The sequence below is a fragment of the Arenibacter sp. P308M17 genome (assembly GCF_003426735.1).
GTDB lineage: Bacteria > Bacteroidota > Bacteroidia > Flavobacteriales > Flavobacteriaceae > Arenibacter.
The window spans coordinates 346,029-403,699 of the sequence record NZ_QVON01000002.1; the positions used below are offsets into that span (position 1 = coordinate 346,029).

General features: G+C 41.5%; 39 protein-coding genes (2 of these 39 cut by a window edge). 22 read left to right on the forward strand and 17 right to left on the reverse strand.

Going from position 1 to position 57,671, the window contains the following annotated elements; translation table 11 throughout:
* Positions 1 to 376, reverse strand: the beginning of a protein-coding gene (locus D0S24_RS05370; protein ID WP_117018835.1) for a Na+/H+ antiporter NhaC family protein. It extends 1,100 nt beyond the left edge of the window; only the first 376 of its 1,476 coding nucleotides appear in the window; its start codon is at positions 374 to 376; its stop codon lies beyond the left edge, outside the window.
* Positions 377 to 705: 329 nt separating this feature from the next.
* On the opposite strand from D0S24_RS05370, the gene lpdA reads away from it, so the two are divergent.
* Positions 706 to 2,112 carry a dihydrolipoyl dehydrogenase gene (lpdA, locus tag D0S24_RS05375; RefSeq protein ID WP_117018836.1) on the forward strand — a complete coding sequence of 469 codons (1,407 nt, stop codon included), beginning with the start codon at positions 706 to 708 and terminating at the stop codon, positions 2,110 to 2,112.
* Positions 2,113 to 2,279: 167 nt separating this feature from the next.
* Here lpdA and D0S24_RS05380 read toward each other — a convergent pair whose 3' ends face one another.
* Together D0S24_RS05380 and D0S24_RS05385 are read right to left on the reverse strand one after the other, a co-directional pair.
* Positions 2,280 to 2,516, reverse strand: coding sequence for a CDGSH iron-sulfur domain-containing protein (locus tag D0S24_RS05380; RefSeq protein WP_117018837.1), 237 nt, complete (start codon positions 2,514 to 2,516; stop codon positions 2,280 to 2,282).
* A gap of 55 nt (positions 2,517 to 2,571) precedes the next feature.
* Complete coding sequence (locus D0S24_RS05385) at positions 2,572 to 3,771, reverse strand: heparan-alpha-glucosaminide N-acetyltransferase domain-containing protein (RefSeq protein WP_117018838.1); 1,200 nt, start codon at positions 3,769 to 3,771, stop codon at positions 2,572 to 2,574.
* A gap of 134 nt (positions 3,772 to 3,905) precedes the next feature.
* Here D0S24_RS05385 and D0S24_RS05390 point away from each other — a divergent pair, with 134 nt between their 5' ends.
* The 6 genes from D0S24_RS05390 (at position 3,906) to D0S24_RS05415 (ending at position 13,743) form a co-directional block, all read left to right on the forward strand.
* Positions 3,906 to 4,439, forward strand: coding sequence for an NADPH-dependent FMN reductase (locus D0S24_RS05390; protein ID WP_117018839.1), 534 nt, complete (start codon positions 3,906 to 3,908; stop codon positions 4,437 to 4,439).
* A 6-nt stretch (positions 4,440 to 4,445) separates the two neighbouring features.
* Complete coding sequence (locus D0S24_RS05395) at positions 4,446 to 5,744, forward strand: anthranilate synthase component I family protein (protein ID WP_117018840.1); 1,299 nt, start codon at positions 4,446 to 4,448, stop codon at positions 5,742 to 5,744.
* A gap of 82 nt (positions 5,745 to 5,826) precedes the next feature.
* Positions 5,827 to 7,131: a tRNA lysidine(34) synthetase TilS gene (gene tilS / locus D0S24_RS05400; RefSeq protein ID WP_117018841.1), complete on the forward strand. Its 1,305-nt coding sequence runs from the start codon at positions 5,827 to 5,829 to the stop codon at positions 7,129 to 7,131.
* Complete coding sequence (locus D0S24_RS05405; RefSeq protein WP_117018842.1) at positions 7,131 to 9,113, forward strand: thioredoxin family protein; 1,983 nt, start codon at positions 7,131 to 7,133, stop codon at positions 9,111 to 9,113. The genes tilS and D0S24_RS05405 overlap by 1 nt, the downstream gene beginning before the upstream one ends.
* A gap of 260 nt (positions 9,114 to 9,373) precedes the next feature.
* Positions 9,374 to 11,254: a CocE/NonD family hydrolase gene (locus tag D0S24_RS05410; protein ID WP_117018843.1), complete on the forward strand. Its 1,881-nt coding sequence runs from the start codon at positions 9,374 to 9,376 to the stop codon at positions 11,252 to 11,254.
* 92 nt (positions 11,255 to 11,346) lie between these two features.
* Positions 11,347 to 13,743 (forward strand): penicillin acylase family protein, encoded by a 2,397-nt coding sequence (locus tag D0S24_RS05415; RefSeq protein WP_117018844.1) that lies wholly within the window; start codon positions 11,347 to 11,349, stop codon positions 13,741 to 13,743.
* Between the two features lie 316 nt (positions 13,744 to 14,059).
* On the opposite strand, the gene D0S24_RS05420 is transcribed toward D0S24_RS05415, so the two are convergent.
* The 5 genes from D0S24_RS05420 to D0S24_RS05445 all read right to left on the reverse strand — a co-directional run bounded on the left by D0S24_RS05420 (position 14,060) and on the right by D0S24_RS05445 (position 20,023).
* The gene (locus tag D0S24_RS05420; protein ID WP_117018845.1) at positions 14,060 to 15,595 is read right to left on the reverse strand and encodes a YifB family Mg chelatase-like AAA ATPase; all 1,536 of its coding nucleotides are present in this window, start codon (positions 15,593 to 15,595) and stop codon (positions 14,060 to 14,062) included.
* Between the two features lie 175 nt (positions 15,596 to 15,770).
* The gene (locus D0S24_RS05425) at positions 15,771 to 17,081 is read right to left on the reverse strand and encodes a serine hydrolase (protein WP_117018846.1); all 1,311 of its coding nucleotides are present in this window, start codon (positions 17,079 to 17,081) and stop codon (positions 15,771 to 15,773) included.
* A 559-nt stretch (positions 17,082 to 17,640) separates the two neighbouring features.
* Positions 17,641 to 18,729, reverse strand: a complete 1,089-nt coding sequence (locus D0S24_RS05435; protein ID WP_117019319.1) for a Gfo/Idh/MocA family protein — start codon at positions 18,727 to 18,729, stop codon at positions 17,641 to 17,643.
* Positions 18,730 to 18,950: 221 nt separating this feature from the next.
* The gene (locus D0S24_RS05440) at positions 18,951 to 19,490 is read right to left on the reverse strand and encodes a hypothetical protein (RefSeq protein ID WP_117018848.1); all 540 of its coding nucleotides are present in this window, start codon (positions 19,488 to 19,490) and stop codon (positions 18,951 to 18,953) included.
* Positions 19,491 to 19,579: 89 nt separating this feature from the next.
* On the reverse strand, positions 19,580 to 20,023 hold the full coding sequence (locus tag D0S24_RS05445) for a hypothetical protein (protein WP_117018849.1): 444 nt from the start codon (positions 20,021 to 20,023) through the stop codon (positions 19,580 to 19,582).
* 232 nt (positions 20,024 to 20,255) lie between these two features.
* On the opposite strand from D0S24_RS05445, the gene D0S24_RS05450 reads away from it, so the two are divergent.
* The 9 genes from D0S24_RS05450 (at position 20,256) to ilvA (ending at position 31,118) form a co-directional block, all read left to right on the forward strand.
* Positions 20,256 to 21,356, forward strand: coding sequence for a DUF2891 domain-containing protein (locus D0S24_RS05450; RefSeq protein WP_117018850.1), 1,101 nt, complete (start codon positions 20,256 to 20,258; stop codon positions 21,354 to 21,356).
* A gap of 89 nt (positions 21,357 to 21,445) precedes the next feature.
* A complete protein-coding gene (gene pxpA / locus D0S24_RS05455) occupies positions 21,446 to 22,201 on the forward strand; it encodes a 5-oxoprolinase subunit PxpA (RefSeq protein ID WP_251795721.1) in 756 nt (251 codons plus the stop codon).
* The gene (gene pxpB, locus D0S24_RS05460; RefSeq protein ID WP_117018851.1) at positions 22,198 to 22,935 is read left to right on the forward strand and encodes a 5-oxoprolinase subunit PxpB; all 738 of its coding nucleotides are present in this window, start codon (positions 22,198 to 22,200) and stop codon (positions 22,933 to 22,935) included. The genes pxpA and pxpB overlap by 4 nt, the downstream gene beginning before the upstream one ends.
* Complete coding sequence (locus tag D0S24_RS05465; RefSeq protein WP_117018852.1) at positions 22,928 to 23,767, forward strand: biotin-dependent carboxyltransferase family protein; 840 nt, start codon at positions 22,928 to 22,930, stop codon at positions 23,765 to 23,767. Before pxpB ends, D0S24_RS05465 begins: the two co-directional genes overlap by 8 nt.
* Before the next feature lie 425 nt (positions 23,768 to 24,192).
* A complete protein-coding gene (ilvD, locus tag D0S24_RS05470; RefSeq protein WP_117018853.1) occupies positions 24,193 to 25,875 on the forward strand; it encodes a dihydroxy-acid dehydratase in 1,683 nt (560 codons plus the stop codon).
* A 77-nt stretch (positions 25,876 to 25,952) separates the two neighbouring features.
* The gene (ilvB, locus tag D0S24_RS05475) at positions 25,953 to 27,686 is read left to right on the forward strand and encodes a biosynthetic-type acetolactate synthase large subunit (protein WP_117018854.1); all 1,734 of its coding nucleotides are present in this window, start codon (positions 25,953 to 25,955) and stop codon (positions 27,684 to 27,686) included.
* Between the two features lie 62 nt (positions 27,687 to 27,748).
* Positions 27,749 to 28,273 (forward strand): acetolactate synthase small subunit, encoded by a 525-nt coding sequence (gene ilvN / locus D0S24_RS05480; protein ID WP_117018855.1) that lies wholly within the window; start codon positions 27,749 to 27,751, stop codon positions 28,271 to 28,273.
* Between the two features lie 45 nt (positions 28,274 to 28,318).
* Complete coding sequence (ilvC, locus tag D0S24_RS05485) at positions 28,319 to 29,794, forward strand: ketol-acid reductoisomerase (protein ID WP_117018856.1); 1,476 nt, start codon at positions 28,319 to 28,321, stop codon at positions 29,792 to 29,794.
* A 70-nt stretch (positions 29,795 to 29,864) separates the two neighbouring features.
* Positions 29,865 to 31,118, forward strand: a complete 1,254-nt coding sequence (gene ilvA / locus D0S24_RS05490; RefSeq protein ID WP_117018857.1) for a threonine ammonia-lyase IlvA — start codon at positions 29,865 to 29,867, stop codon at positions 31,116 to 31,118.
* Positions 31,119 to 31,136: 18 nt separating this feature from the next.
* On the opposite strand, the gene D0S24_RS05495 is transcribed toward ilvA, so the two are convergent.
* Entirely contained in the window at positions 31,137 to 32,021 is an 885-nt protein-coding gene (locus D0S24_RS05495) for a type IX secretion system membrane protein PorP/SprF (protein WP_117018858.1), read from the reverse strand.
* Between the two features lie 30 nt (positions 32,022 to 32,051).
* The gene (locus tag D0S24_RS05500) at positions 32,052 to 36,116 is read right to left on the reverse strand and encodes a gliding motility-associated C-terminal domain-containing protein (RefSeq protein ID WP_117018859.1); all 4,065 of its coding nucleotides are present in this window, start codon (positions 36,114 to 36,116) and stop codon (positions 32,052 to 32,054) included.
* A gap of 241 nt (positions 36,117 to 36,357) precedes the next feature.
* Here D0S24_RS05500 and D0S24_RS05505 point away from each other — a divergent pair, with 241 nt between their 5' ends.
* Both D0S24_RS05505 and D0S24_RS05510 read left to right on the forward strand, forming a co-directional pair.
* The gene (locus tag D0S24_RS05505) at positions 36,358 to 37,944 is read left to right on the forward strand and encodes an NADP-dependent glyceraldehyde-3-phosphate dehydrogenase (protein WP_117018860.1); all 1,587 of its coding nucleotides are present in this window, start codon (positions 36,358 to 36,360) and stop codon (positions 37,942 to 37,944) included.
* A 618-nt stretch (positions 37,945 to 38,562) separates the two neighbouring features.
* Positions 38,563 to 39,759 carry an MFS transporter gene (locus D0S24_RS05510; RefSeq protein ID WP_147321438.1) on the forward strand — a complete coding sequence of 399 codons (1,197 nt, stop codon included), beginning with the start codon at positions 38,563 to 38,565 and terminating at the stop codon, positions 39,757 to 39,759.
* Positions 39,760 to 39,857: 98 nt separating this feature from the next.
* Here D0S24_RS05510 and leuB read toward each other — a convergent pair whose 3' ends face one another.
* From leuB to D0S24_RS05535, 5 genes are all read right to left on the reverse strand, one after another.
* Entirely contained in the window at positions 39,858 to 40,913 is a 1,056-nt protein-coding gene (leuB, locus tag D0S24_RS05515) for a 3-isopropylmalate dehydrogenase (RefSeq protein WP_117018862.1), read from the reverse strand.
* Between the two features lie 131 nt (positions 40,914 to 41,044).
* Positions 41,045 to 42,583 carry an alpha-isopropylmalate synthase regulatory domain-containing protein gene (locus D0S24_RS05520; protein WP_117018863.1) on the reverse strand — a complete coding sequence of 513 codons (1,539 nt, stop codon included), beginning with the start codon at positions 42,581 to 42,583 and terminating at the stop codon, positions 41,045 to 41,047.
* 127 nt (positions 42,584 to 42,710) lie between these two features.
* Entirely contained in the window at positions 42,711 to 43,307 is a 597-nt protein-coding gene (leuD, locus tag D0S24_RS05525) for a 3-isopropylmalate dehydratase small subunit (RefSeq protein ID WP_117018864.1), read from the reverse strand.
* A 125-nt stretch (positions 43,308 to 43,432) separates the two neighbouring features.
* Entirely contained in the window at positions 43,433 to 44,842 is a 1,410-nt protein-coding gene (gene leuC, locus D0S24_RS05530; protein WP_117018865.1) for a 3-isopropylmalate dehydratase large subunit, read from the reverse strand.
* A gap of 567 nt (positions 44,843 to 45,409) precedes the next feature.
* Entirely contained in the window at positions 45,410 to 46,972 is a 1,563-nt protein-coding gene (locus D0S24_RS05535; protein ID WP_117018866.1) for a M28 family peptidase, read from the reverse strand.
* A 308-nt stretch (positions 46,973 to 47,280) separates the two neighbouring features.
* Between D0S24_RS05535 and D0S24_RS05540 the strand changes: the two genes are divergently transcribed.
* The 4 genes from D0S24_RS05540 to D0S24_RS05555 all read left to right on the forward strand — a co-directional run bounded on the left by D0S24_RS05540 (position 47,281) and on the right by D0S24_RS05555 (position 52,129).
* Positions 47,281 to 48,201 (forward strand): dihydrodipicolinate synthase family protein, encoded by a 921-nt coding sequence (locus D0S24_RS05540; RefSeq protein WP_117018867.1) that lies wholly within the window; start codon positions 47,281 to 47,283, stop codon positions 48,199 to 48,201.
* A 77-nt stretch (positions 48,202 to 48,278) separates the two neighbouring features.
* The gene (locus D0S24_RS05545) at positions 48,279 to 49,862 is read left to right on the forward strand and encodes an aldehyde dehydrogenase (NADP(+)) (protein WP_117018868.1); all 1,584 of its coding nucleotides are present in this window, start codon (positions 48,279 to 48,281) and stop codon (positions 49,860 to 49,862) included.
* A 4-nt stretch (positions 49,863 to 49,866) separates the two neighbouring features.
* A complete protein-coding gene (locus D0S24_RS05550; protein ID WP_117018869.1) occupies positions 49,867 to 50,874 on the forward strand; it encodes a 4-hydroxyproline epimerase in 1,008 nt (335 codons plus the stop codon).
* Positions 50,875 to 50,878: 4 nt separating this feature from the next.
* Positions 50,879 to 52,129, forward strand: a complete 1,251-nt coding sequence (locus D0S24_RS05555; RefSeq protein ID WP_117018870.1) for an FAD-binding oxidoreductase — start codon at positions 50,879 to 50,881, stop codon at positions 52,127 to 52,129.
* A 159-nt stretch (positions 52,130 to 52,288) separates the two neighbouring features.
* On the opposite strand, the gene D0S24_RS05560 is transcribed toward D0S24_RS05555, so the two are convergent.
* Together D0S24_RS05560 and D0S24_RS05565 are read right to left on the reverse strand one after the other, a co-directional pair.
* A complete protein-coding gene (locus D0S24_RS05560) occupies positions 52,289 to 53,455 on the reverse strand; it encodes an efflux RND transporter periplasmic adaptor subunit (RefSeq protein WP_117019321.1) in 1,167 nt (388 codons plus the stop codon).
* Between the two features lie 10 nt (positions 53,456 to 53,465).
* Positions 53,466 to 57,671: the 3' portion of a CusA/CzcA family heavy metal efflux RND transporter gene (locus tag D0S24_RS05565; RefSeq protein WP_117018871.1), read on the reverse strand. It continues 132 nt past the right edge of the window; the window shows 4,206 of its 4,338 coding nt (coding positions 133–4,338); its start codon lies off the right edge, out of view — the gene reads right to left on this strand; its stop codon occupies positions 53,466 to 53,468.

Below are 57,671 nucleotides of genomic sequence, written 5' to 3' on the forward strand. Positions count from 1 at the left end.
TCAAAACTTGCAGCCCATAATATACCATGGCAGGGATAACACCGCTCACCAACCAAGTACCAGCCAATGCCCCTACCAAAAATAAAATCATTATGGGAACAAGAACGCTTTTTAGATTTTCCAAGACTTCTAGTCCCATTGTTTTAAAGGAAGTCCTATTAAAAAACCCAACTATGGCACTAATAGCACCTCCCAATAATAATATGATCTGATTGGAATATTCCCCAAACCATGCTCCGTCCGCATAGAAGATATTATAGGCCAACATCAACATCAAAAGCATTACCGGGAGAAGGGCTTGCCACAGACTTAATTCCGTGTTTTCTACAATATGTTCATTTTCAGGGCCAGCGGGATTGGTGCTCAGGTTCTGCATTTAGAGGCTATTTGTTTCTTCGTAATATTACGATTTTGATATCGCTTCTGCAAACCCTATAGTACACATTGGCCCTTACGAGTTTTAAAGTATCCGACTATTTACAGTGAGTTCAACTTATATTTAGTTGCTAATGTGTTATTTATGATAATTTTATCCGGTAACTTATCCCATTGGTTATCGGGAGAGACCTTAATTTAAAGATATAACTTTCAAAAAAAACTCCTAATGCGTTAATATCCCTTAAAATATGAATGTTGTCCAACAATAAAACATTCGTATTTTTGTAAACACAATAATGAAACTAATTTTATCAATACCTAAATAATATGACCCAATACGATGTAGCCATTATAGGTTCCGGCCCTGGTGGATATGTTGCAGCTATCCGTTGTGCCCAGTTAGGAATGAAGACTGCAATAATAGAAAAATATGCAACTTTGGGCGGTACATGCCTTAATGTAGGATGTATTCCCTCCAAAGCCTTATTGGACTCTTCCCACCATTACGAAGATGCCGTAAAACATTTTGAAGATCATGGAATTGAAATTCCAGGAGAAATCAAAATCAACCTTGAGAAAATGATCGGAAGGAAACAGGCCGTGGTAGATCAGACCTGTGCCGGGGTAAAGTTTTTAATGGACAAAAATAAAATTGAGGTGTATGAAGGTCTGGGAAGCTTCAAGGATGCCACCCACATCAACATCAAAAAGAACGATGGCAAAACAGAGACCATTGAGGCCAAAAACATAATTATAGCCACGGGATCCAAGCCATCCAGTCTGCCCTTTATCAAATTGGACAAGGAGCGCGTTATTACATCTACAGAGGCCCTAAAACTAAAAGAAATCCCCAAACATCTTATCGTTATTGGAGGTGGCGTAATTGGGTTGGAATTGGGACAGGTCTACAAAAGATTAGGGGCCGAGGTAACGGTGATCGAATACATGGATCGGATTATTCCCGGAATGGACGCGGCACTTTCAAAAGAATTGTTGAAAGTAATGAAGAAACAAAAGGTAAATTTTAATTTATCCCATAAAGTGAAATCGGTAGAGGCCAAAGGTAAGGAAGTAACTGTTGTAGCGGAGGATAAAAAAGGGGAGGAGATAAGCTTTAAAGGAGATTATTGCCTGGTTTCCGTGGGACGAAGACCTTTTACCGATGGATTGAACATCGAAGCTTCCGGTGTTGAATTGGAAAAGAACGGCACCATTGCCGTAAATGGGCATTTACAGACCAATGTTTCCAATATTTATGCTATTGGCGATGTGGTAAGGGGTGCCATGTTGGCGCATAAGGCCGAAGAGGAGGGAACCTTTGTAGCCGAAATATTGGCGGGACAAAAACCACATATCGATTATAACCTTATTCCAGGAGTAGTTTACACTTGGCCGGAAGTGGCCGCAGTAGGTAAAACGGAAGAACAATTAAAAGAAGCCGGAGTAGCCTATAAAGTAGGTCAGTTTCCTATGCGTGCACTTGGACGGGCCAGGGCCAGTATGGACCTGGATGGGTTTGTAAAAATTTTGGCGGACAAGGAGACCGATGAAGTTTTGGGAGTACATATGATCGGAGCCAGAATGGCCGATTTAATTGCCGAGGCGGTTACGGCAATGGAATTTAGGGCATCCGCCGAAGATATCTCCAGAATGAGCCACGCACATCCAACCTTTGCGGAGGCGGTGAAAGAAGCTGCTTTGGCGGCCACCGATAACAGGGCCCTTCACGTTTAAATTAAACAAATTGATTATAAAAGCCCCGTTGGACAGTATCTAACGGGGCTTTTGTTTTATATAGTTTTAAAAGTTACTTGGCTGGCCTATCTTCCTCCGTAGTGGAGATGGCATGGCCTTAAAGGATTATTGAAGCCTTGGAAATAATTTAGGCAATGGCATTGTATTTACAACTTGTGGGTACCATCACAAAATGGCGGATTTTTGGTTAATTTACAAGTACATAAATGGGCCCTTTTATCCTCTTCAACAACAAAGAACATAGGGGGCGAAGCGTTTTCCGCCTTATGGGAACCATCACAAAATGGTTGAACGTTACTATGGCTACAGGTACACCACTTGTATTTTTTATCCTTCTCCAATTCCACCGCAATTGGTGAGAATTTATTTTTCATCTCGCTCATCTATATATTTTTGTGCGAAAATAAGTCAATCACAAGTAGTAGAAAGATAGAACTCCTAATTTTTTACCATTCTAAATAAGCGTATCAATATTAGCTTGGTTTTTAGGACAAAAGCTTTTAATAGGGGTAGACCCTCATCGTTCAACCAGGACTCTCCCTTTAATTGGACGGTCTTGACAGCGGTGGACACTTGCAATTTTAAATACGCTTTGTTCCTTTCGTATTGTAGCGCCAACAAAGTTGTTGCCAATATAAAGACAAGGGCTCCTGGAATTACAAAGGTAGGGGAGAGACTATGGTTTAAAAAATAGTACAGCCCAATACCGGTGAAACTTCCGTACAATATAATGTAATGGATCACATAAACGGATAGGGTGCTTTGCCCGATCTTCAGCACGGTAATATTTTCCATAAATTTTCTGAACAGCATAAATACGGCAAATACCAAGGAAACGTCCCCCAAACGTATGAACAGATAGTTATTAAAATAAACTTTGGAAAACAGTAGCATTCCTGTCCAGTCATACAACGCTAAAAAAAAGCCAGAGGAAAAAAACAATAGACCAATACCTACTATGGTAAAACTGATAATGGCGGCTGGATATAAATATTTAAAATTCTTGAACCTATGGAACAGCACGGACATAAATGCCCCGATAGTGGCATAACCGAACCACGGTATAATGGTAAACACGGACCCATTGGCCTTGGTCAGGTAGTTGGCCAGCAATTCCGGCATATAAACATGGGCGTATTGCTTATAGTTGGGTTCCAGTACAAATAAAACTAGGGTAGTGGCCAATAACACCCCTGGGAACAAATATTTATTTCTAGAAATGGTCAGAAGATAAATACAGATGATCCCCAAAATGGACAGACCGATACAGTGCAGCACATCTACCAAATAAAAGGAACCATAGATCTGCCCCTTTAAGAGTCCGAAAAAGTTCAATCTAAGCAAGTAGCCTATGGCCAATAATTGCAAGCCCCTTTTAACCCCCTTTTTAACCCTTGGGTTATTAAATCCTATCTTGTCCCCTTTAATTAGGAGATAAGTAAATATGAATCCTGAAACCGTAAAAAAGACGGGTGCCGTAACCCCCCTAAAATATTTCCACACAGAAAAAACCGTATTGGAGCTATCCCTAAATGCATTATCCAGCAACCCATCCACGAAATGCCCCTGTAGCATCATAAGGATGGCCCATGCCCTAATAGCATCAATAAAATACAATCTCAGGTTGTTGTTACCCATATCAACTTTTATGTACACCCTATATACTTGTAAAACAGTGGGTTTGGATGTTTGCGTGTGCAAAATTATACAATTTCCTCGCAATTCAATCTATTTTACGGTATTTTCGTTGTGCAAATATTTAAATAATCAAAATGGCCCGTATATTGGCATTTGCCGGGAGTAATTCCAGCACCTCCATTAATTATAAACTAGTAAAATACTCTACCTCCCTTATTATAGGGCATGAGGTTGAGCTTATAAATATGGTCGACTATAACTTTCCTATCTTTAGTGAGGACTTGGAAAGGGAAGAAGGGTATTCCGATGTATTGCATGGCCTAAAGGATAGGATGGTCCATGCCAATGCCCTGATCCTTTCCGTAAATGAACACAACGGTAATCCTTCCGCTTTTTTTAAGAACGTATTGGATTGGCTGTCCCGGGTGGACAGAAATTTCTTGGCCGACACAAAGATTTTTTTAATGTCCTGTTCTGGAGGTAGAAGGGGAGGCGCCGGCTCCTTAGAAGTGGTCAAAGGAATTTTGCCCCGGTTTGGTGGCGAAATTATAGCCACTTTTTCTTTACCATCCTTTAATCATACCTTTGACACGGCAAAGGGGATAACCGACCCCGAGCTTGCCAAAGCCCACAAAAATGCTTTGGAAACATTCTTATCCCAAATTTAAAAGTCTTTGCGAAAAAAGGTTTCATTTACAGTTCCGGACATTGTAAGATTTAAGCAATCGCTGTTACATTGGTCACAACAATATTATGAGGTTGTTTGGCTGGACAGTAATGGGCATAGAAACAGGTACAGCTCCTTTGATGGTATACTTGCCGTAGATGCACTTACTTCCATAATTACGGATACCCATAACGCATTTGAGGATTTAAGCAACTACCAATCCAATACCAAGGATTGGATTTTCGGCTATTTGTCCTATGATTTAAAAAATGATACAGAAAATCTCTCGTCCTCCAATACCGATTTTTTAAACTTTCCTGCCCTTTATTTCTTTCAGCCCAAAAAATTAATAGAAATACAAGCTAAGGAGGTTATCTTTCATTACCTCAATATGGTGGCGGATGAAATTGAAGAAGACTATTTTAGTATCCTTAATGTTCTTCTACCGATTGTCCATGGTCCTGAATATAAAAGCGATATCAAAATCAAGCTTAGAATATTTAAGGATGAATATTTTATTCGTGTAAATAAATTGTTGGACCATATCCACAGAGGGGATATCTATGAAGCCAACTTCTGTCAGGAGTTTTACGCGGAGAACACTGAAATAGACGCATTAAAAACCTATCTAAAACTAAACTCCATCACCAGGGCACCTTTTTCGGCCTTTTTAAAAGTTAACGATAAATACCTATTGTCCTCTTCCCCGGAACGCTACATAAAGAAACTGGGCAATCTGGTGATATCCCAGCCCATTAAGGGCACCGCAAAACGCTCCTTGAATACCATGGAGGACCAGCTATTGCGAAGCGCTCTGGAAAAGGATGAAAAAGAAAGGGCCGAAAATATTATGATCGTGGATTTGGTAAGGAACGATCTGTCCAAAAGTGCCTTGAAAGGTTCCGTTAAGGTGGAAGAACTTTGTAAGGTATATTCCTTTGATCAGGTACACCAAATGATCTCCACAGTAACCGCTGAGGTTTCCAATACCAAAAATCCAGTGGATATTATCAAGGAAACTTTTCCCATGGGTAGCATGACCGGGGCCCCAAAAGTGTCCGCAATGAGGATAATAGAGAACTTGGAAGCTTCAAAAAGGGGACTCTATTCGGGAACCGTGGGTTATTTTTCCCCGGAAAATGATTTCGACTTCAACGTGGTTATTCGAAGCATACTATATAATAAAACGGCCAAATATGCCTCCTTTTCCGTGGGTAGCGCCATCACGGCCAAGGCAATTCCAGAAAAGGAATATGAAGAATGCCTCCTTAAGGCCAAAGCGATGAGACAGGTGCTTGAAAATTAAGAGGGAACTTGGTCAAGAAATGGCTCGGACCACTTTACTACCGAATGTAGCTGCTGTCGTTTTTCTTATGTAAATTAGCGGTGTGTTAGAAAAATTTAGGAACCACATAGACCTACACTTTCCCCATCTAAAAGAAGGTAAATTTATTTTGGCCTGTAGTGGGGGGGTGGACAGTGTTGTCCTGGCACATTTGTTTACTTCCTGCCATTTGGATTTCTCCCTAACACATTGCAATTTCAAATTGCGGGCATCGGAAAGTGATAAGGATGAAGATCTGGTCCGGGAATTGGCCAAAGAACTGGGTAAAGAACTCTTTGTGACCAGTTTTGATACCCATGGGTATATGGCCGAACATAAGATCAACTTGCAAATAGCCGCAAGGCAACTCCGGTATAATTGGTTTTCCCAAATAATGGCAGCGCATAAAATTAAAACCCTGGTTACGGCCCACCACGCCGATGATAACTTGGAAACCTTTCTAATTAACCTTTCAAGGGGAACGGGTATTGAAGGTCTTACGGGAATTCCAGTCCTAACAAATACCATCTCCAGACCCTTATTAATCTTTTCCCGAACCGAAATCAAAAAATATGCGGAAGAAAATACCATTCATTGGAGAGAGGATGCCAGTAATGAAAATACCAAATATGTAAGGAATAATATCCGGCATAATATTGTTCCAAAACTCAAGGAACTCCATCCTAATTTTTTGGAAAATTTTATACTGACCCAAGAATATCTGGGACAGACCCGTGAAATAGTAAATCGCCATATCGGCCAATTAAGAACACAGCTTTTTGAAAAAGAGGACAATGTGGAAAAGGTAAAGGTAGCCTCACTATTGGCCCTTAACCCTACCAAGGCCTATCTTTTTCATTTCCTTAGGGAATACGGGTTTACACAGTGGGAGGACATCTACGGACTGTTGAGTGCCAGTAGCGGAAAAGAAGTGCGTTCAAATACCCATAGATTATTGAAGGACAGGGATTTTTTGTTATTGAAGCCCATAGCAAAAAAAAATACAAAGTTTTTTGAAATCGAAGAGGGACAAAAAGAACTATCCTTCCCAATTTCCTTAAAAATAAGTACTGTTGAAGCCATCGAAGAAACCTCGCCAAAGATAATTTATATAGATAAAGAAACGTTAAAGTACCCATTAACGATCCGCAAATGCCAAAAAGGAGATTATTTTTACCCACTTGGAATGTCTGGCAGAAAAAAAATATCCAAATATTTCAAAGATAAAAAGATGGATATTTTTGCCAAGGAAAACCAATGGTTGTTGTGTTCCGGTGGCAATATTGTCTGGATTATAGGAAAACGTGCCGACGACCGTTATAAAATTACGGATAGGACCAAAGAAATTTTAAAGCTCATTTTGGAATAATGAAACAGATATTGGGATTGATTTTATTGGTATTCAATTTTTTCTTGGGATTTTCCCAGTCGGATAATAATCCGGCCGTATGGACCTATGAAGTAGAAAAAATATCGGATACCGAGTACACGCTTGTCTTTAAGGCCAATATTTACGAAGGTTGGCATATCTACTCCCAATTTACGGATGAAAATGGCTCCCTGCCCAGCGAATTTACATTTGAAAAAGCAGGGGAGGACTATGAATTGGTGGGGAGCACAACAGAAAGTGAAACCTTGACCGAGTATTCCGATATTTTTGAGGTAGACGAAACTTTCTTCAAAGAGAAGGCCGTCTTTACCCAGAGAATAAAATTACTGAATCCGGAAGTCGACCAAATTAGCGTTGAGTTGTTCTATCAAATCTGTAAGGAAGTCTGTATTCCAAAGGATGAAACATTCCATATTTCCCTTACCGGAGAGGAAATAGTTGTTGCAGAGCAACATGTGGACCAGCGTAGCCTGGATATGAGTGCTGCGCTAATGTTGGACCTAAAGAACAGGGAATTGTTGGTCAGCGGGGGCGATAAGGCGGTGAATGAAAAATCGGGCCTGTGGACCATTTTCGTTTTAGGCTTTTTGGGCGGACTAATTGCACTGCTGACACCATGTGTTTTTCCAATGATCCCTTTAACGGTTTCCTTCTTTACCAAACAGGGATCCAACAGGTCCAAAGGAATTGCCAATGCACTGCTTTATGGCTTTTTTATCGTATTGATTTATTTTCTTTTGAGTCTGCCCTTTCATTTGTTCGATTCCGTGGATTCCCAGATTTTGAATACCATTGCCACCAACGTATGGCTAAACCTATTTTTCTTCCTAATTTTTATATTCTTTGCCTTCTCCTTTTTCGGATATTATGAATTGACACTGCCCAGTTCTTGGGCCAATAAAATGGACTCGGCCTCTTCCAAAGTGGGAGGCGCATTTGGCATCTTTTTTATGGCGGTTACCCTGGCCATAGTATCCTTTTCATGTACCGGTCCCATTTTAGGGGGATTGTTGGGTAGTACTGCTTTGGCGGAGGGGGATGTGGCCACCAACCTGACGATGGGGATGATCGGTTTCGGAGTGGCCCTGGCATTGCCCTTTGGTCTTTTTGCCCTGTTCCCTACCTGGCTCAATTCCCTGCCCAAATCTGGGGGATGGATGACAACGGTAAAGGTTGCCCTTGGTTTCTTGGAGTTGGTACTGGCGTTTAAATTTCTATCCAATGCCGATCTGGTAGGTAATTGGGGAATCTTTAAAAGGGAAATCTTCTTGGGGATTTGGATCTTGTTATTTGTTTTACTTTCCCTTTATTTATTTGGAATATTAAGATTTCCACACGACGGACCAAAACAACGCCTGTCAACAGGAAGGAAGTTTGCGGCCGTCCTCAGTACCGCATTTTCCATTTACCTAATACTGGGGCTTTCAAAAATTACCGATTTAAAACTATTGAGCGGTTTCCCGCCACCCCAGTTTTATAGTATTTTTGAAACGGAAAGCGATTGTCCTTTGGGAATAGAATGTTTTAAGGATTTTGATAAGGGACTGGCCCATGCCAAAAAGTTGAATAAACCGATATTGTTGGATTTTACGGGCTGGGCCTGTGTTAACTGTAGGAAAATGGAGGAAACGGTTTGGAGCGAACCGGATATCTATCCCATCCTTAAGGACGAATATGTTTTGATATCGCTCTACATTGATGACAGAAAGGAATTGCCTGCCGAGGAACAATTCGATTTTAAATACGAATCCGGACGCGTAAAGACAATCAGCACCGTGGGCGAAAAATGGGGCACTTTCCAAACTTTGAATTTTAAGGCCGCCTCCCAACCCTATTATGTACTAATGTCCCCTGAACTGGAAATTTTGAATACGGCGGTTCAGTATACGGATAGGGACACTTATAAAGAGTGGCTAAAAAAAGGGGTGACCAATTTTAAGGAGCTGGGACAATTAAAATAAGTAGGTCTGTTGAAGACATGAAGCAATTCGTCATTCAATACCTAATTTAATTACTGGACTTTTATTGAACTGGGAATAAATACTACCATGAGGGGAAATGCAAAACTAGTGTTAAGTTAACCCTGAAATGACTTCTCGACTGCCCGCCCGAATGGGCCATTCGGTACGGGCGGGCGCTCGAAGTGACGATAGATTGTCTGGTCGAGCGGAGTCGAGACCTGAATTTAATGACATAACATCCTTAACATAACACTAGTGCTATGAACAAAATTTTAATCCTTTTATCGGCCATCATTCTATTATCGTGTGGAAGGACCGGAATCAAGACTTCCTCCAATACAAGCAATACCGAGATTGTTGATACTTATAATCCCAAGGATTTTTACAACAAAAAAGAGGTTGTTATTCCCATGCGTGACGGGAAAAAATTACATACCACCATTTATTCCCCCAAGGATACTTCCAAAAAGTATCCCATTCTCATATCCAGAACGCCTTATAGTTGTAGGCCCTATGGCTCCAACGAATACAAGGCCCTGTTATCCCCCAATAGAAAAATGATGAAGGAGGGAAATATTGTGGTGTACCAAGATGTTAGGGGCAGATGGAACAGTGAAGGGGTATATGACAATATGAGGGCGTATATCCCAAATAAAAAAGAAGGGGAAGTAGATGAGGCATCGGACACTTATGACACTATAGAATGGCTCATAAAGAATGTTGAAAACCACAACGGCAATGTAGGTATTTGGGGAATTTCCTATCCGGGTTTTTATGCCACCTATTCTTTATTGGATGCCCATCCCGCACTAAAGGCCGTGTCTCCCCAGGCTCCTATAGGGGACTTCTTTTTTGACGATTTTCATCATAACGGAGCCTATTTGTTAAGCTATTGGAGAGCTACTGCCGTATTTGGATACATGAAAGAACGGCCTACTACAGAAGAATGGTATTCTTTTCCAGAATTGGGTACGGAAGACCAATATCAGTTTTTTTTGGATGCGGGTCCCTTGTCCAATTTGGATAGATATTATAAGGAGGACAATATCTTTTGGCAGCAGCTAAAAGAACACCCCAATTATGATGATTTCTGGCAGAAACGCGGAATAATTCAACATTTGAAAAATATTAAGCCTGCAGTTATGACCGTTGGCGGGTGGTTTGATGCTGAAGATCTTTATGGCCCCCTCAATACTTATGGGCATATAGAAAAAAACAGCTCCAATTACAACACTATTGTAATGGGGCCCTGGAGCCATGGGGATTGGTCCAAGGAAACAAAACGCCAAGCCATTGGCAATGTCTATTTTGGGGATGACATTTCAAAATTCTATCAGGAAAATATAGAAACCCAATTTTTCAATCACTTCCTAAAAGGGGAGGGGGCCACCAATAATTTGCCAGAGGCCTATGTTTTTGATACGGGCGCAAAGGAATGGAAAACTTTTGATTCTTGGCCTCCCAAAAACACGGCCAAGCAAACCTATTCCCTGCAACGCAACCAACGTTTGGGACAAATGGCGACCAGGGAATACTCCTTTCAGGAATATATCAGCGATCCCAAGAAACCTGTTCCTTATTCCGAGGATATAAAAATGGTATTTACCCCCCGTAAATTCATGACCGATGATCAGCGTTTTGCTGCCCGAAGACCGGATGTTTTAATATTTGAAACCGAACCCTTGGAAGAGCCACTTACCCTTGCCGGTGATATATTGGCCAAACTAAACGTTTCCACCACCGGTACGGATGCGGATTGGATCGTTAAGGTCATTGACGTATATCCGGCAGACCATAAGGATTATGAGGAGACCCAGGCCTATCTCAAGATGGGGAACTATCATCAAATGCTGCGCAGTGAGGTAATGCGCGGTAGATTTAGAAATGATTTTTCACAACCGGAACCCTTTGTACCTGGGGAGGTAACCCAAGTAAATATAGACCTTCAGGATGTTTTCCACACCTTTAAAAAGGGCCATAAAATACAGGTGCAGATCCAAAGTACTATGTTTCCCTATATAGACATAAACCCTCAAACCTATGTAGATAATATTTTTTATGCGAAACCTGAAGACTTTCAAAAACGGACACATCGTGTATACAATACCTCTTTAATAGAGTTTACCGTCCTAAAACCCTAAAAATATTTCAGTATTAACACGATTATGGTACTCCCAGGAGGTACTTTTTTTATATCCTAAATTGCTATATCTTTAAGCTAAAACCAATACGGGTGAAAGTAATTAAAAGGCTGCTCTGGATAGTTTTGGGTGTTATCGCAATATTGGGGTCGAGTAGTGCCGTTTACATTTATACCCATACCCCTGAGTATGTGGGTACCATTAAAACAAAAAAATTAAATAATAAGGTAGACGTTTATTTTGACACTTATGGAATACCCCATATCTATGCCAAAGAGGAAGAAGATGCCCTAAGGGTATTGGGTTACGTCCATGCCCAGGACAGGTTGTGGCAGATGGAGCTGCTCCGTAGAATAGCAAAAGGCGGGCTTTCGGAGGTGTTTGGTGAAGAGATGCTGAAAACGGACAAATTCTTTCTGTCCTTGGGTATAGATGATGCTTCAGAACAAACAATTGGGAAAGTTTCAAAAAACAGTCCCATGGTGAAACTTTCCCAGGCATATTTGGATGGAATAAATCAATTTATTACTGAAGGGCCTACCCCCATAGAATTCCATCTTACCGGTTTAAAAAAAACACCATTTACCCTTAAGGATGTATATAATACTGTAGGTTATATGGCCTTTAGTTTTGCCATGGCCCATAAAACCGATCCCTTGCTCACCAACATCAAGGACAAACTGGGGCCGGCCTATTTAATGGATTTGGAAATAGGTACCAACCCTAAAAGCACATTGATAAAAAACTACAGGCCCATTATTCGCGATTCCCTTAAAAATGGGATAGCCGGCCTAGTTTCAGAAGTATTGAAAGATCTTCCCGTTCCTCAGTTCGAAGGGAGCAATAGTTGGGTAATAGCTCCCAATAAGACCAAGAACGGTAAAGTTATCTTGGCCAACGACCCCCATATTGGTTTTGCCCAACCCTCGGTATGGTATGAAGCCCATGTAAATGCCCCAAACTACGAAAAATATGGATATCATTTAGCGGGGGTGCCATTCCCCTTATTGGGGCATGATAGAAAATTGGCATACGGACTAACCATGTTCGAGAACGATGATATCGATTTTTACTATGAAGAGGAAAATCCAAAGGATCCCAGTGTCTACAGAACTTCTACGGGGTGGAAAAAATATGAACTGATAACCAAAACTATAAAAGTAAAAGGGGAGGATGACCATAGTTTTACCTTTAAGAGGACCCATCATGGTCCCATTCTCAACGGAATTGCCGATCAAGTAGCGGACAAGCGCCCCATAGCCATGTCCTGGATCTATACACAATTGGAAAATAAGGTCATGGATGCCCTATACAACATGTCGCACGCCCAAAACTTGTCGGAATTCAAAGAAGCCCTTCTAGATATACATGCCCCGGGTTTAAACATCATGTATGGGGATGCCATGGGTAATGTAGCATGGTTTGCAACGGCCAAACTATACCAAATGCCGGATAGTCTCAATACCAAATTTATTTTGGACGGAAGCAGGGGCAAGGATGAACGCGTTCGTTTTTTGGATTTTACAGAAAATCCCATGGCGATCAATCCCCCTTGGAACTATGTGTATTCTGCCAACAATCAGCCCGATTCCATCAATGGGAAATTTTACCCTGGCTATTATTTGCCCGAGAATAGGGCGAAAAGGATAGTAGCACTTTTAGCACCTAAAAATGACTGGGATAGGGCTGCGGTAGAGGCAATGATATTGGATGTTACTTCGGGTGTAAATGCCAAAGTGGTAACCAATTTGGCCAAAAGTATGGAAGTAAAGGATATGACGCAGGCACAGATCAACGTCCTGGACCAAATGAATGTATGGGACGGTAACAACCAATTGCTACAAATAGAACCTACCGTTTATCACCGCTGGATCTATTTCTTGCTTAAGAATACGTTTGAGGATGAATTGGGAACCCAAATGTTCCAGCAATTTTTGGACACCCATTTCCACAAAAGGTTAATAGCCCCAATGGTGGCAAAAGATAAATCGGTTTGGTGGGACGATGTTGGCACCAAGGATAGCGTAGAGACAAAATCCGAAAGGATAAACCTCTCCTTCAGACAAGCCTTTCGGTCGTTGGAAGAAGATTTTGGCACCGACCCAAGCCAATGGACCTGGAACAAGGTACACACCTTGGAACATGGGCACCCACTAGGGCAGGTAAAGCTACTTAGACCGTTTTTTAATGTGGGGCCATTCCCTGTTTCGGGAACTAGGGAAGTTATCAACAATATGTACTTTAAATATGATGATACGGGCTTATACCCAACTACTTCCGGCCCCTCTACAAGACGGGTAATCGACTTTTCCGACATCGAAAATAGCAGCAGTATCCTTCCAACAGGCCAGTCCGGAAATCCTTTCAGCGAACATTATGAAGATCAGGCCGAAATGTACATCCAGGGCAAATTTCGAAAAATGATGATGAACAAGGAGGAAATCGTTAAAACCCACGAATCCTTATTGATCTTTGAACCTAGTAAGTAGATTATTATCCTATAGTTGGAAGGTTCAAGGTTCAAAGTTTAAGGTTTAAGGTTTGAAGTTTGTGGTTCCTAGTTTCTGGTTTCAGTCCGAACATCTAAAATCTCATTTCTAGAATCTAGCATCTAGTCTAACTGTGTGGCTTCGACTTCGCTCAGCCACCAAATAGGTGGCAGATTCACAATTAACGGTTTTAACCTAATAAAAGCTCCTTCCACTGGAAAGGGGAAGGTGGCTTCGACGGAGGAGAAGACGGAAGGGGTGGAAGGTTCAAGGTTTGAAAGTTTAAAGTTACAAGGTTCAAAGTTTGTGGAAAGGTTTACCCTAACCAACCTTCACGGTCAAGGCTTCTGTACTGTATGGCTTCGCCGATGTGATTTCCATTAATATTTGCTGCATTTTCCAAATCGGCGATCGTTCTTGCCACTTTCAGGATCCTGTCGTAAGCCCTGGCGGAGAGGTTTAAACGCTCCATGGCATTTTTTAACAGTGTTTTGGAAGCATCATCCAATTGGCAATACTTTCTTATGTGTTTGGTATTCATTTGGGCATTGTAATGTATATTTTCCATTTCCATAAAGCGTTGAGTCTGAATTTCCCTAGCGGCGGTAACCCGCTTCCTTATTTCCACACTGCTTTCCCCTTTGCGTTCCTCGGATAATTTTTCAAATGGTACCGGGGTTACTTCAATGTGGATATCTATTCTGTCCAGCAATGGCCCCGAAATTTTACTCAAATAACGCTGCATCTCTGCAGGAGAAGAGGTTACCGGGGCATCCGGATCGTTAAAATAACCTCCGGGACTGGGATTCATACTGGCTACCAACATAAAACTACTGGGGTAGGTTACCGTAAACCGTGCCCTGGAAATGGTTACTTCCCGGTCTTCCAAGGGTTGGCGCATTACTTCCAGTACGCCCCGCTTAAATTCCGGTAGTTCGTCCAAAAACAAGACTCCGTTATGGGATAGGGAAATCTCCCCTGGTTGGGGATAGGCACCCCCGCCTACAAGGGCGACATCCGATATGGTATGATGTGGACTTCGGAACGGTCTTTGGTTCATAAGTCCCATATTTTTGATCTTTCCTACTACAGAGTGAATTTTGGTGGTCTCCAAGGCTTCGTGCAAGGTCATAGGGGGTAAAATAGAAGGTAGGCGTTTGGCCAACATGGTCTTTCCTGCACCGGGGGGACCTATCAGGATTATATTGTGACCCCCGGCAGCGGCGATTTCCATGCAGCGCTTTATGCTTTCCTGTCCTTTTACATCCGAAAAATCGAACTCGGGAAAATCCAGGCTTTTGTAAAATTCCTCTTTTGTGTCTATGATAGTCTGCTGTAAAGGGATGCCTTTATCAAAGAAGTCCATCACCTCTTTTATATTATCTATACCATATACTTCCAAGTCATCCACTATAGCGGCCTCCCTAGCATTTTCATTCGGTAAAATAAACCCTTTGAATCCCTCCTCCATAGCTTTGATGGCTATGGGCAAGGCTCCTTTTATAGACTGTAAACTTCCATCCAGGGAAAGCTCGCCCATAACAATATATTTTTCTATGGATTCCGATTTAATTTGACCTGAGGCGGCTAGGATACCCAGAGCCAAGGTTAGGTCGTAGGCCGAACCCTCTTTGCGAAGATCGGCAGGTGCCATATTAATGGTGATTTTTTTTCCAGGTATTTTGTAGCCGTTGTTCTGGAGTGCTGCCGCTATACGATAATTGCTTTCCTTTATGGCATTATCTGGCAAACCTACTAAATGGTATCCGATGCCTTTGTCTATATTCACTTCTACGGTAATGGTGGTAGCTTCTACCCCAAAAACCGCACTACCATAAACTTTTGTAAGCATTTACTTGTTATTTTTCTAAAAATAAACAAATAAATTAAATTTTCGGGGGTTGATTGGGTTTAGATGTTGGATGTTGGATGTTAGAATTGGGATATTAGACAATTAGATGCTAGATACATATTTCAACTTTACAACTTTATAACATTATAACTTTCAACATTAAACTATGAACCACTTATTCCAAATCTAGCTGTACAAGGTGAGTAGCAGTATTCAGTTGGTTATAAGGTGAGGGTTGTCCATAAATTTCCTTTACTATGGCATACAGGTCCGGAATTACAGTTTTGGCAATGTTACTGTTATTGCTCAATAGTACACAGATCCCCAGATCGGCTTCCGGATAAATAGCAATTTCATTCCTATAATCATTGACACTTCCCCCATGATGCCAAATGGTTCTTTCTTGGTCGGAGTCCTTCTCCATAAATTTATGTATTCTCCAACCATAGCCATAAAAAGACGATTTGTGTCCTGGCCAATGTTGGTAATACTTGCTTTCCCCTTTAATTTCTATAAAGGGGGAAAAAGTTTCTGCAAGGGCGGAATTGCTCATTAATTCGGGATTGTGTCCTAGTAAAAACCGCATCCATTTGGCCATATCATCAGGGCTGGCACTAATCCCCCCAGCTGCAATGGCGTTGTAATAATTGTTTGTAAGAGGCAATGTTCTCCAGCCGTTTCCTCTTTTGGAGTGTGGCATGGCCACATTTTCCATATGTGCCAAGGTTTCAAAATCCATGGTGGTGGAACACATGCCCAATGGATTAAAAAAGGTGTTGGTCAATACCTCACTTATCTCCTGCCCGGTTGCTTTGAGTATCATTTCACCACAAAGGGCAAACATGGCATTTTGGTAGCTGTACATGGCTCCTGGTTCACTTATAGGGGTAATTTCCTTAAAACGTTGGGCAATATCCTTTAGTGGAAGTCCAGCTTCAACAAGATTGGTATAACTATGGTAAGGTGTTCCCGCAGTGTGCGATAATATATTGGCCAGAGTAATTCTATTCGTATTGTCCCTATCACCAAATTTAAATTCCGGTATAAAATCGCTTACCTTATCTTCCCAATGTAATTTGCCCTCATCCTTTAATTCTGCAACCAATACCCCCGCAAATCCTTTGGAAAGGGATCCCAACCTGAAAATAGTCCCCCCATCCACAAGCGCATTGTGATTGGCACTTCTTTTTCCATAACCATCCGAAATTATAATGGAATCATCCTTTACAATACTCACTCCGGCACCTACAATATCCCCTGCTATTATAGCTTTATCAAAATAGGCATTAATGGCTACTTTTAATTCATCTTGATGCCTTTTGTAAAGAAGTTTCTCTTTAGTGATCAGAACGTTCTTTAAATGATCCATATTTGTAACTGCCACTTGTGATTCTGGATCGGTGGCCGACTTAAAAGCATTTAAAACAAGGGTTACCAGGGTAAGGATTAAAAGCGAAATTCCGATTAAGATTTTGCTTCTCTTCATAAGGGGAGTACTTTTTTAATTTAAAACTTGCTAAATATAGGATGATATACTTAAATAACGGCCGAAATACACCGTTTCTTATTTACATCCTTGTTTTTTAACACTTAAATTAAACTAGTATCCAGCTAATGGCGCTTACTAAGAACAAAAGACATTTCGATTTCATTTTTGGCACGAGCGTGACGATCGCTCCAACTAGGAATTGGGTATGCGATATGGGGGCTTAACCTTGGCTTGCCAACGCTTTCACCTCTATTATGTGCAAACTAAATCAGGACGTTAGCACATAAATGGCCCACGCCAAGCAAAAGGCGCAATAGAGATAAAATAAAAATTCGTTCAATGTAGTATTTTCCTTCATAATATTGGGTTTACAAATAAAACCCAAAAATCCAAGGAAAAGGATTATAGTTCCTATGTATGGAACAAAATTTCGATGACCCGACCCCAATTCGGACAAAGGGTCAAAATCATCTATTAAAGTAAAATCCTACAAAACCATAAAACCAAGAAATACAACGGTTTAACGATGGTTTTTTGATATAAAACCATATCGATACTACAATTTGACCACACAATTCTGCGCAGCTGATTTGTAGATGGCCTCCACTACGCGAATATCCCTCAGGCCTTCTTCGCCTGGAACAATTAAGTCGGTTTTCTCCATAATGGCCATGGCATCCTCATCCATTTGCTTGGCCTGCTGGTTGGGGATAGGAAATTTAATGATCGTCCCATCGGACATACTTCCATTATTGCCGTTATAGGAGCTGTGGGGTTCCATTTTTAACCAACCTTTTTCATAGTTTACCTGAAGATGGTTCATATTTATGCCAAAACTTGTCTGGCACGATGCCCTGGCTCCACTGGGAAATTCCAATTGAAACATCATGGTCTCCTCTACCTCGTGATAAATTTCAGGTCGGGTAGTGGATGCCTGTGCCAGTACGGAAATAGGTTCTTCGCCAGTGGCCAATCGGGCACCTTGTAGCGCATACACCCCCATATCGCCCATTGCACCGCCACCTAATTCTTTGTTTTGCTTCCAATGATCGGTCCGCCCATCAAAATATCCTGCAGCCGAAGTCACCATCCGTACCTTTCCAAATGGTCTTTCCTTGCCCACTTTCATATAGGCCTGAATATTGGGATCGTGTTGACAGCGGTAACCAATAGCGAGTTTTACTTTATTGTCCTTACAGGCCTTGATCATTGCCTCACAATCGGCCACAGAGGGGGCCATTGGCTTTTCGCACCATACATGCTTGCCAGCGTTTGCCGCCCTTATGGTATATTCCGCATGCATGGAAGGGGGTAAGACCACATAGACTACATCTATATCCGGGTTGTTGGCTATTGTATCAAAATTCTTGTAATTGTAAATGTTCTTATCCGCAATACCATACTTTTCTTTCCATACAGGAATTTTTTCAGGACTTCCGGTGACAATTCCCCTTAACTCGCAATGGTTGGTCAATTGTAGGGCAGGGGCAAGAAGATCGGTACTATAGTATCCCAATCCTACAAGGGCCACCCCTAATTTTCTCTTTTGCGTCCTGGTCGAGGAGAGCAATGCATTTGGTGTAAATGCAGTTGTTGCAACAATTATTCCCGCTTTTTTAATAAATATTCGTCTTTCCTTTTCCATGGTTTTGTTTTGAAGGTATAAAATACCACAAAAATTTGATATTTCCATGAAAATAAGATAAGGCTCTAGGGTGTAAAGGGTATTCCAAGATTAAGGGAATTGCATTCCCTATTTCCAAAATACCTCAATTCCTTATTGAATGGCCATATACTACTCCGTACGATCCCTAGAATTTCATAGTAATCGTAAAATAAACGAAAGATTAAAAAATTGAAAAACCGTTATTCCTTTTTCTGAAGGTTTTGGACCAGAAGGTCTTTTAAAACGTATGCCGCCACAAGAATTGATCCTGTAACCAGGGTAGGGGTGGCATATTCCCATTCCAGTATTTTTGTCAGGCTTCCAATAATTATGGCCAATATACCAATGATCATCATTGTGTTCCATATAAAATATGCAATATCACTTCTATTGTCGTCCTTATCATCTATGAGATATGTAGTGCCTTCCATAATGACCCAAATAATAAAGGCCAAGCCTCCTATTACCTGAAAAAAATCAGTATGGGAGATATCCAAAATTTGGAAAATTCCATTTAAGGACCAGGACGTTACCAAAATTAATTTGTTGTATTGCAGAAATCCTTTCTTGGTTTTTCTCCAAAATCGCCATGCATACAATACTACAATAGCAAGAAGGGAAGTTAATATTAAGGGATTTGCGACCGTAGTAAAATGTGCAATTTTACAAAGAAAGCCTACCACAAGTAAGGAAATGGCAATTATTAAAGGTGTTCTCAAAATCTTCTTTTCTGTTTCCATAAAATGGTTTTTAAGATTCTTAGCATTCAGTTTTGGTATTACTGAATTGCCCTTGTCCTTATTTTAAAAGACATTTCATGTATCCCTAACTAAAGCACTTTAATATTGGCCTTCAGCCCTTGCACTATTCCCAATATATTATCTACGGTTTCTTTTAAATAATATTTAATGAGTACGTGTGGGATACGAATAGTGGTAAATCCGTTTCTAAAAGAATGCATGGCTTCTTCCAAATCGTTAATAGCCTGTTCATGGGTTATGGAATGGAATTCCGTGTCGATTTCTATATTAAGTTTTACCCTGGATATAGCAATATCCACCGACTTTTTTCCGTCCCACCATTCCAACATTGGATTTAAACCTGCATTTTTTAAACCATAATATAGTTGTATGGCTTCCTTGGGGGTTCTTTTAAGTTTGATCAGCTTTTCCATTCTGCCCTTATGCTTCGAACAAAGTGCTATTCCTAAGAAGTCCATCGCACTTTTATGGTCAAGATGATCAAGCTCCTTATTACAATCTAAACATGTCATTCAAGTAGGTTAAAAATTTAATTTGGGATTATTATAACCGTAATATTTTTGGAATATTATGTAAAGGTTATCCAAAGGGGCCATCTTTTAGACGAACTGCAACTTTTTAGATGAACTACCTATTTTTTAAACCACTTGGCCTTTAAAAATCAAATATTCTTCGGCATTTTGATATAACCATATATATTTACATATTGTAGTGATTTAATTCATAAAAAAGGATTGTAGAACTATGCTTAAAACTTTAGCTGCGATTTTTGTGCTATGTATCTTTCCCTTGGGTTGCAGGGACCAACAAGGTTCCATTCCAAAAGATACCCATGCCAGTATATTACCGGAACTGACTTTTAATGAAGCCAATCGGCTGGTCCGTCTACCCTTGGAATGCCTCCAAACCGAATATCCCAACAAATTAAATCAGTCCCTCCAGGATTCGACCCATTTGGGTAGTCCCAAGCAATTACACCCGGCCTTTTATGGTTGTTACGACTGGCATTCCTCTGTTCATGGCCACTGGTCATTGGTTTCCCTATTAAAACAGTACCCCTCCTTAAATCAGGCTGCCACAATTCGCAATAAATTGGTGGAAAATATCTCCGAGGAAAATATTTTGGCGGAAGTGGCCTATTTTAATAGGATAGGAAATAAATCATACGAACGCACTTATGGGTGGGCCTGGATCCTTAAATTGGCCGAAGAGATTCATACTTGGCAAGATCCCTTGGCCCGCGACCTAGAGGTAAATTTACAGCCATTGACCAATTATATTGTGGCGGCCTATCTGGAATTTTTACCGAAATTAAATTATCCCATTAGGGTTGGGGAACATACCAATACAGCCTTCGGACTTTCCTTGGCGTGGGATTATGCGGTCGTCCTTGAGGACGACGCCTTAAAAAATGCCATAACCACTAGCGTTGCACGCTTTTATGAAAAGGATGCCGCTTGTCCTATGAGTTGGGAACCCAGCGGATTCGATTTTTTGTCGCCCTGCCTTGAAGAGGCCAATCTGGTTAGAAAAATTTACGGCCCTGACAAGTTTAAAAAATGGCTGGATACCTTTTTGCCCCAATTGGCAGATCCCCAATTTGGTCTTGAACCCGGAAAAGTATCGGACAGAACGGATGGAAAATTGGTGCACTTGGACGGCCTCAATTTTAGTAGGGCCTGGTGTCTCTATGGAATTGCCAAAACATTACCGCAATACTCCCATTTAAAACAAATTGCCACGGAGCATATTAATTATTCCCTCCCCAGTATTGTTGACGATAATTACAGTGGTACCCACTGGTTGGGAAGTTTTGCCTTATATGCCTTAAATAGGGCCCAATAGGATGCTATGTAAGGGAGTGAGGAGTTTTGATAGCGGCAATCTTTAAGGGACCGTGATAGGTAGTATTAGGAACAAAAAGGATATTATTTATGGGCGATATTAAAGACATGATCAATATCGATATTAACTCGGACATAGGGGAGGGTGTAGGCAATGAAGCACAGCTTTTGCCCTTAATTTCTTCCTGTAATATTGCCTGTGGCGGCCATGCCGGTGATATCGGTACCATGTTGAAGGTCGCCTCCTTGGCTAAAGAACACAAGGTACTGATAGGGGCACATCCATCCTATCCGGATAGGGCAAATTTTGGAAGGACCAGTATCATAATGGCCAAGGGTGAATTACAAAAAAGTATCCTGTCCCAAATAGGGAATTTAAACACTGTGCTAACGCCTTTGGGTGTTGCGCTGAACCATATAAAACCACATGGTGCCCTATATAATGACCTGGCCAAAGACAGTGAATTGGCCCGGATATTTTTGGATAGTATTGAAAAATATAAAAAAAAGGTTTTTTTGTATGCTCCTTATGGTTCAAAAATTGCGGAAGAAGCACTGTACTTGGGGTTTCAAATAAAATACGAAGCCTTTGCCGATCGCACTTATAATGATGACCTCTCCCTAGTTTCACGGGAAGACCCTTTGGCCATGATACAGGATCCCAAAGCCGTTAAAGATCATTTACTGACCATGATTACAAAAGGCAGGGTTATGACAATTTCGGGGAAGGCCGTAAAAATAAAGGCAGACACCTATTGTATTCACGGGGATTCTCCCTTGGCATTACAAATATTAGCGTATCTTTCCAAACATTTACCAAAGAACCAAATCTTAATTAAAAAGTGAATAGTTTCAACATATCCGTAAGACAATTTGGTGTCCATGCCATATTGGTGGAGTGGCCCAATGAGGTAGAAGAAACCATTTTGCTTGAAATTCTTCAATTCATAGAATACTTAAGGAAGAACCACTTGGATGAAAAGGAATGGGAGTATGTCCCCGCCTATAATTCCCTTACGTTGATATGCAAGGACACCGTCCTCGATTTTGATTATTTTAAACCCAAGATCAAGGAATGGTATACCAAAAAAGGAAAGGTAGAACCTGTTACCAGGTACCTATGGAGACTACCTGTTTGTTATGACCCGAAATTTGGGTTGGATCTAGAGGAAATATCTGAAAAATTGGGCATGTCCATAGATATAGTTACAGATTTGCACGCACAAAGTATGTATACCGTCTATGGCATAGGCTTTTTACCAGGATTTATGTACTTGGGAGGCGTACCGGAGGCTTTGGAAATTCCCCGTAAATCCACACCTAGGTCCAAAGTACCCATGGGTTCTGTTGGTCTGGCAGGAAAACAAACAGGAATATATCCCCAGGATTCCCCTGGAGGATGGAACATAATCGGAAAATGTCCGGTTCCCATGTTCGATCTAAAAAAAGAAAAACCGTGTTTCGTTAAAGTGGGCGATAAAATACAGTTTTATCCTATTTCCATGGCAGAATACCAATTACATAAAATTGAAAGCGAGGTAGGGATTTATAAGCTTGAAAAAAAAGTGTTGGATGCTTAATATTATAAAATCGGGCTTTTTCACAACCGTTCAGGATACAGGTAGATTTGGATTCAGGGATAAGGGCGTTCCGGTGGCAGGGGCCATGGATTCGTACACTGTTTCAAAGTTAAACTCATTGTTGGAAAATGTTGAAGACTGTGCCGTTCTGGAAATTACCATGACGGGACCTAAATTGGAATTTGAACTGGACACCTATATTGTTACGGGAGGCGCGGAAATGTCGGTTACCCTTAACGATTTGGCCATTGAGAACTACAAAGTATATAAGGTAAAAAGCGGTGACGTCCTATCCTATGGCAAGTTAATAAAGGGATTTAGGGCATATTTAGGAATTAAGGACGGTTTCAGGACCGCATCGGTATTGGGAAGCAGATCTTTTTATAAACCCATTACCGAGCAGGATTGCATTAAAAAAATGTCCGGCCTACCCTACACCGAGTGTAAAATGTTCGGTCCCAAAATTTCAAAACTTAAGGTGGACTCCATTTTGAACAAAGGCCAATTGGAGGTGTACAAAGGTCCTGAATACGAACTGTTGACGGACAAACAATTGGCCCAAATATTCTACAAGGAATTTTCAGTGGCCAACGAGAATAACCGAATGGCATATCAATTCAATGAAACCATAGAAGGCAATACGTTTTCCATGTTGACCTCGGCCACTCTACCTGGCACAATACAACTAACCCCGGCGGGAAAATTGATCATATTGATGAAAGATGGTCAGACCACAGGTGGATATCCGAGGATATTGCAGTTATCGGACATGGCCATATCCATTTTGTCACAAAATAAATCTGGTGACCTTATCCATTTTAAACTAAAATAGGCGATAAAAATTTATTCCTTTGTCAATTAAATTATAATACCTAATTTTGTACCTATGAAAATAAATAGAAACATAATCCAATTGGTCATTATCGTCCCATAACTGGGATGATACGGATTTCTTTTTATTTAAAAAGCCTGTATCAACTACATTTGATACAGGCTTTTTTTTAGGTTTTGCCGAACCATAATAGGAAATAATGTTCTTTTTTAAGTAGTAACAAAAGGTTTGTCAAAGAATAAAAACCTACTGAATATGATATGGTTTATACATTTAAATATCTGATTTTTAGATATTTAAAATTAAAATATTAAAATTGAATTTAAATCAAATTTTTATGTTAAAAATCTAAGGGTTTTTAAACTTTTATCTTTGGTCGTCGTAATTTATATAGGATAGTATTAAAATACAAAGTATACAAATTAATGGAATTAAATAAATTTAGTAAACAGGTTACACAAGATCCAACATTGCCGGCCGCACAAGCTATGTTGCACGCTATAGGTTTAACGGACGAGGATCTGCAAAAGCCTTTAATAGGTATTGCCAGTACCGGTTACGAGGGCAATCCCTGTAATATGCATTTGAACAGTTTGGCCACCTATATAAAAAAGGGTACCGAAAATGCCGGTTTAATAGGGTTGATCTTCAATACTATAGGTGTTAGTGACGGGATAGCAAACGGTACACCCGGAATGCGCTATTCCTTGCCTTCCAGGGATATTATAGCGGATTCCATGGAAACCGTAGTAGAAGGAATGAGTTATGACGGTCTAATTACAGTTGTTGGTTGTGATAAAAATATGCCGGGAGCCCTAATGGCCATGTTGCGCTTAAATAGGCCTTCGATCTTGGTGTACGGGGGAACTATTGCTTCAGGTTGTCATAACGGAAAAAAATTGGATATTATTTCTGCCTTCGAAGCTTATGGGCAAAAGGTAGCAGGAACCATAAATGAGTCCGAATTTAAAGAAGTTATCCATAAGGCCTGTCCAGGTGCCGGTGCCTGTGGCGGTATGTACACGGCCAACACCATGGCTTCGGCTATTGAGGCTTTGGGGATGTCCTTACCATTTAATTCTTCAAATCCGGCCGTAAGCAACAATAAATTGAAGGAAGAGGAGTCCATTAGGGCAGGTGAAGCGCTACGCCTGTTATTGGAGCGGGATATTAAGCCTTCGGACATAGTTACCAAAAAATCTTTGGAAAATGCTTTTAGATTGGTTATCGTTCTTGGTGGTTCCACCAATGCGGTACTTCATTTTTTGGCCATAGCAAAAGCAGCACAGATAGAGTTTACATTGGACGATTGTAAACGATTAAGTGAAAGCACCCCTTTATTGGCAGATCTTAAACCAAGTGGGAAATATTCAATGGAGGAATTGCATGGTGTTGGAGGAATCCCAGGTGTCCTCAAATACATGTTGGACAACAACCTGCTCCATGGCGATTGTTTAACGGTTACGGGTAAGACTCTGGCGGAAAACCTAAAAAATGTCCCCAACCTGATAGAGGGCCAGGATATCATAAGCACCTTGGATAAGCCCATAAAAGAAACTGGTCACATCCGTATTCTTTTTGGAAACTTGGCTACAGAGGGTGCCGTTGCAAAAATTACTGGAAAGGAAGGTTTGTTCTTTAAGGGAACTGCCAATGTGTTCGATGGAGAGGATGCCGTAAATGCAGGAATAAAAAATGGTAAGGTTAAAAAAGGGGACGTGGTGGTGATCAGATACGAAGGTCCAAAAGGAGGACCGGGCATGCCAGAAATGCTAAAGCCAACATCCTCTATTATGGGGGCGGGACTAGGTAAGGATGTTGCCCTGATTACCGATGGTCGTTTTTCGGGAGGTTCCCATGGTTTCGTAGTAGGCCATGTAGCACCCGAAGCCCAAGATGGCGGTAATATAGCGTTGGTCGAAAACGGAGATATTATTGCAATAGACGCTGTAAACAATACCATAAATATTGAAATTTCAGACGAGGAATTACAGAAAAGAAAGGCCAAATGGACCGCACCAAAGTTAAAATTTCAGCGTGGAATCCTCTATAAATATGCAAAAACAGTTTCGTCTGCATCCAAAGGATGTGTTACGGATGAATTTTAATATATAAAGTATCCCAAAAGGGAATTATAATGGTAGAAATACCAAATATGTTAACCGATTAGATTAGGTCTACAATTATGGAAACATTGAAAAAAGAAAAAACAGCACCATCTAAACAGATCAGAAAGAGAATAAGTGGTGCAGAGGCTATAATCCACTGCCTATTGGCGGAGGGTGTAGACTTGATTTATGGATATCCCGGAGGGGCCATTATGCCGCTCTATGATGAGCTATATAAATTCCAGGATAAACTAACCCATATCCTAACAAGACATGAACAAGGTGCCACCCATGCAGCACAAGGCTATGCCAGGGTAACCGGGAAAGTAGGTGTGGCCGTGGCTACATCAGGTCCTGGGGCCACCAATTTAATTACCGGTATTGCAGACGCCCAGATAGATTCTACGCCCATGGTCTGTATTACTGGCCAGGTAGCCAGACATTTGTTGGGTTCCGATGCTTTTCAGGAAACCGATATTATTGGAATTTCCACCCCGGTAACCAAATGGAACTGCCAAGTAACCAAGGCTTCTGAAATTCCCGAAGTCCTGGCCAAGGCATTCTACATTGCCAAATCCGGCAGACCGGGACCCGTATTGGTAGATATTACCAAAAATGCACAGGTTGAAGAGTTCGATTTTTCATACGAGCATTGTACCGGGGTCCGCAGTTATAACCCTTATCCCAAACCGGATATAAAGGCCATTGAGGAAGCGGCCCATTTAATCAATTCCGCCAAAAAACCCTTTATCGTTTTTGGACAGGGAGTAATTTTGGGAAAGGCCGAGGAACAATTAAAAAACTTGGTAGAGAAAGCGGGTATTCCTGCTGCTTGGACCATACTTGGGCTTTCCGCCATGGATACGGAGCATCCCCTAAATGTGGGTATGGTAGGCATGCACGGTAATTACGGACCCAATCTATTGACCAATGAATGCGATTTGCTCATTGCGATCGGTATGCGTTTTGACGATAGGGTAACCGGTAATTTGGATACCTACGCCAAACAGGCAAAAATTATACATTTCGATATAGATCCAGCAGAAATAAACAAAAATGTAAAGGCAGATGTAGCGGTATTGGGCGATTCCAAGGTTACCTTGGACATGTTGATACCACTAATCAAAGCCAACTCCCATGAATCCTGGCACAATGAATTTAAGGAAAAATACAAGATAGAGTTTGAACAGATCATTAAAAATGATGTTTACCCTACCAAGGAAAAACTTACCATGGCAGAAGTTATTGAGGAGATCAATATAGCCAGTGGACATAGGGCCATAATTGTTTCGGACGTTGGGCAGCATCAAATGATCGCCTGCAGATATGCCAAATTTAAGCAGACCAAAAGCAATGTTACCTCCGGTGGCTTGGGAACGATGGGCTTCGCACTGCCCGCTGCCATCGGTGCCAAAATGGGGGCCATGGATAGGGAGGTAGTTGCCATTATTGGGGATGGGGGATACCAAATGACCATTCAAGAATTGGGGACCATCTTTCAGAACAAGACCCCTGTTAAGATCGTGGTACTGAATAATGATCATTTGGGAATGGTACGCCAATGGCAAGAACTCTTCTTCCAAAGTAGATATGCCTCCACCGTAATGGTAAATCCCGACTTTGTAAAAATTGCCGAGGGTTATCATATAGAATCCAAGAGAATCAGTGAGAGAAAGGATTTAAAGGCTACTATTAAAGAGATGTTGGCATCCAAAGAGGCTTACTTTTTGGAAGTAAAAGTAGAAAAAGAGGACAACGTATTCCCTATGATCCCATCCGGGGCATCCGTATCGGATATACGTTTAAAATAAAATCAATATTAATTTAAAAAGCCTATAGCCTCTTATTTTGGATAGAGGATCGGTATGAGGAGATGGAAAATAAATGGTTTACAATTTCAGTATACTCCGAAAATAGTGTAGGATTACTGAACAGAATATCAGGAATATTTTTAAAACGTCATATTAACATTGAGAGTCTAAATGTTTCCAAATCGGAAATAGACAACGTGTCAAAATTCACTATTGTGGTGTACACTACAGAAGATTGGGTGCGCAATATTGTAGGGCAGGTTGAAAAGCAAATAGAGGTCATCAAAGCCTTCTACCATACCGATGAAGAGACTATTTATCAGGAATCGGCCTTATTTAAAGTGGCCTCCACCTTATTGTTCGACGAGCGAAATATCCAAAACATTATTAAGGATAGCAATTCCCAAATTGTTACGGTATCAAGGGAATTCTTCGTTTTGGCCAAGACCGGAAGAAGAAACGAAATTGATGATATGTACCAACAATTGAAACCCTATGGGATTATGCAATTTGTGCGCTCCGGGCGAATAGCGGTTACAAAATCTGAAATGAAGATTTCATCATTGTTAAAAGAGTTTAATCAATAAATAATCAAGCCCGAAGCTAATCGGGAAATAAAATCGAGTTAAAAAATGGCAAATTACTTTAATACGCTATCATTAAGGGAGCAACTTATTCAATTGGGAAAATGTAGGTTTATGGAATCTACAGAATTTTCCGATGGTGTATCCGCATTGAAAGGAAAAAAAATTGTAATAGTAGGTTGTGGGGCACAAGGACTTAATCAAGGTCTGAATATGCGCGATTCCGGATTGGACATTTCATACACCTTAAGAGGTGCGGCCATAAAGGAAAAAAGGCAGTCTTATATAAACGCCACTGAAAATGGTTTCAAGGTAGGGACTTATGAAGAACTTATCCCAACGGCCGACGTAGTCATAAATTTAACTCCGGACAAACAACATACCAATGTAGTTTCTACAATTATACCCCTCATGAAAAAGGGAGCCACATTATCCTACTCCCACGGTTTTAATATTGTGGAGGAAGGAATGCAGATCCGTAAGGACCTAACCGTTATTATGGTGGCACCAAAATGTCCAGGATCGGAAGTTAGGGAAGAATATAAAAGGGGTTTTGGTGTTCCTACCCTAATTGCGGTACACCCGGACAATGATCCCCAAGACAAGGGATTGGCCCAAGCAAAAGCATATGCGGTTGCCACTGGCGGACATAAGGCCGGGGTATTGGAATCTTCCTTTGTTGCCGAAGTAAAGTCCGACTTAATGGGGGAACAGACCATACTTTGTGGCTTGCTGCAAACGGGTTCCATACTTTGTTTCGATAAAATGATAGAAAAAGGTATTGAAGCGGGATATGCTTCCAAGTTAATCCAGTACGGATGGGAAACCATTACCGAAGGGCTTAAATATGGCGGCATCACCCATATGATGGATCGTTTGTCCAACCCTGCCAAGATCAAGGCTTTTGAATTATCGGAAGAACTGAAGGATATCATGCGTCCTCTTTTCCATAAGCATATGGACGATATCATGAGTGGCCATTTTTCTAAAACCATGATGGAAGATTGGGCCAATGACGACAAAAATCTATTGACATGGAGGGCGGCGACCGGGGAAACCGCTTTCGAAAAAACTCCAGCGGGATCGGATAAAATTTCTGAACAAGAATTTTATGACCACGGGGTACTTATGGTAGCTATGGTAAGGGCAGGTGTTGAACTGGCTTTTGAATCCATGACCGAATCTGGAATCATTGCCGAATCCGCTTACTACGAGTCATTACACGAAACTCCTTTGATAGCCAACACCATTGCTAGAAAAAAATTGTTCGAAATGAACAGGGTAATATCCGATACTGCCGAATACGGTTGCTATTTGTTCGATCATGCCTGTAAGCCCTTATTGGCAGATTTCATGAAGACCATAGATACCGATGTTATTGGAAAACATTTTGCAGACCAAAAACATTTAAGTGTGGACAATGCAAAATTAATTGCGGTCAACAAAGCTTTACGCGAACATCCGGTAGAGATTGTTGGTGCAAGATTGCGTGCATCCATGACGGCTATGAAACCTATAGTTTAATTAAAAATTACCAATTATAAGGCCTGCCGAGTTTAATGAACTGGGCAGGCCTTTGTTTATATACCCATTGATGGAACCATATTTTCCCAAAATAGAGGACATCCGGAAGGCTGCCAAAACCATTAGGCAAGTAGCGGATATTACCCCCTTGATGCAGAGCATTCGATATTCCAAGGCTTATGATGCCCATATTTATTTAAAAAGGGAGGATTTGCATAGGGTACGGAGTTATAAAATAAGAGGTGCCTTCAATAAGATCAGCTCCCTTACCAAAAAAGAAACCGTCAACGGAGTAGTATGTGCCAGTGCGGGAAACCATGCACAAGGTGTTGCCTTTGCCTGTAATTACTTGGGCATAAGGGGTACCATTTATATGCCCTCGGTGACACCGAAGCAAAAGGTGGAACAAACTAAATTATTTGGAGGGGAATGGGTAAGCGTGGTACTCGAAGGGGACACCTTTGACGATTCCTCGGATGCGGCCAAAAAATTCTGTGCCGTTAAAAAAATGACTTATATACATCCTTTTGACGACCCAAAAATTATTGAGGGCCAAGCTACCGTTGGTCTGGAAATCCTGGAACAGGCCAAAGAACCAATAGATTATCTATTTGTGGCCGTTGGTGGTGGGGGATTGGCCTCAGGTCTCTGTGCCGTATTCCAAGAACTATCGCCCCAAACTAAAATAATCGGCGTTGAACCGCAAGGGGCCCCGTCCATGAAAACTTCCATAGAAAAGGGAGTTAATACGGAATTGGAACAAATAGATAAATTTATCGATGGTGCTGCCGTTAAACGTGTTGGCAACCTTACGTTCAATATATGCAAGGAGCATCTTTATGACATGGTAACCGTTCCGGAAGGCAAGGTTTGCCAGACCATTCTGGATCTTTACAATAGGGATGCCATAGTGGTGGAACCGGCAGGTGCCCTTACTATTACAGTATTGGACGATTACAAAGAAGAGATAAAAGGTAAAAATGTGGTCTGCATTGTAAGTGGGAGCAACAACGATATTACACGTACGGCCGAGATAAAGGAACGTGCCCTGCTTTACGGCAAATTAAAGCATTATTTTATTATACGCTTTCCCCAGAGACCGGGTGCCCTAAAGCAATTTGTAGCTGAAATTCTTGGTCCTGATGACGACATAACACATTTTGAATATTCAAAAAAGTCGAGCAGGGAGAATGCCCCGGCCGTTGTGGGTATTGAACTTAAGGATCCTAAGGATCTGGAACCCTTGATAAATCGAATGAAGGCCAATAATTTTTATGGGGATTATATAAACGATAAATCAGATTTGTTCGAATATTTGGTTTAACCATTATTTTTTTGCCCATTAAATTGATAATCGCATAAATAATTCATGGCTGCTGACATTGTTCCGATTAAATACCTTATCCGTAGTTACTTCATAAGCATACCCTAGATTGAATTTATCACTTACCTTAAATAAAAATAGACCACTAATGCTTTCATCATATCTATAGGAGGCCCCTAGATTAAATTTATATCCGAAGTCCAATATGGAAGTAATTTCAACCGACACGGGAGCGGCATTCACATAGCGGAGCATGACGGAATTCTGCAATTTTGAAGATATGCCCAATCCCAGATCAAAGCCTCCCGATAAATACATATGTATTTTACTCTCCCCTAAATAGGCATTGCCATTTTTTTCCTGTAAACGCTCTGGGGTCAATAATTTGGGAATAGAGAATGAAAGAAAATAATCTTGGTGTTGCAAAAAGAGACCGGCGCCGATATTGGGCATAAACCGGCTCTCATAATCCGTTAGGGAACCATCCTGACCAATTCCATATGTTATTAACCCTGAGGTGTTTGCACTATAGGAGTTGGCACTTGCCTTGAGTCCGAAAAAGAGCTTATAGGAATCGTTCAATTGAATATGGTAGGAAAAATCGACCGCTACCCAAGTTTGATTCTCTATAAAGGTTTTGTCATTTAAAATAGACAGTCCCAAACCTGTATTTTTACCTAAAGGAGAGCTGAAAATGGCACTCTGACTTTCCGGAGCTCCCTCTATACCGGCCCATTGACTGCGGATTCCTAAAGTAATGTCCGAACTTTCGGAGCTGCCTACAAACGCAGGATTATAAATATTCATATTATAGCGGTAAAATATCGAATTTGGATCTTGCTGTGCCTGAATGGTAGAATAGGCAAGAAAGAACAGGATAAACAGGTGTTTATATAATTTCATAATATTGTTTTAAAAATTAATTGTATTGTTTTAATAATTGATGAAGATCCAACCTTGAACGGGCTGTTGCCCATTTCCTAATTCAATGACATAGAAATAAGACCCGGCAGGTAGTTTGCCATTATTGTTATTGTAGCCTCCGGCCCAGTTATTTTTATAATTTCCGGCTTCAAATACAGCATTACCCGATCTATTGTAAACCCTGACCGTATTATTGGGATAATTGTCTATGCCCGGTACTATCCAAAAATCATTAACACCGTCACCGTTCGGAGTAAATGCTTCTGCCGGTATAACCAATGGGGTACTTTCCGTTGGAAATGCATCTTGAAAATCCAGAATTCCGTCATTGTCATCGTCCGTATCGGCATTATTGCCAATACCATCACCATCCGCGTCCGTATCTTCTGATCCGTCCAAGGGAAAAGTATCCTCTGTATCGGGCACACCATCATTGTCATCGTCCTCATCGGCATTATTGCCAATACCATCGCCATCTACGTCCGTATCCTCCGATGCATTCAAGGGTAAAGCATCCTCAGTATCGGTTACGCCATCATTGTCGTCGTCCTCATCGGCATTATTGCCAATACCATCACCATCCGTGTCCGTATCCTCCAATGCGTCCAAGGAAAAAGCATCCTCTGTATCGGTTACTCCATCTTTGTCGTCGTCCTCATCGGCATTATTGCCAATACCATCGCTATCCGTGTCCGTATCCTCTGATGCATCCAAGGGAAAAACATCTTCCGTATCGGTTACCCCATCGTTGTCATCGTCCGCATCAAGTTCATCTGAAATTCCATCCTTATCATAATCATCCACATCATCCTGTAGGTCCAAAATGATTACGGTAATATTCTGTAGGGAAGTAGCCCCATAAGAATCCTCGGCTGTTATTTGAAGGTGATACGTATTATCCTCATCAGCATCGATTGGATTTTCAAAATCCGGTGCTGTAGCGAACTGTATAATACCCAAATCAGTATTTAAGGAAAATAATGAATTGTCTTCCCCTCCGTTATCATTTGTTGTTAGGGAATAGACAATTCCTTGCAACTCCAAATCCCCTTCTGTATCGGATACACTGATATCTGTGACTTCCACCGTGTTTTCATCCATTGCGATGGATGCCGATGAAAGAATTTTTGGCGGTACATTTAATCCGACGGTAACCGATAAATCAATGGAACAATCATTGGCATCCTTAACAGTAACGGAATAAGGGCCATTCCCAAGACCTGTAACCGTCCTACTGGTTTCACCATTGGACCAAATGTAAACATAAGGAGCTGTACCCCCAGAAATAGTTAATTCCACACTCCCATCATTGGCACCTTCATAACTTTCCAAGGTATTGTTGGCATTAACTTGTAAGACCTCAGGTTGATCTATTGTAAAACTTTGGGACACTGTATCACCTTCATTGTCCGTTACTAAGACCGAATAGTGCCCGGCCACCAAAGCATCAAACGTATAGCTTGGATCTTGGGTGGTGATGGACTCCCCAATATTGATTTCATTTTGGGACAATTCAAAGAGATATCCTTTGTTTCCTTGATCTACGGTGATGGTGGCCATACCCGAATTTCCATCATAACAGGCAGCAGCTGTAGTGCTGATATCCAGTACCAGTTCGTTTATATTGCTTATATTTACTAAAATACGTTGTGTGGCAACACCTCCTTTTGAATCCGTAACGGCCACTTGCACATCATATATTTGATCCATGTCTTCGTCCAATGGGACTTCAAAATTCGGGGTTTCCTGAAAGCTAAGTTCCCCTGTTATTGGTTCTAGTTGAAATAGATCATTGTCCACACCCTCATTATTTTTAGATGAAAATGTATAGGACAGGCCATTGCCTTCCATATCCCCATCATTGTCCATCGCATTAATATCTATCACCGAAGTTTCATTTTCCGTAATACTTACTTCCTCATCCGAAGTAAAAACGGGCAAGGAATTGTCACTAAATTTTTTGGCAAAAATTTTATCCATATTACTGTAGTAAACACAATACACCGTTCCGTCATTTGAAACCTTTATGGAAGGCCATTCCAATGAAGATGCCGAGAATCCGGCATCACCTACAATCTCCCATGTATTGTTACTGAACCGTTGTACGGATAGCTTGCCATTGTTATCATAATCTTTGTAAATAACATATGGAATATCTTCACTGGAAATGGCCATGGTAGTATATACCGTAGACCCAGAAGTAAATCCGTCAATACCGACCAACTCCCAGGCATCATTGTTGAATTTTTTAACCGTAGCCTTGGTTCCGTTGCCCTGATCCCGATAGGCAATATAGGGGATGTCATTGGAATCGAACTCCAAATTGATTCCATAGGCGGCACCGGCAGCTGTCCCCAGAACACCTACCCGTTCCCAAGAACCATTAACGTAACGCTGCACAGCTTCTCTATATCCATTATTAGCATCGGTATAGGCCAAATAGGGTATTCCTTCTGCACTAAAATCAAGGTCCGCTTCAGAGGAAGGTTCCGGAAAAGCGGAATCCCCTACCATTTCCCAAGCAGACCCGTTGAACTTCATGACCTCTACTTTGTAAGATCCGGAATAATAGCCGTAAACCACATAGGGAATGTTATCGGGGTCCAAAGCAATGGTCAGGTTGTGACCATTGGTAGTGGTGAACCCAATATTCCCCACCATTTCCCAATTACCGTTTACATAACGTTGGACGGTTCCCCTTCCCGCTACGGAAGAATCCATATAAAAAATATAGGGAACATTGTTGGAATCGATATCTATGGTTACCGGAGTGGCCGAAGAAACCGAGATACCTTCATTGCCCACAGGTACCCATTCCCCGTTTTGATAACTAAGCACCGAAATCTTATAATCATTGTTATAATCAACAAATGCTATATAAGGTATGCCATTATTATCTATGGCCAAGGCATCTTTTTGAATACTTCCTTTGGCAATACCTGTATTGCCCCCTGTGGAGGACCATTCTCCGTCCGAATATTGAAGTACGGTCGCCAAAGAACCCATCATCATCATATCATCTCCTTGTTGGGATACAAATATTTTGTCATTGGTTGCCGTTATACTTGGTTTGTTATGTGCGTAATCAAATGGCAAACTTCCCGAGCCAACGGTTTCCCAGCTTCCATTGTTGAGTTGTCTTACGGTTACGTCACTGGCCTGACCTTGGAAAGCCACAATAGGGACATTGTTTTCACTTATCGTCATTGCCAAATAACCGGACATATTATCGGAAACTGTATTTGAACCTACAGTTTGCCACATATTATTATCAAATTTTGAAACCAAAGGGACGCTATTGTTGGAACTATCGTTCGTCAAAACAAAGGGTACATCGTTCTTATCAATGTCAAAGGCCATATAGGAAGTCAATCCCGTAAAAGATTGGGCACCAACATATTCCCAGGCACCGTTTATATACTTTTTTACCGAGCCGTAATATGGATAATTTGATAGCGCCTCTGTATAGGCAACATAGGGTATTGAATTACTATCCACCTCCATATGGACATTACTTACGGAAGCATCCGATATGCCTGCAAGACCTAAAAGCTCCCAAGTATCATTTACCAAATGGTACACGGTAAGCCTGTAAGAATCGGTAGAGTCGGAAATTGCCGCATAAATTGTTCCGTCCGGGGCAATAGCAATTGAATTGTTATAAGAAGGACCGGAAGTAAAGCCCGGGTTACCGACCAATTCCCATGTATCGCCATTGAAACGCATTACGGTTGCTTTGTTGGTGTAAGTATTATCTGAAAAAATCACGTAGGGTCGGTAATTGGTATCCGTCGCCAAATACAAAGAATTTATAGACGCTGATGAAAAACCGGGGGTACCCACATATACCCATTCGTTGTCGATAAACTGTTTAACACTTATCTTGTATCCATTATCTTCATCTCGATAAGCCGAATAAATGGTATTATTGGGACCGTTCGCAGTACATAAAAATCTACCTGATGCTGAAGCAGGGGCATTAAAATCATTTGCACCCAATGGTTCCCATTGCTGGGCATTGTTCAACAGTGATACAAATAAGGCAAAAAGTAAACTAAAGACGTGTTTTTTCATCAGAATTTGGTGGTATTATTGTAGGATTATTAATATATAACAGAAGGTTAATTCTGCAGGGCTAAGTAATATTAAATTAAGTTGGCCGTGAAAGAATTGTTGTAGAAGTGGGTTATAATGTGGTGTAAACACTAAAATAGGTACTACTGATACGAAAGCATCTATTTTTTGTTGAATAACTGTTGCTGGATTCCAAATAGGTACTATTTTTATAACGATAGAAAAATACATACTGGACAATATGAGCGATACTAAAATACCGGAAGAATTTCAAACAATGAATACCATTGATCAACGACACTTTTTGGTGGACGGCCAATTAAAGGCGTGGAAAGGGAATACCACAGAGGTATATTCTACCATTTCCTCAACAACGGAGTATAAGCCAACCTTACTGGGAAGTATTCCGGATATGGGAGAAAAGGAAGCCTTGGAAGCTTTGGATGCGGCATTATCCGCCTATGATAAAGGGAAAGGAATATGGCCTACCATGCGGGTCAAGGAACGCATAGACTGCATGGAAATTTTTGTGAGGAAAATGAAGACCAAGCGCGAAGAAATTGTAAAACTTCTAATGTGGGAAATTGGAAAATCGCTGCCAGACTCCCAAAAGGAGTTCGACAGAACGGTGGAGTATATCAATGATACCATTGAGGATTACAAGCAACTTGACAGGGATAATGCCAAATTTGAAAAAAACGATGGGGTTTATGCGCATATTAGAAGGGGTCCACTTGGGGTCGTACTCTGTTTGGGCCCATATAACTATCCTTTGAACGAAACCTTTGCCTTGCTTATTCCTGCGATAATAATGGGAAATACCACTATTTTTAAGCCAGCCAAACACGGTGTATTATTGATTACCCCCTTGTTGGAAGCCTTTCAATCCAGTTTCCCAAAAGGGGTAGTGAATATTGTATTTGGTAGGGGAAGGGCCGTAGCCGCTCCGATAATGAAGACCGGTAAAATAGATGTATTGGCTTTGATAGGTAATAGTAAATCGGCCAATGCCCTACAAAACCAACATCCTAAAAGCAATAGGCTTCGTTTGGTACTGGGACTGGAAGCTAAAAATCCGGCTATCATACTACCGGACGCAGATTTGGACCTAACTATAGACGAGTGTATTACCGGTACCTTATCATTTAACGGACAACGCTGTACCGCACTAAAAATAATCTATGTCCATGAAGATATTGCCACTGAATTTAATAAACGTTTTTCTGAAAGGGTAGATGCCCTAAAATTCGGAAACCCTTGGGAGGATGGCGTTAAGTTGACCCCTTTGCCGGAACCCGGTAAGCCGGCCTATATTCAGGAATTAATAGATGATGCCAGGGAAAAAGGGGCCATGATTTTAAATAAAAAAGGAGGAACGCATTCCGACAATTATATTTGGCCTGCGGTATTATATCCTGTCAACAAAGAAATGAGGGTATATAAGGAAGAACAATTTGGTCCGATAATTCCAATCGTGACCTTTAGGGATATTGAAGAACCCTTGGACGATATGGCCGAATCCAATTACGGGCAACAGGTCAGTTTGTTCGGAAAGGATGTATACGCCATAGCTCCTTTAATAGACACCTTGGTGAACTTGGTCTGTAGGGTTAATCTGAACAGCTCTTGCCAAAGGGGTCCGGACGTGTATCCCTTTACCGGGAGAAAAGACTCCGCACAGGCTACCTTAAGCGTCTATGATGCCCTGCGTTCCTTTTCCATAAGGACATTTGTGGCCTTTAAGGACAACGAACTTAATAATGAAACCGTAGAACAATTATTGGAATCCAGATTATCCAACTTTATTAGTACCGACTACATTCTATAACCAATACCCGATTATAGAATTACTGCTCTTTAGAATTATACAAATTAAGGTCCGACTGGATATATAGATTGGGCCTTAATTTTTCATTTTTTATATCCGTACAAAAGTTTGGATAAGTGACATTTTCCAAATGTGGGCCCTTCCATTTTACTTTGAAGTAAAATTCCTTACCAAACTAAACTTCCGACCACAAGACAAATGAATTTTAATATCGTCATGGAAAAAAATTTATGTCATAAAAAGGCTAAAAATTAAGATCTCCATGTCTTAAATATTTCCCAATACGATTGGAAAACTACTATAAATAAACCCTATTTGAGCAAAGAGTCGTACTTTTGCCGCTTTTTTAGAGCCTGTTTAGAATTTGTTTTTGGAATTTATTATAGGGTATTTTTTCGTCAGACAAAGGTATTTTAAGACGCATAGCCATAGCTACGAGCCGAAAAAATAGCTGAAGTATGGCGGAAAAAGGCGCATAATTAAACCGAAGGATAAAATTTAAACAGGCTCTTACAGGATATAAATGAATATAAATAGGATAATTATCCATAGCAATACGAGAATACCTTGCTGTAATATTGTACCTGTATTAATGTCATAAATAATAATATTATGAGTATGGACAAATCGAATAAAAAAGCGTTGCTTGCCCTAGGGGTAGGAGGCTTTGGTATAGGGATGACCGAGTTTGTAATTATGGGTATTCTACCGGACGTGGCCAATTCTCTTCAAATAAGTATTCCACAGGCAGGGCATTTTATATCTGCCTATGCCCTGGGGGTGGTAATTGGTGCGCCCACTTTAACGGCCATGAGTGGAAAATGGCCGGCACATAAGGTGTTGCTCTTTTTAATGTTATGGTTTACAGTTTTCAATACCCTTTCCGCATTTTCAACAGACTATGTTACTTTAATGATCGCCCGATTTCTATCGGGATTGCCACATGGAGCCTTCTTTGGGATCGGTGCTGTAGTGGCAGGAAAGTTGGCCAAAGAGGGGAAAGCCGCACAGGCCATAGCCACTATGTTTGCCGGACTTACAATAGCCAATGTAATAGGGGTTCCCATTGGCACATACCTTGGGCATCATTACAACTGGAACCTATCGTTTCTTATGGTCGGTATTGTTGGTATCGCCGCAATGGCCTGTATTTACTTTTGGATCCCAAAAATGGAAAAATCCTCCTCTGCAGGATTCTTCAAGGACCTGCAAGTATTTAAAAGAGTGGAAATATGGTTGCTCATCCTACTGACTACCATCGGTACCGGAGGCTTCTTTGCCTGGTATAGTTATATAGCCCCTTTGCTGACCAATGTATCCGGACATTCGGAAAGCATGGTTAGTTATGCCATGATTTTGGCCGGGATAGGAATGGTTTTTGGAAATTTTATCGGGGCCAAAATGGCGGAGATATTTAGCCCGTTAAAAGCGGTCATCATCAGCTTGTCCTTAATGGTAATGGTACTGATAATCAACTTTTTGGTGGCAGCCAATCCAGTGGCCATTTTAATTTTAACGTTCATAATTGGTATAGTTTCCTTTATGGTGGGCACACCAATTCAATTGGCCATAATAAGGGCATCCAAAGGATCTGAAATGCTTGGATCTTCCATGAACCAAAGTGCCTTTAATATGGGTAATGCCTCCGGAGCATTTTTTGCCGGATTGCCCATAGCCATGGGGTTTGGATTTACCTCCGCAAGCTTGGTAGGGGCCCTCATGGCCGGTACCGGGATAACCATAGCAGTGTTGATCTTGGTATTTTCCAAAAATAGGGCGGTCAGTACCAAAAGAAAAATGGCATTCAATTCGTAACCCTGGGTTAAAAATTTGTTGAAAAAAAGGGCGTCCATTACTGTTTTGGATGCCCTTTTTTTATGGATTCCTGCCTCTAAGCAGAAATGACACTTTCCTTAAACGTTCTTTGCCAACCAATCTCCAATTTCACTGGTCTTATAGGCCTTTCCCCCTTCAGCCAAATCTTCAGAAACCACACCTTCTGCCAAAGATTTGTTTACGACATCGCGAATGGCCTGTGCCTCCTCCTTCAAATCGAAATCTTCGAACATCATGGCAGCAGAAAGTACGGTGGCCAACGGATTTGCAATATCCTTCCCGGCCGCTTGCGGATATGATCCGTGAATAGGCTCGTACAATCTGGTCTTGGTTCCTACGGAAGCCGAGGGCATTAATCCCATAGACCCTGAAATTACGGAAGCCTCATCGGTCAGGATATCGCCAAAAAGATTTTCGGTTATTATTACATCATATCCTTTGGGCCATTGCACCAAACGCATAGCAACTGCATCAACAAACTCGTAGGAAACCGTTACTTCCGGATAATCCTTTTCCATGGCCTGTACGGTCTCCCTCCACAGTCTGGAAGATTCCAAAACGTTGGCCTTATCAACACAGCAAAGTTTTTTGGATCTGACCATGGCCATTTCAAAACCTTTTTTGGCCAAACGCTGAATTTCCGCACGGGTATAGGTCATAGTGTCAAAAGCAGTATTACCATCATCCTTCCGCCCGCGTTCCCCGAAATATACTCCACCTGTCAATTCTCTAAGAATAATTAAATCCGTACCCTCTATACGTTCGCGTTTCAAAGGGGATTTATCTATAAGTGATGGAAAGGTAAAAGTGGGCCTCACATTGGCAAACAAACCCAGTTTCTGCCTCATTTTCAGCAATCCCTGTTCTGGACGTACCTTGGCAGAGGGATCGTTGTCGAATCTCGGATGCCCTATGGCCCCGAATAAAACGGCATCCGCAGCTTCACAAATGGCATGGGTTTCATCCGGATAAGGCTCCCCAACCGCATCAATTGCAGCTGCACCTGTAAGGGCCGGCGTCCAGCTTATCTCGTGATTGTATTTCTTAGCTATGGCATTGGATACTTTTACCGCTTGATCAATAACTTCAGGACCTATCCCATCTCCTGCTAAAAGGGCAATTTTTAATTTCATGTGTTTATATTTATTGTTTTTCAAATGTCACATGTAACATCCAAATAATCATTCCGCCGTGTGACAAAATCTTTAGTCATGGATGTTTCATTTATTCTTGCTTTTTGCCATTCGCCTTGCGTCTGGCATGGTTATAATTGTTTGTGTTTTTCTTGGATGATATTCAACATTTTCTCGGTCGCTTTTATGGCCGAGACGGTTTGATCGGAGTCCAACCCCCTGGAAATAAATTCCTTATCCCCGTTTTTCCATGTAATGATGGTTTCGCAGAGCGCATCGGAATTACTCCCTGGCGGAATCCGTACCGCATAATCCACCAAAGTAGGCAATTCCAATTTCTTGGATTTATAAATTTTTCTCAAGGCATTCATAAAAGCATCATATTGCCCATCGCCCTGAGCATGTTCTTCTATAAGTTCCCCATTAATTTCAAGGGATAGGGTAGTGGATGGCTTTAAACCTTTGGAATGGGTAAGCACATATGATTTAACAAATACTTTTTGCTGATAGGTCCCGCTATCCAACACATCTGAAATAATGTAGGGCAAGTCCTCCTTGGTTACCTTTTCCTTTTTATCCCCCAGTTCAATAATACGGGCCGTAACCTTCTTTAATTCATCATCGTTGAGCGTTAACCCCAGCTCCTGAAGATTTTTTTGGATATTGGCCTTTCCCGAGGTCTTTCCCAATGCGTATTTGCGTTTTCTCCCAAATCGCTCAGGTATCAAATCATTAAAGTACAAATTCTTTTTACTATCCCCATCAGCATGGATCCCCGCAGTTTGGGTAAAAACATTGTCGCCCACGATTGGTTTGTTGGCAGGAATTCCAAATCCGGTAAAGGCGGAAACCAACTTGCTTACCTTGTAAAGGGAAGATTCGTTCACGGCCACTTCTATTTCGGGCATAAAATCGTTGATGACCGCAATAGCACTTGCCATGGGAGCGTTTCCGGCCCTTTCACCCATACCGTTTACGGTTAAATGAAGTCCATGACAACCCGCCTTTAATGCCTCCATAACATTGGCAACACTTAAGTCATAATCGTTATGCCCATGAAAATCGAAATGCAACTTGGGATAACGCTGTACTATCTCCGATATATAATGGTTGGTTTCGGTGTAGGTAAGGATCCCCAAAGTATCGGGCAACAACACCCTTTTAATTGGTTGCGTGGCCAGAAAATCTATAAATTGGAAGACATATTCCTTGGAGTTTCTCATCCCATTGCTCCAATCCTCCAAATATACATTGGTAGAAATGCCTTCCTTGGCCGCTTCGGCAATGATATTCCCTATTTCGGTAAAATGTTGTTGTGGAGTTTTCTTAAGCTGGTGCGTTAGGTGGTTCATAGAACCTTTGGTCAAAAGATTCTGGACCTTGGCACCGGATTTTTTCATCCAGTCGATAGATACACCTCCATCCACAAATGTCAATACCTCAACACGGTCCAAATATCCTTTGGAACCGGCCCATTCGGTGATCTGCTGTACCGCTGACAGTTCGCCTTCCGACACCCGGGCGGAAGCTACTTCAATTCTATCCACATTCAGCTCATCCAACAGCAACTTGGCCAAAGTAAGTTTTTCGGATGCAGAAAAGGACACCCCCGAGGTCTGTTCCCCATCCCGAAGGGTGGTGTCCATTATTTCAATTATTCTTCGTTTCATTTATGCAGATCTAGTAACCGTATCCCAATTGACCAATAACTTAAAATACAGTAAAATGCCTACTCAACCTATCAAGACTAAGGGAACCCCAGCTCAGGTCTATGGCACATATACTGCATGCAATATTTTATAGTGGAGTATCTTCGGCAAATTCCCTGATATTCTCTTTGATGTTCAAAAGATAATCAATATCATCGAAGCCGTTCAGCATATTATCCTTTTTATAATTGTTGATGTCAAAACTTTCGGACTCCCCGGTTGTAGATAAGGTAATGGTCTGTTCAGGTAAATTGACCACCAATTCTGTTTTTGGATCCGCATAGATAGCTTCAAATATTTTTTCTAAAAACGGAGCACTAACTTGCACGGGCAATACACCAATGTTTAAACAATTGTTTTTAAAAATATCGGCAAAAAAACTGGATACCACACACCTAAATCCGTAATCGTAAACTGCCCAAGCGGCATGCTCCCTTGAAGAGCCTGACCCAAAGTTTTTGCCCCCCACCAAAATTTTGCCATTAAAGGTAGGATTGTTCAGGACAAAATCCTCTTTTGGACTGTTATCGGAATTGTAACGCCAATCCCTGAACAAATTGTCCCCAAAACCTTTACGCTCCGTCGCCTTAAGAAAACGGGCCGGAATTATTTGGTCCGTATCCACATTTTCGATAGGAAGCGGAACCGCAGTTGTTTTAAGTATATTAAATTTATCGTATGCCATGTTATTTAAACTTAGGTGCTCAGCGCCCAGCGCTAAACGAAAATTAAACTTTATTTTATCACAAAATTATAATGACCTGAATAAAACCCTCCGGAAGCTATAATTTATAAGGAATGCTTTAGGTTTTAAACCAATTCCTCCTGCATCAGCTCCCTAGGATCGGTAACCATTCCGGTAACGGCTGCAGCAGCTGCAACCAACGGACTGGCCAAAAGTGTTCTGGAACCTGGACCTTGTCTACCTTCAAAATTTCTATTGGAGGTACTAACGGCATATTTACCGGCGGGTACCTTGTCATCGTTCATGGCCAGGCATGCAGAGCATCCGGGCTCCCTCAATTCAAAACCGGCTTCCTGCAAAATATCCAAAATTCCTTCTTCCTTAATAGCTGATTCTACCTTATGGGATCCAGGTACCAACCAAGCAGTAACGTTAGGGGCTTTTTTTCTACCTTTTACCAAGGAAGCAAAGGCTCTAAAGTCTTCAATACGGCCATTGGTACAACTTCCCAAAAACACAAAATCAATTGGCTTTCCAATCATATTATCCCCCTCATTGAAGGCCATATATTGAAGTGATTTTTTGTAAGTGGCAACACCGCCCTCCACAGATTCTGCCTTTGGAATACCATTGGAAATTCCGATACCCATTCCTGGATTGGTTCCGTATGTTATCATAGGTTCAATATCCGCAGCGTCAAAAGTTATTTCTTTATCAAAAATGGCGCCCTCATCCGTTTTAAGCGTTTTCCAATATTCCATGGCCCTGTCCCAATTGGCACCTTCAGGAGTAAATTCACGTCCTTTGATATATTCGAAAGTTTTTTCGTCCGGAGCTATCATCCCTCCCCGGGCTCCCATTTCAATACTTAGGTTACAAACTGTCATCCTACCTTCCATGGTCATATTCCTAAAAACATCTCCTGCATATTCCACAAAATACCCCGTGGCACCCGAGGTTGTCAATTTAGAAATTATATATAGGGCCACATCCTTTGGGGTTACGCCCTTACTAAGTTTTCCATTTACATTAATACGCATGGATTTGGCTTTCTGCTGCATAATGCACTGGGTGGCCAATACCATTTCTACTTCGGAAGTTCCTATACCAAATGCAATAGCCCCAAATGCTCCATGGGTAGACGTGTGCGAATCACCACATACAATGGTAGCGCCTGGCTGGGTAATTCCATATTCCGGACCTACCACGTGTACAATTCCATTTTTTTCATGTCCAAGACCCCAATATGAAATTCCGTGTGCCCTGGAATTTTCCTCCAACGCTTTCAACTGGTTGGCCGATAGGGGATCCGCAACCGGTAAATGCTGGTTTATGGTAGGAGTGTTGTGATCTGCGGTAGCAAAAGTACGTCCTGGATACATTACTGGAATACCCCTACTTTTTATGCCTAAAAATGCTACCGGACTGGTAACTTCGTGAACCATGTGACGGTCAATGAACAATACATCCGGCCCATTTTCTATCTTATGAACAACATGGGAATCCCATACTTTATCAAATAACGTTTTCTTCATTTTATAGGGTTATGATTTACAATCTAAGATTAAATGTTGGTAAAGAGGCACAAGGCCTACTTTTTTACTAACATGCAAAATTAAGACTATCTTGTAAATCATTGAAATTAATATAGGAATAATTACGATGTTCAACATAAAAGTTACCTATTGTTTGGAATATAACCTTCTCCTATTGTTTATGTCAATATTCTACTCCCGAATAATTTGGGACGGGCCAGGGAGTACCAAAGTCCTTAATTATTTTGAATAAAAAAGGTGGACGATCCAAATTCATCCACCTTTTTGAAACTGCTATCTAGAAGATTTTTCCTTAGTACACGGCAAAAATAATTTCCGCAAAATTTCCATCGATTTTTGACCCCGACCCTAAAGCCCGCCTGTCCGCCCGTTTCGGTACGGACGGGAACGAATTAGTCGGGCAGGGGAGGAATCGAGGAAAATCAGGTTTCCCTGCCTACCGGACAGGCAGGCTTTAGTCCCGATAGCTATCGGGAGAGGTAAACCTGATTTTCCGAGAAACCTTGTTAAGACAATTTTTGTTATGTATTAAAGTATCTTTTTAAATCATCGAGTGGCTTTATCCACCTTTAAACGGGCCTCCCTGTTTGCTATTTCCCAAGCGGTTAAAAACACCAGCCTAGTTCTGTTTTGGAGCAGGTCATAATTAATTTTGTCCGGGGTATCTCCCGGTTGGTGATAGTCCGCATGCGTTCCATTAAAATAGAATATAATGGGGATATTATTTTTTGCAAAATTATAATGATCACTTCTGTAGTAGAAACGGTTGGGATCATTTTCATCGTTATAAGTGTAGTCCAACTCCATATTCATGTATTTTTTGTTGACCTCTTCAGACAACTCATGGAGTTCCGTGCTCAACTTATCCGAACCGATCAAATAAATATAATTTCTATCTCCCTGGCGATTCGGATCTATTCTCCCAATCATATCAATATTTAGATCGGCCACCGTTTGGGACAAAGGAAAAATAGGATCGTGATCCGCGTAATATTTTGAACCCAAAAGACCTTTTTCCTCTCCGGTAACATGTAGAAATACGATAGATCTTTTAGGGCCGTTACCATCATCCGCGGCCTTTTTAAAGGCTTCCGCAATCTCTAAAACACCAACGGTTCCAGAACCATCATCATCAGCGCCATTAAAAATTTCCCCTTCATTATTCACACCGACATGATCAAGATGGGCTGAAATAATTACATACTCATCGGGCTTTTCCGATCCTTTAATTACAGCTACTACATTCTCCGACTCCACCTCCTCACTATCACTTACAATATTCAGGGTCAATTTGATGGAAACGTTTTTAGAAGTATTTTCAGATTTAATATTGGGAAGAATGGCATTTGCTACAGGGGTATCAATAAAAAAACTAAAAAAATCCTCTTGCACCTCATCCTTCAGCCCCATACTTCCACTGTCCTGTCCCTGCATATAATTAAACCTATTCTTAAAACGGCCATAGTTGTCTTCATCATAATAGAGTACTCCAATGGCACCTTTGCCAGATGCCAATTCCATTCTTTTTCCAATAGATTCGGACATATTGCTCCAAACAGACATTTCATTTGAGCCCGAAAGCGTATAGGTTCCGTCAGCGTTCCTAGGTTCTCCAGCCTTCATCAGGACTATTTTACCTTTTACATCCACTCCTGTATAATCCGAATAATTCCCCTCTTCAATACCATGGTTTACATATACAATATCCCCATAGGTACCCGTAGCCGCCGTAAAGGTCAACAATCCATTACCATTTTCGTATTCCTTCCCATTGATGGAAATTGCTCCCTTAGGCAATTTACTTATGACCAATGGCACATTTTGAAAATAATTCCCGTCCGATTGGGCAGCAGGAATATCCAGTTCAACATATTCCTTTTTGAGATATTCAACTGCCAATTTTTGACCCGGCTCCCCGGTATCCCTACCTTCAAATTCGTCCGAAGCATAGGTATAGAGATGTTCCTTTAATTCTTCTTCTGTGATGGTTTGGGCATAAACCTGAGGGTCTACAAGGGTTCTTATCGGTTCAATTTGTTGGGAAATAGTTTTTTGTGATGAGTTGCAGGCAATGGAAAATCCTAATGCAACAAAAAGTATTTTTTTCATTGAGTTCATTTAATTAGTTCAGAATTTTCCAAAAATAGGGAAATCTGAAAGAAAGAATCTTACTATTTTTATAAAACTGTTCGGATCATCGGTGATGGTATTCTATAAGGTGCACAGTTTATTTGGAAGAAGGAACCATGACCTTTTGGAAATGTAATGGTTTGGGAACCGGAACTCACTCCAAGTTTCTTCCTTTTTCCCCATTGGAAAAACCAATAAGTCAATATACACTCATATTCGGCTAATATTTCTCCATGATAAGGTATTTGGATGCCTTAAATTTGTAATTCAATACAAAAATTATTGTTATGCACATAAAATGGGAAGGCGTAATGCCTGCAGTTACCACCAAATTTACACATGAGGACACCCTGGACCTAAAAATGTTCGAAATAAATATTTTGGCACAGCTGGATGCCGGAGTAAGCGCTATTATATTGGGCGGCACCCTTGGGGAGGCCAGTACCTTAACGGATGATGAAAAGAAGATACTGGTGCAGGAGACCGTGAGAATCGTTAGCGGTAAAATTCCTGTAATCATGAATATAGCCGAACAAACAACAAAGGGTGCCATTGAAGCAACTTATAGGGCCAAGAAATATGGGGCAAGTGGTTTAATGATGCTTCCACCCATGCGCTACAAAGCGAATAATTTTGAAACGGTGACCTACTTTAAGGAAGTGGCCATGAGCACGGATTTGCCTATAATGGTATACAACAATCCAATAGATTATGGTATCGAGGTTACCTTGGATATGTTCGAAGAATTGTTGACCATGCCCAATATACAGGCTGTAAAGGAATCTACCCGCGATATCTCGAACATTACGAGGATCAAGAATAGATTTGGCGACCGATTAAAAGTGTTGACAGGAGTGGACACTTTAGGGTTGGAAAGCGTGCTCATGGGCGCGGACGGATGGGTAGCCGGGCTGGTCTGTGCCTTTCCCGCAGAAACCGTAGCCATATATAGCTTGGCCAGAGCCGGAAGAATTAAGGAAGCCTTGGCCATTTACAGGTGGTTTTTACCTTTGTTGGAACTGGACATCAACCCCCAATTGGTGCAAAATATAAAATTGGCCGAAGTAGCTACCGGAATTGGAACGGAGCAAGTAAGGGCCCCTAGACTACCTCTACAAGGGGAGGACAGGGATAGGGTCTTGAAAATAATAGCGGAAGGGATAAGGACCAGACCCAGCCTTCCGGAGTATAAAGCAGCGTTGGTTTAACCAAATAAGCTTCTAAAGTGTTACTTTAGTCAGGGAAACAGAAGTTCATTTGAACCAATAATTAGAAAATATTTAAAATGATTACAGGGAAAAACTTTATAGGAACAGTTACATCGGCCGGGAACAATAAAACTTATTCAACGTTCAATCCAAAATTAAACAAACCTACGGAATGGATTTTCCATGAGGCTTCCCAGGAAGAGGTAAATGCCGCAGTGGAAAAAGCGGCGATTGCATTTGAAACCTACCGAAACTTCCCGGACAGAAAAAAAGCTGAATTTCTGAAGGCTATTGCCAGCGAAATTGAAGCCTTGGGCAATGAATTGATTGCTGTTTATGTCCAGGAATCCGGATTGCCCGAAGGCAGGGCAATAGGGGAGAGGGGCAGAACAATGGGGCAACTACGGGCTTTCGCCACCTTATTGGAGGAAGGTTCCTGGGTAGAGGCCACTTTAGATACCGCGAAGCCGGATAGGGAGCCATTGCCAAAAGTGGACATTAGAAAAATGTTGCTTCCCATTGGTCCCATTGCGGTTTTTGGTGCCAGCAATTTCCCACTGGCATTTTCTACCGCAGGGGGGGATACTGCCAGTGCTTTGGCCGCCGGATGTCCCGTAATTGTAAAAAGTCACCCAATGCATGCCGGCACGGGGGAGTTGGTAGCTTCTGCAATTGCCTTGGCCGCCAAAAAGACAGGTATGCCCGATGGAGTTTTTTCCAATCTAAATAGTAGTGATTCGCAGGTAGGGCAATTGTTGACCATGCACCCCAAGGTGAAAGGCGTTGGTTTTACAGGCAGTACAAAGGGCGGTATGGCCCTATATCAATTGGCCGCTGAGAGAAAGGAGCCAATCCCCGTGTTTGCCGAGATGGGAAGTATCAATCCTGTAGTGGTGCTACCGTCTGCCCTAGAGCAGAAAGGGTCTGAATGGGCAGCACAATACGCCGGTTCCATTGTGCTCGGAGCGGGACAATTTTGTACCAATCCTGGACTTATCATTGGTATAAAAGGAGAGGCAATGGATGGTTTTATTACCAAATTGGGCAAGGAAATTGAAAAATTGGAGCCTTCTTGTATGTTGCACCCCAATATTTATGAAGGCTATGAAAAAGGGAAAAAAGAATTATCCTCCCAAGCCAAAACGATGGAAGTTGCCTCTTTTAAAGGTGAAGTTGCCCCTAATTTTGCCGGACAAAAAATATTGACCGTTGCCGCCAAAGACTTTTTGGACAATCCAGTGCTACATAAGGAGGTATTTGGCCCCTTTTCAATCGTTGTCCAATGTCGGGACAAAGGGGAGCTGCTTACCGTAATCCAGCATTTGGAAGGACAGTTGACGGGAACTATTCTCGGTACGGAAACCGAGATCAAAATGAGTCAGGATGTAATAAATGCGTTGGTCAATAGGGTAGGACGCATCATTTTCAACGGAGTGCCTACCGGAGTGGAAGTTTGCCCATCTATGATGCACGGAGGTCCATTTCCATCCACTTCTGACAGTAGGTTCACCTCCGTGGGAACTTCGGCCATAAGACGTTGGGTAAGGCCGGTAGCCTTTCAAAATTGGCCGGAAGAATTGTTACCGGATGCCCTAAAAACCAATAATCCTTTGAAAATCATGAGGTTGGTAAACGGCGAGCATACCAAACAGTCTCTCTAAAATAATGGGTAGGAAGACATTTTTTTGTGTGGATGCCCATACCTGTGGGAATCCCGTTAGAGTTGTTGCCGGGGGCGGACCAAATCTCCTTGGTGCTGACATGAGCGAAAAACGCCAACATTTTTTGCGGGAGTTCGATTGGATCAGGAAAGGATTAATGTTCGAACCTCGTGGCCATGACATGATGAGCGGGAGTATTTTTTACCCCCCTTCGGATCCGGCCAACGACTTTGGGATACTGTTCATTGAAACCAGCGGCTGTCTCCCCATGTGCGGACATGGTACCATTGGGGCTATAACCATAGGGGTGGAGGAAGGCCTACTTATGCCTAAGGAACTAGGAAAAATAAGAATGGAAACCCCTGCCGGTTTGGTACATATTGAATACCAACAAACAGGCAAAAAAGTGGATTGGGTAAAATTAACGAATGTTAAATCATACTTGGCCGCATCAGAACTTAGCGTGAACTGTTCGGATTTGGGGGAACTCGTTTTTGATGTTGCCTACGGAGGCAACTATTATGCTATTATTGACCCTCAAAAGAACTTTAAGGGTATTCAGGAGTACTCCGCTGGCAAGTTGGTTCAATTTAGTCAAGAAATAAGGGAGAAAATAAATCTCAAATACCCCAACAGGTTTATCCATCCGGAGAATCCTACCATCAACAGTGTTAGCCATATAGAGTGGACAGGAAGCACCATATCCCCGGAAGCCACGGCAAGAAATGCTGTTTTCTATGGGGACAAGGCCATAGACAGGTCCCCTTGTGGTACAGGAACCTCTGCGAGAATGGCACAATGGTATGCCAAGGGAAAACTAAAATTGGGGGATCAGTTTATCCATGAGAGTTTTATAGGTTCCCAGTTTGTTGGAAAAGTGGAGGAAGAGACTACTCTGGCAGGAATAAAGGCCATTGTTCCCAGTATTAAGGGATGGGCACAGGTCTATGGCCATAACCATATCCTTATAGATGATGATGATCCCTATGCCCACGGTTTTCAAGTAATTTAATAGGATGGTAAAAGATGTTTTAATAATAGGCGGAGGAATTGTAGGCCTCTGTTCCGCCTACTTTTTACAAAAAAAAGGTCATAGGGTTACCGTGGTGGACAGATCGGATATTACTTCCGGGGCCTCTTTTGTCAACGCCGGTTATATTACCCCTAGCCATATTGTTCCCTTGGCCTCTCCGGGAATGATCTCAAAAGGAATTAAATGGATGTTCAATTCGTCCAGTCCATTTTACATGCAGCCCCGGTGGGACACCGATTTTTTTAAATGGTCATGGTATTTTCATAAATCCTCCACCAAAGAAAAAGTAGCCTTGGCCATACCCCTGATCAAGGAAATAAACCTGCTTAGCCGGGAACTTTTCACCTCCATAAGGAATTCAGGGGATCTTGGGGGTTTTCAACTGGAACGAAAGGGACTATTAATGCTATACAAAACCGAAAAGGAAGGGGAACATGAAATTCAAGTGGCAGAAAAGGCCTCCTCTTTGGGCTTGGAAGTTAATTTATTGAATAAAAAAGAGCTGGACAATCTTCAACCCAATGTTACCATGGACGTCAAAGGGGCCGTTCATTATGAGTGTGACGGACATACCACCCCGACGGAGTTCATGAAAAAAATGCTGGAATATCTAAAGAAAAACGGAGCAATTATTAAGACCAATGAAGAGGTCGTTGATTTGGCCACAAGGGATGGCCGCATTACAAAGGTAACCACCAATAAAGAGGACTATTTTCCGGAGGAAGTTGTCATGGCCGCAGGCTCATGGAGCAATGATCTATCCAAAAAAATGAACATAAAACTTTCCCTGCAGGCAGGGAAAGGCTATAGGATAAATGTACCAAGACCTACCGGAATCACCATTCCTGCCATTTTATTGGAAGCCAAGGTAGCGGTAACCCCAATGCTGGAATATACGCGGTTTGCCGGCACTATGGAATTCTCTGGAATCAACGATGTTATTAGAAAACAAAGAGTGGAAGCTATTGCAAATGCAGCTACCCAATTCTATCCGGAAATAAAAATAAATGGGGAAGAAAAGGCGGATGCCAAAAGTGGATTGCGCCCCGTTTCACCGGACGGACTACCGTATATTGGCAAACATAGTTCCCTTAACAATTTAACTTTGGCCACCGGGCATGCCATGATGGGTTGGAGTCTAGGCCCGGTAACGGGAAAATTGGTGTCGGAAATAATATCGGACCAAAAAACAGCTATGGATATAAGCGGCTTTTCCCCAAATAGACGTTTCTAGAATTTTAAAAAAATGCTCCCTCATGTTAGGTCCATCAAAAATTTCCAACTTCTATTCATCACCCATAAATTTTAATCCCATTAAAACTAGGTATAGTTCCCAGATTTTCTGCACCGAAATAGGATAAGGCTTAAATCGTTTGATTACCTCCCGGGATCCCTAATGGCTTTCCGAAGACTCCCCCAACAAATAAAATGCCCCTTTAACAATAACCTGGTCACTGGCCTTTAAATTGCCCTTTTTTGTGATCGCCGTATATCCGTTATAACTTTCCCCTATACCCACCGTCCTAATCTCAAGAACATATTCTTCATCTTTTTCCGAGACCAAGGACAAAACGTATTGGTTATTGTCATGAACAACCACACTCTCGGTGGGCAGGGCATCCATAAGCTCATTAGAGGTAATTATGGCTGCCTCAACAAACATCCCGACCGCAAAATTATGGTTTTCATCATCGTTCAAATGCCCGTGGACTTTTACCGTTCTACTATCCGCATCAATGGAGGTACCTACCAAATATACTTCGGCCGCATAATATTCCTCCGAGGCCTCCGAAATCTTAAAGCGTATTTTTTGACCTTTTTTGACCTTCAGGATATCCTTTTCAAAAACGGACAACTCCAGGTGAATATGATCTGTGTTTACGATTTCCATAATTTCATCGGCAGGGGAAACGTACATCCCTTTATTAACGTTTACTTTAGTTATACTTCCATCTATAGGGGCAAAAATGGTTGCTTCGGATATCAGTATTCCCTTTTCCACATTTTCCGGAGAAATATTCAACATTTTTAATTTTTGCCGTAAACCGTTGTACCTGGAAAGATTGCGCTTGTATTCGCTTTCCGCCCTTAAAAAATTCTTCTGCGAGCTTATCTGCTCGGCTACAAGACTTTTTTGGCGTTCAAACTCGGACTTAAGAAAATTAAGCTGTTCAAAGCTTTCCTGATAATCCTGTTGCATTTGGATGAATTCAGGATTTTCCAATGTTAGTAAAGGCTGTCCTTTTTTTACTTTATTTCCGATCAAAAGAGGGGTTCTTTTTATATAGCCTCCGGCAAAGGCGCTTACTATTGCCTTGTTTTGGGGAGAAACGTCTATAGTCCCTGTAACCGCTACTTCTTTGGGAAAATCTTGTTGACTAAGACGTCCCAATTCCATGTTCCCTCCTTTAAACTGGGCTTTGGAAACGGTTATTCTATTGGCCGGTTGTTCACTTTCCACATTATTGCCGGTACCGTTATTTTTTTCAATGGAATCCCCACAAGACAACATACTGAACATGAAGATAGTAACTGGAATTATATATAGTAATCGTGACATAGTATTCATTTTATAAGTTTAAATAATTAATTGCAATGACCGTTTGATTATAGGCATTTAGATTCTCTAGATAAGTAAGGGTAATATTGTACCCATTTTCCATACTCTGTATGTACTGAAAGAAGTCTATTTCCCCACTCTGATAACTTAGGGTAGCCGTTTTTATAATTTCATCAGCAAGACCTTGACCTTCGGTCTCGTAATAGGCAAGTACTTCTTCGTATTTTTTTAATTGCCCCGATAGCGACCGGTATTTGGCCCTTAATTGTACCGTATAATCCTCGGCTTCTGCCCTGGATACCTCCTTGGCTATTTTGGCCGCCTTGATTTTAGAGGCATTGCCACTAAAAAACAACGGGATCTTGATCCCTACCTGAAAACCATAGAGGTTATCCCCCAAAGTGGCATTGCTTCCCTGGAAATAATTAATGTTCAGATCCGGCAGTATATGTTGTTGTTCCAGAATACTTTTGGTATCGAACATTTTTATCTTATTTTGAAAAAGCAATACCCCTGCATTTTTTTCAATATCCACATCTATTATCTTAAGCTTTTCCATGGGTATCGTCATCACCAAGAGAGTAGAATCTGGCTGCACCGTTTTAATAAGGTCTTGATACGCCAAGTTGGCATCTTCCACCGCCTTTTTGTATAAGGTCTGAAGCTCCCTTTTTTTTGCCTGTGCCGTTATTTTTTCCAAATAGTTACTTTCCCCAAGTTCAAACCTGCGTTGCGCAGCATAGGAAAACCGTTCATATAATTCATTTAATTCCCTATAGGTCTTTTCCTTTTGTCTGGCGTACTGTAACCTGTGATAACCGGCGGCCAATTCTTGTTGCAGGATTCGCTTTTTCAGTTCATAGCCGCTTCTTTCAATATCGTAATTCGCTTTATTTACCCCTTTTTCAGCAAAATAAACAGTTGGAAAGAGGAAGTTCTGCTGAATCCCGAATACTTCCAATGGCTTATTGTTGATGGCTATATTATTTTGATCATAATGATAGTAAAGATCCGTCTTATCAAAATTGAAGGCACTACCTATAAGGGCTTTGGATTCGTCCATCTTAAGTTTTGCTGCCCTTAGGCCAGAATTATTACTTATGGCCATAGTTTCCAATTCATCAAGGCCCAGTCTTTCTTCCTGTGCCCGAACACCGCTGCTACAAATGAAGAACAATATCACCAAACCTAGTGCTTTAGTACTATTCCGGGATTTGTCCAACTCCTTTTCGTCCTTCAAATGAAAGAGTGAGTAGAGTATGGGCAAAACTACCAAAGTTAATATGGTGGCGGTAATAAGCCCGCCAATAACCACAGTTGCAAGCGGTCTTTGTACCTCGGCACCTACATTGGTGGAAACGGCCATGGGAAGGAACCCGAGTGCGGCAGCCGCAGCAGTTAGCAAAACGGCCCTTAGCCGATCTTTTGACCCCTTTATTATAAGTTCGTCCGAATCTTCCATCCCTTCATGTTTTAACTCTTTAAAATGTTCTATCAACACAATCCCATTAAGTACTGCAATCCCAAAAAGGGCTATAAATCCAACTCCGGCAGAGATACTAAATGGCATGTCCCTGATAAACAAAAGAAGTATTCCGCCAACGGCCGCCAGTGGAATGGCGGAGTAAATAATCAATGCTTCCCTTAAGGATTTAAAGGCAAAATAGAGCAATATCAAAATGAGGGCCAGTGCCACCGGCACTGCAATTTTAAGTCGGTCTTTGGCACTTTGTAAGTTTTCGAACTGCCCACCATATGTGATGGTGTACCCAGTAGGTAGTTTTACCTTTGCCTCGATCAGCTTTTGAACGTCGTCCACTACCGATTGAAGGTCTCTGTTCCTCACATTGATCCCCACTACAATCCTTCGCTTGGTATCGTCCCGGGATATTTTGGCCGCTCCGGTAGTATAAGAAATTTGGGCCAGTTCCCTCAAAGGAATTTTGCCTGCCAAAGGGGTGTCGACAAACAAATTCTTTAGGTTGGAAATGTCCTGTCTACTTTTTTTGTCCAATCTTAGTGTTAGGTCAAATCGCATTTCCCCTTCAAAGACACTCCCCAGGTTGGTTCCTGCAAATCCCATGGAAATAAGGTTGTTTAGATCGGCAATATTAAGCCCGTACCTAGCAATTTTTGCCCTGTCAAATTTTACGTTCATTTGCGGAAGCCCAGCGATTTTCTCTACTGTTATGTCCGCTGCCCCGTCCACATTCTGAATAAGGTTTCTAATTTCATTTCCTTTATTGTTCAAGATTTCCAGGTCTTCCCCAAAAACTTTTATGGCAATATCCGCACGGACTCCGGTAATCAACTCGTTAAAACGCATTTCAATGGGCTGGGTAAATTCTACCTCCATCCCCGGAATTACTTCCAAAGCCTCCTTGAATTTATCGGCCAGTTCATCCTTACTTTCCGCAGAAACCCAATCCTTTTTGGACTTCAGTATAATTATAACATCGCTCTCTTCCATAGACATGGGATCTGTAGGAACCTCTGCCGCTCCAATTCTAGTTACCACTTGTTTTACCTCCGGAAAATTATCCAAAAGAATCTGTTCTATCTTGGTCGTAATTTCTATGGTTTCGCTCAAGGAGGTCCCTGTCTTCAAAACGGGCTGTATCACAAAATCCCCCTCGTCCAATGTTGGCACAAACTCCCCTCCCATTGTGGTAAATAGGTATATGGATCCTCCCAAAAGCAGGACAGAAATAGCCAACACTAATTTTTTCTTTTTGAGTGCCCACCGAATAATGGGATCATAGGATCTATTCAGAAAAGCCATCAAGCGTACCGAAATGTTCTTTGGGGAGGAGGTAGATGGTTTTATAAAAATGGAGGCGGCTACCGGAACATAGGTGAAACACAGGATCATGGCGCCTATTAAGGCAAAACTAAAGGTCAGTGCCATGGGTTTGAACATTTTGCCCTCTACACCACTTAAGGATAAAATAGGAATAAAAACGATGAGAATGATCAATTGTCCGAAAATGGCCGAGTTCATCATTTTGGAAGCACCATAAAAGGTGATTTTATTTTTTAGGAGCTGCCGGTCCTTATCCCCCAACAGTTGTAATTCTCCCTTCTTAGCGGTGATTTGAAAGGCTATGAACTCAACAATAATAACTGCACCATCAATAATGATCCCAAAATCTATGGCCCCTAGGCTCATAAGATTGGCATCTACCCCAAAAATGTACATTAATGAGAGGGCAAATAATAAACAAAGCGGTATAACGGAAGCTACGACCAATCCTGAGCGCAGATTTCCCAGAAGTAGGACAACTACAAAAATAACGATCAAACAGCCTAATATCAAGTTTTCCGCAACGGTAAAGGTTGTTTTGCCTATTAACTCACTTCGATCCAAAAATCCATTGATAAAAACACCTTCCGGCAAGGTTTTGGAAATGCCATCTATACGTTCTTTAACGGCTTCAATAACTTTTTTGGAATTGGCATCCTTCAGCATCATTACCTGCCCCAAAACCTTTTCTCCTTCCCCATTTCCTGTAATGGCCCCAAATCGGGTGGCGCTACCATAGCCTACCTCTGCAACATCCTTAATATAAATAGGAAGATTGTTCGTTGATTTTATCACAATGTTCCCAATATCCTCAAGTGAAGAAATAAGCCCTTCGCCCCGAATAAAATAGGCTTGGTTTACTTTTTCAATATAGCCACCTCCCGAAACGCTATTATTTTTTTCCAAAGCCGTAAATATATCGGCAGTGGTGATATTCATGGCCTTCAACTTTTGGGTGTTAATGGCCACTTCATATTGTTTTAGGTAACCGCCCCAAGTATTTACTTCCACAACCCCCTTAATTCCAGAAAGTTGCCTCTTTACCACCCAGTCCTGAATGGTACGCAGGTCCATGGCGGAATACTTGTCCTTATAACCCGGCTTAGTATCCAGAATATATTGATAAATTTCACCAAGACCGGTTGTAATCGGGCCCATTTGTGGGGTTCCAAAACCCTTAGGGATTTTCTCCGAGGCAGATATTAATTTTTCGGAAATCAACTGCCTTGGCAAAAAGGTTCCCATGCTGTTCTCAAAGACTATGGTGACCACTGAAAGTCCAAATTTTGATACGGATCTAATTTCAATTACACCTGGTAAATTGGCCATTTCCAGTTCCACGGGATAGGTTATGAATTGCTCCATATCCTGGGTGGATAAATTCTTTGAGGTGGTGATAACCTGTACCTGATT

Coding starts and splice junctions, on each gene's coding strand:
- pxpA (WP_251795721.1), top strand. CDS start 21,446: ATGGGCGATATTAAAGACATGATCAATATCGATATTAACTCGGACATA.
- ilvA (WP_117018857.1), top strand. CDS start 29,865: ATGGAACCATATTTTCCCAAAATAGAGGACATCCGGAAGGCTGCCAAA.
- D0S24_RS05380 (WP_117018837.1), bottom strand. CDS start 2,516: ATGAGCGAGATGAAAAATAAATTCTCACCAATTGCGGTGGAATTGGAG.
- D0S24_RS05550 (WP_117018869.1), top strand. CDS start 49,867: ATGGGTAGGAAGACATTTTTTTGTGTGGATGCCCATACCTGTGGGAAT.
- D0S24_RS05385 (WP_117018838.1), bottom strand. CDS start 3,771: ATGGGTAACAACAACCTGAGATTGTATTTTATTGATGCTATTAGGGCA.
- ilvD (WP_117018853.1), top strand. CDS start 24,193: ATGGAATTAAATAAATTTAGTAAACAGGTTACACAAGATCCAACATTG.
- D0S24_RS05390 (WP_117018839.1), top strand. CDS start 3,906: ATGGCCCGTATATTGGCATTTGCCGGGAGTAATTCCAGCACCTCCATT.
- D0S24_RS05450 (WP_117018850.1), top strand. CDS start 20,256: ATGCTTAAAACTTTAGCTGCGATTTTTGTGCTATGTATCTTTCCCTTG.
- ilvN (WP_117018855.1), top strand. CDS start 27,749: ATGGAAAATAAATGGTTTACAATTTCAGTATACTCCGAAAATAGTGTA.
- leuB (WP_117018862.1), bottom strand. CDS start 40,913: ATGAAATTAAAAATTGCCCTTTTAGCAGGAGATGGGATAGGTCCTGAA.
- D0S24_RS05505 (WP_117018860.1), top strand. CDS start 36,358: ATGAGCGATACTAAAATACCGGAAGAATTTCAAACAATGAATACCATT.
- D0S24_RS05535 (WP_117018866.1), bottom strand. CDS start 46,972: ATGAAAAAAATACTTTTTGTTGCATTAGGATTTTCCATTGCCTGCAAC.
- D0S24_RS05435 (WP_117019319.1), bottom strand. CDS start 18,729: ATGGAAAAGGAAAGACGAATATTTATTAAAAAAGCGGGAATAATTGTT.
- D0S24_RS05495 (WP_117018858.1), bottom strand. CDS start 32,021: ATGAAATTATATAAACACCTGTTTATCCTGTTCTTTCTTGCCTATTCT.
- D0S24_RS05500 (WP_117018859.1), bottom strand. CDS start 36,116: ATGAAAAAACACGTCTTTAGTTTACTTTTTGCCTTATTTGTATCACTG.
- D0S24_RS05405 (WP_117018842.1), top strand. CDS start 7,131: ATGAAACAGATATTGGGATTGATTTTATTGGTATTCAATTTTTTCTTG.
- D0S24_RS05560 (WP_117019321.1), bottom strand. CDS start 53,455: ATGTCACGATTACTATATATAATTCCAGTTACTATCTTCATGTTCAGT.
- D0S24_RS05440 (WP_117018848.1), bottom strand. CDS start 19,490: ATGGAAACAGAAAAGAAGATTTTGAGAACACCTTTAATAATTGCCATT.
- D0S24_RS05540 (WP_117018867.1), top strand. CDS start 47,281: ATGCACATAAAATGGGAAGGCGTAATGCCTGCAGTTACCACCAAATTT.
- D0S24_RS05445 (WP_117018849.1), bottom strand. CDS start 20,023: ATGACATGTTTAGATTGTAATAAGGAGCTTGATCATCTTGACCATAAA.
- D0S24_RS05465 (WP_117018852.1), top strand. CDS start 22,928: ATGCTTAATATTATAAAATCGGGCTTTTTCACAACCGTTCAGGATACA.
- D0S24_RS05425 (WP_117018846.1), bottom strand. CDS start 17,081: ATGAAGAGAAGCAAAATCTTAATCGGAATTTCGCTTTTAATCCTTACC.
- lpdA (WP_117018836.1), top strand. CDS start 706: ATGACCCAATACGATGTAGCCATTATAGGTTCCGGCCCTGGTGGATAT.
- D0S24_RS05510 (WP_147321438.1), top strand. CDS start 38,563: ATGGACAAATCGAATAAAAAAGCGTTGCTTGCCCTAGGGGTAGGAGGC.
- ilvB (WP_117018854.1), top strand. CDS start 25,953: ATGGAAACATTGAAAAAAGAAAAAACAGCACCATCTAAACAGATCAGA.
- D0S24_RS05420 (WP_117018845.1), bottom strand. CDS start 15,595: ATGCTTACAAAAGTTTATGGTAGTGCGGTTTTTGGGGTAGAAGCTACC.
- ilvC (WP_117018856.1), top strand. CDS start 28,319: ATGGCAAATTACTTTAATACGCTATCATTAAGGGAGCAACTTATTCAA.
- D0S24_RS05410 (WP_117018843.1), top strand. CDS start 9,374: ATGAACAAAATTTTAATCCTTTTATCGGCCATCATTCTATTATCGTGT.
- D0S24_RS05555 (WP_117018870.1), top strand. CDS start 50,879: ATGGTAAAAGATGTTTTAATAATAGGCGGAGGAATTGTAGGCCTCTGT.
- D0S24_RS05545 (WP_117018868.1), top strand. CDS start 48,279: ATGATTACAGGGAAAAACTTTATAGGAACAGTTACATCGGCCGGGAAC.
- leuC (WP_117018865.1), bottom strand. CDS start 44,842: ATGAAGAAAACGTTATTTGATAAAGTATGGGATTCCCATGTTGTTCAT.
- D0S24_RS05520 (WP_117018863.1), bottom strand. CDS start 42,583: ATGAAACGAAGAATAATTGAAATAATGGACACCACCCTTCGGGATGGG.
- leuD (WP_117018864.1), bottom strand. CDS start 43,307: ATGGCATACGATAAATTTAATATACTTAAAACAACTGCGGTTCCGCTT.